The sequence below is a fragment of the Synechococcus sp. Tobar12-5m-g genome, assembly GCF_024345415.1.
Taxonomy (GTDB): domain Bacteria; phylum Cyanobacteriota; class Cyanobacteriia; order PCC-6307; family Cyanobiaceae; genus Regnicoccus.
In genome coordinates this window covers 54,789-111,209 of the sequence record NZ_JAGQBB010000005.1, presented here as the reverse complement: position 1 = coordinate 111,209, position 56,421 = coordinate 54,789, and the positions used below count along the sequence as shown (strand labels likewise).

Genomic DNA, 56,421 nt, shown 5'->3' with positions numbered 1-56,421 from the left:
CGAAGTGGAGGTGGTGCTCCACCAGCAGCACGCTGATGCCGGTGGTGGCGATGATCCGTTTGACGGCGCGCTCGATGTCGAGCACCACCGATGGCTGGATCCCCTCGGTGGGTTCATCGAGCAGCAGCACCTTCGGTTTGCCCAGCAGCGCCCGGGCGATCGCCAGTTGCTGCTGCTGGCCACCGCTGAGGTCGCCGCCGCGGCGGGCCAGAAACTTCTCCAGCACCGGGAAGAGCTCGAACACCACGGGATCGATGTGGCGGTTGCGGGTGAGCCCCCCCGGCAGGGCCTCCAGACCCAGCAGCAAGTTCTCGCGCACCGTGAGCTGGGGGATGATCTCGCGGCCCTGGGGCACGTAGCCGATGCCGGCCCGGGCCCGTTGGTGGGGCGGCAGGGAGGAGAGGTCCCGCTCGCCGATCTGCACGGAGCCACTGCGCTGGCGCAGCAGACCGATCACCGTTTTGAGCATGGTGGTTTTGCCCACGCCGTTGAGGCCGATCAGGCAGACCATCTGGGCGGGCTTCACGCTCAGGTCCACATCGCGAAGGATGTGGCTTTCGCCGTAGAAAACATTGAGGCCCCGCAGGGTCAGCTGATTGCCGGCGTCACTGCTGGTGCGTGGCGGGGAAATGGGCGCGGTCGTGGTCGTCATGCGATGTTCTCCACGCTGTCGAGATCGTCGGTTTCAACGCCGAGATACACCTCGATCACCCGCGGATCGCTCTGCACCTCATCCATCGGCCCCTCGCAGAGCACGTGGCCCTCGTGCAACACCGTGACCTGGGAATCAAGTTGGCGGATGAAATCCATGTCGTGCTCGATCACCAGCACGGTGTGATCGCCGGAGAGTTGTTTGAGCAGATCTGCCGTGCGGCCGGTTTCCTCATCGGTGAGGCCGGCCACCGGCTCGTCCACCAGTAGCAGATCGGGATCCTGGGCCACCAGCATGGCGATCTCCAGCCATTGCTTCTGGCCGTGGGACAGGCCGCCGGCTGGCTGGTTGGAAAAGGGCTCCAGACCCACCACCCCGAGCAAGTGCTGAACCCGCTCGCGGGCTGGGGACTCCAGCCCTCCGAACAGGAGATGGAAGGGGGAGGGATTGCCACTCACCGCCAACTCCAGGTTGCGGCGGGGGGTGAGGTTCTGATACACCCGCGGGGTCTGGAATTTGCGGCCGATCCCCAGCCGGGCGATCCGGTGCTCGGCGGTACCCACCAGCGATCGGCCGCGAAACATCACATCCCCTTTGGTGGGTTTCACCTTGCCGGTGATCACATCGAGGAAGGTGGTTTTTCCTGCGCCATTCGGACCGATCACCGCCCGCAATTCGCCAGGGGCCAGGACCAGATTAAGGTCGTTGAGGGCCCAGAAGCCATCGAAGCTGACGCTCACCGAACGGAGCTCCAGCAGGGGTTGGTCAGCACTGGGGGCGGATCGGCTGCTCATGGTTTCCCCTCGCCCTGTTCGGAGCGCAGGGCTGGATCGAGGTCGAGGGAGGGATAGGTGGCCGTGCGGGGCGGCCAACCCACCATCGCCTGCAGCTTGGCCGGGCCGCCCAGCCTCCACCAGCCCACCAGGCCATCGGGCAGGGCCGTGACCACAAGAAGGAACAAGCCCCCCTGAATGAACAGCCAGGTTTCCGGCAGTTGCTCGCTGACCAGGCTCTTGGCGTAGTTGATCACCACCGCCCCGAGCACCGCCCCGATCAGGGTGCCCCGGCCTCCGACGGCCACCCAGATCACCATCTCGATTGAAAAGGGCACCGCCATGAACTGGGGAGAGATGATGCCGGATTGAACGGTGTAGAGGGCGCCACTGACCCCGGCCAGGCCGCCGGCCACTGCAAAAACCAGGGTTTTGTAGGTGGTGGGGTTGTAACCGGTGAACCGCATCCTTGGTTCGTCGTCGCGGATGGCGATCAGGGCATCGCCGAAACGGCCGGTGGTGAGCCAGCGGCAGAGTAACCAGGCTCCAACGGTCAGAACCACAGTGATGACGAACAGATAGCGCTGCATGAGATCGGAGCCCACCAGTTCACCGAAAATCCGCGCGGTGTCGGTCTTTAGGCCGTTGGTGCCATTGATCAACTTCTGCTGGCCGTTGAAGAAATTGAAGAACACCAGCAGCGCCGCCTGGGTGAGGATCGAGAAATAGACCCCCTTGATCCGGTTGCGGAACACCAGAAAGCCCAGCAACCCAGCCACCACGGCAGGAATCACCCAGATCGCGAAAAAGGTGAACAGCGGCGAGGCGAACGGTTGCCAGAAGCCGGGCAACTCCTTGACGCCATAGAGATCGAAGAATTCCGGCAGTTTGCCTGGCTCGAGGTTGTCGAGGCTCAGAAACATGCCGATCGCGTAGCCGCCCAGGGCGAAGAAGATCCCCTGGCCGAGGCTCAGCATGCCGGTGAACCCCCAGATCAGATCGATGCCCAGGGCCACGATGCCCAGGGAAAGGAACCGTCCCAGCAGGTTGAGGCGGAAGGGTGGAAGCACGATCGGCAGGATCAGGCCGGCGGCCACGATCAGCACCCAGGGCAACCAGCGGCGAAGCGGCGATGGGGAGGAAGCGGTCATGAATCAGGCCTCCACCAGGCGTCCCTTGGGAGGGAACAGACCGGCGGGCTTGAATTGCAGGAACACCACGATCAGGATGAACACCAGCACCTTGGCCATCGAGGTGGTGGCGAAGAAGGTGATCAGCTCATTCATCCCCGCCGGCATCCCCGGCCAGACCAGCAGCAGGGAACCGGAGCCGATCACGTAGCTCAGCACGCCGATGCTGAGGGCGGCGACCACGGTGCCGAGCAGCTTGCCGACCCCGCCGAGCACCACCACCATGAAGCAATCCACGATGTAATTGCCACCCAGGTTCGGCCCGACCGACCCCAGCAGGGTCACGGCCACCCCGGCCACCCCGGCGAGGCCGGAGCCCACCAGGAAGGTGAGGGCATCCACGGTCTGGGTGGGAATGCCGAGGCAATCGCTCATTGGCCGGTTCTGGGTAACGGCGCGGATGCGGATGCCCCAGACGCTCTTCTGCAGAAACCAGTTGACCGCCAGCAGGGCCAGCAGGCTGAGGGCAATGATGAAAAGCCGGGCTGTCGGCATCGTCACCCCGCCGAAGTCAATGGCGCCGCGCAACCAGCCGGGGGCACTCACCTCGAGGTTGCGGGCACTGAACCAGGGTTGATCAAGGGCACGGTTGGCGCCGAGGGCGGAAGCTGTGGCCACCCCGATCAGGCCGGCCACCAGCCAGCTCATCACCCCGAGGATCGGGGTCCAGCGCTGCTGCCAGAGGCCCTTCGGGCTGAACAAAGGAAACAGAACGCCGAGGGCCACCGCCAGCAACAGGCCAACCATGAAGGCGCTCGACACCGAGCGTACGAATTGCTGAAGGATCAGGCTGACCCCCCAGGTGGCGAGCAGGGTTTCGAGTGGCCGGCCATAGAGGCGGCGAATCACGGTTTTCTCCAGCAGCAGACCAGCCAGTCCGCTGACCAGGAAAGCCAGGGGGATCGCCACCAGGATGTAGATCGGAAAGAGGGCTTCGAGCGGCCCCTCCTTGAACAGGTTCTGCACCACATAGGTGGTGTAGGCCCCCAGCATCATCAACTCGCCATGGGCCATGTTGATCACGCCCATCAGGCCAAACACCACCGCAAGGCCCAGGGCGGCGAGCACGAGGACCGAGCCGATCGCCAGGCCGTTGAAGAGTGTTTCGTAGAGAAGATCCATGGCGTCCCGTCGGGGACGGGCTAGGGGGAAACGGGCTGAAGAAAGCTGAATGAAAAGGAAGCCGCGCCTGAAATCAGAGCGCGGCAAGGCTGGAAAAGGTGCCCACCACCGAAAGGGTGGCCACCTTCCCGAACGATCAGGGCCCTGCTCCGATCACATCTTGAACTTGCCGGCGTCGGGACGCTTCTGGGTCCAATCGCAGGTGTAGCCCTTGGTTTCGGGCACGAACTGGTTCCAGGCCAGGGGTTTGACGATGCCCTGGTTCTCGATGATCTTGAACATGCCGTCTTTTTGCACCTCACCGATCATCACCAGTTCCGTGGTGTGGTGGTTGGGCTGCACTTCGATCGGCCCTTGAGGAGCGTCGAACTTCACGCCGATCAAGGCTTCCCGCACCTTTTTGTTGTCAACGCTGTTGGCCTTCTCGGCACCCTTGGCCCAGAGATAAACCATGTTGTAGGCGGATTCAGCCGGGTCGTTGGTCACCCGCTTGTCGCCGTACTTGGCCTTGAAGTCGGCGGTGAACTTCTTGGAAGCCGGGGTGTCGAGGCTCTGGAAGAAGTTCCAGGCGGCATAGGTGCCCTCGAGATACTCAGGGCCGATCGCGGCCACTTCCTCCTCGGCGATCGAGAAGCTCATGATGGCGTAGCCATTGGCGGGGGTGATGCCGGCGGCCTTCATCTGTTTGAAGAAGGCCACATTGCTGTCGCCGTTCAGGGTGTTCACGATCACGCCACCCTTCGGCAGGGCCTGCTTGATCTTGGCGATGATTGGAGCGACCTCGGTGTTGCCGAGAGGGAGATAGTCTTCACCCACCAGCTTGCCGCCCTCGGCCTTGAGCTGCTCCTTCATGATCGTGTTCGCCGTGCGCGGATACACGTAGTCGGAGCCCACCAGGAAGAAGTCCTTGCCCTTGTTCTTCAGCAGCCACGACACGGCCGGTTCAGCCTGCTGGTTGGGGGTGGCACCGCTGTAGAAGATGTTCTTGGAGCACTCCTGGCCTTCATACTGAATCGGGTAGAAGAGGAAGTGATCCTTGGCCTCGAACACCGGAAGCATCGCCTTGCGGCTGGCGGAGGTCCAGCCGCCGAACACGACGTCCACTTTGTCCTGATCAATCAATTTCTTGGCCTTCTCGGCGAATGTGGGCCAGTCGGAGGCCCCGTCTTCCTCGATCGGCACGATCTTCAGCTTCTTGCCGTCCACCTTCACGCCACCGGCGGCGTTGATCTCCTCGATCGCCATCAGCTCGGCTTCGGCCACCGTGTTCTCGGAGATGGCCATGGTGCCGGAGCGGGAATGCAGGATGCCCACCTTCACGTCGCCGTCGAAGCTGCCGCCATCGCCGCCGGTGGCGGTCTTTTCGCCGCCACCGCAGGAGGCCAGGGTGAGGCCGGTGGCCAAAGCCAGGCTGCCGCCCAGCACCCGCAAAGAAACCTTTTGCAGTGAGGCCTGGCGCAGGCGGGTCAGCTGCATCGAGTTTGGCTTCATCTGGTCGTTCTCCTGAAGAGTGATCCGCTCAACGGCGGTTAGGGCGGACCGTATCGACGGTGGCCATGAACACCTTGTAGCAACTGGCACAGTTTGCGGAACTGCTGGCAATCGGTCCTCCGTTTTGGGCGGGGGAGCCATCAACGGCAGGGTTCTGGCCGGGCTTCTCCCCTGGAGCGGACAGAATCAGGTAACTGCTGCCAGACGAAGCTCTCCACCCGATCCACCCCTTCACCGCTGCGCAGGTTCGTGAAGCACCAGGGCCTGCCGCCCCGCATCCGTACGGTGTCGTGCTCCATCACCTCCAGGCTCGCGCCCACCATCGGAGCCAGGTCGATCTTGTTGATCACCAGCAGGTCGGAGCGGGTGATGCCCGGCCCGCCCTTGCGGGGGATCTTGTCGCCGGCGGCCACGTCGATCACGTAGATGCAGAGATCCACCAGCTCGGGGCTGAAGCTGGCGGCCAGGTTGTCGCCGCCGCTCTCCACCATCACCAGATCGAGGTTGGGAAAGCGCTGCTCCAGCTCCTCCACGGCCGCCCGGTTGATCGAGCAGTCTTCGCGGATGGCGGTGTGGGGGCAGCCGCCCGTTTCCACCCCTCGGATCCGCTCCGGTTCTAAGGCGCCGGCACGGGTGAGGAACTGGGCGTCTTCCTGGGTGTAGATGTCGTTGGTGACCACCGCCAGCTCCAGGCGATGGCGCAACCGCCGGCAGAGCACCTCCACCAGGGCCGTTTTGCCGGAACCCACCGGGCCGGCCACGCCCAGCCGCAACTTGCTCATGCCCATGCTCCCGCCAGGTTGACGGCGTTCTAAAGGGCCGATCGCTGCAGTGGTGTGGTCCTAGCTGCGGAACAGGCGCGAATAGAGCTCGGCGTGGCGAAGCTGGGCCAGGCCCGCCCCCACGCCACCGCTCCAGAGCTGGTGTGGATCGGCGTCCACCAGCTCGCTGGCCCGCCTGGCCAGGAGCGTCGCCAGCCCGAGTTGGAGCCGTTGCCCCTGGGTGGGTCCCAGGGGAATCAGCCGCACCGCCGCGCTCACCTGGTTAGCCACCCAGCCGTAGAGGTAGGCCTCCACCAGTTCCTGCAGTCCGATCTCCAGGCAGAGACCGGCCCAGGCCCAGGCGGCCGGCCAGCCCAGGCGGCTGATCGGCACAGCTTCGTCGCTACCCGGCAGGGGCCAGCCCAGTTCGGCCAGAAGTTGCAGCAGCGAACGGCCCATCTGGCGCTGCTGGGCCCGCAGCTCCGGTGCCTCGCGCAGGGCCAGCAGCCAGCCGTCGAGATCGATGAGGACGGCCTCGGAGCAGGCCGCCGCCGCCGGATCGCCCTGCGCCACGGCATCGCGCCAGCGCCCCAGGGCGGCCTGGAGCGGGTTCAGGCTTGCCGCCTCGATCGTGATCGCCCCCCGCGCCAGCTCCGCTTCCAGCCAGGCCCGCAACGCGTCCGGGCCGGCCAGCTGTCCGTCCTGCACCAGCACTTCCAGCCCCTCCGAATAGCTGAAGGCCCCCACCGGCAGGGCGGGGCTGACCAGTTGAAGCAGATGGAGGCGGGTTTCAGATGCCACGGTCAGTGGCCATGGTGATGGCCACTGCCGGTATAGGCCCCAGCCTCCGGAAGGAAGGGAGCGGTGATCGGCTCCACGCTCAGGCCCCGCTGGCGCAGCAGCGTGTCCAGAACGGGGTCCTGCAGGATTCGCAGTTGGTCGGGCCGCAGTTCCATCGCCACGTGGCGATTGCCGAGGTGATAAGCGGCCTGCAGCAGGGCCAGGGGGTCGGGGCTGCGCACCAGCAGCAGGGGTTCGGCCGCCGCCACCACCACCACCAAGGCCCGATTCAAGGCGTCCGCCAGGGCCTCACCGGGCTCCAGGGCGGCGCCGCGGGGCAGCTGCAGCAGCAGGTCGCAGCCGCAGGCGCTGCGTCGATGGCCGCGCAGGCTGGTGCGCTGGTCGGCGCCCAGCGGAAGCATCAACGCCGAGGCGCCTGGGGGAAGCTGGCCAAGACGATGCTCCAGCACGATCGGAGGGCCTGGTTGCTCGCTCACGCGCGGATCAATGGCAAGGAAACGAAGCATGGATGAGGCTGACACCTTCGCTAGGGCCCTGGGCGCCAAGGGTGGCGGTTGCTACGGGAACGGGCTCAGCCAGCCTCGACGATCAGCCGGATGACCCTCCCCCCCCCACTTCCGCCCGTCCGCGCCAGTGACCTGGCCAGCTGGCGGGGCAGCGCCCAGCTGCGCTTCAGCCGGGGCGATGGCCCGAGCGGTCCCACCACCCATCAGGGGGGCGCCACCGCGCCGCTCAAGATCCAGAAGGCCTTCGCCCGGGCTGAAGGCCGCTGTGAACTGCCGTTGCTGCACACGGCCGGCGGTCTGGTGGGGGGGGATGAACTCGCCATCCAGGCCGAACTCGCCGCCGGCAGCCGAGCCCTGGTCACCAGCGTCGCGGCCCAGAAGATCTACGGCTCGATCGGCCGCTCCCGCCTGGCTCCCCAGGGCCGCTGGGCCCGTCAGGATCTGGGCTTCCGCCTAGCGGAAGGGGCGGATCTGGAGTGGCTTCCCCAGGAGCTGGTGGTGTTTGCCGGTGGCCTCTTTGAGCAGGCTTGCCGCGTGGAGCTGGCTGCGGGGGCCAGCTGGCTGGGGGCCGAGGTGGTGCGGCTGGGCCGCAGCGCCGACGGCGAACAGCTGGGCTCTGGCCGCTGGCGCTCCCTGCTGGAAATTCGCCGCGAGGGACGCTGGGCTGTGGCGGATCGGCTCGAGCTCGGCGGCGAGAGCCTGGAGGGCGGCCATGGCCTCGCAGGCTTGCCGGTGTTCGGCAGCCTGGTGTGGGCCGCCCCTCGGCCATTCGCCGACGAACTGCTGGAGCACTGCCGCGCCGATCGCGCCGGCCTCCCCGGCGAGATGGCCTGCGGCCGCCTCGATCAGGGGCTGGTGGCCCGCTACCGGGGCCCCTCCAGCCAGGCGGCCCGCTTCTGGTTCACGCGGATCTGGGTCCGGATCCGGGCGGAAGGCGGCCTGGCCCCGCCGGAGCTTCCCCGGGTGTGGCCGTTCCAGGAGTCGCCGCTGCTCGATCTCTCCGGCCCCCTGACCCCTGACCATGCAAGCCTGAGCGGATGACAGGGCTGGCACTCCTGCCCCGGGACCATTGGATCCTGTGCTACCGGCCATCCTGGTGGCGGGTCGATCTGGTGGCCGGGCTCACGACCGCGGCGGTGGTGCTGCCGAAGGCGATGGCCTACGCCACCGTGGCCGGTCTGCCGGTGGAAGTGGGCCTGTACACGGCCCTGGTGCCAATGGTGGTGTACGCCCTGCTGGGGTCGTCGAGGCCCCTGAGTGTCAGCACCACCACCACCCTCGCCATCCTGGTCGGGGCTGAATTGAACCGGGTGACGCCGGAGGCCGCGCCGGGGGAGCTGCTGGTGGCCAGTGCCACCCTTGCTCTCCTGGTGGGCGCCATGCTCTTGCTGGCAGCGCTGCTGCGGCTTGGTTTTGTCGCCGATTTCATCTCCGAGTCCGTCCTGGTGGGCTTCAAGTCGGGAATCGGCCTGGTGATCGTGGTGGACCAGCTGCCGAAGCTGCTGGGCGTTCCCATCGACAAGGCCGACTTCTTTCGCGACGTCGCCTCGGTGCTAGGCCAGCTGCCGCGGACCTCGCTGCCCACGCTCGCCCTGGCCCTTCTGCTGATCGGGCTGCTGATCGGCTTGCCGCGCGTGGCGCCGGATCTGCCCGCTCCCCTGGTGGCGATCGCCCTGGCGATCGGGGTCTCGGCCCTGTTCGGCCTGGAGCGGTTGGGGGTGGACACCGTGGGCCCCGTACCCGAGGGCCTGCCCCCCTTCACCCTGCCGCAACTGGCTCTGGTGGGGCAGATGTGGCCGGCGGCGGCCGGCATCGCCTTGATGAGCTTCATCGAAAGCATTGCCGCCGGCCGCGCCTTCGCGGGCCGCAAGGAACCCCAGCCCCAGCCCAACAGGGAACTGTTCGCCCTTGGCCTCGCCAACATCGGCGGGGCGCTGCTGGGGGGGATGGCCGCTGGCGGCGGCACCACCCAGACCGCCGTCAACCGCCAGGCGGGCGCCCGCAGCCAGCTGGCCGAGCTGGTCACGGCGGCAGCGGCGATGGGAACCCTCTTGCTGCTGGCCCCGTTGATCGCCCGGCTGCCCCTGGCCGCCCTGGGCGCCGTGGTGGTGGTCTATTCGGCTGAGCTGATCGCCCCCGCCGATTTCCTGGCGATCCGCCGGGTGCGGGTCACCGAGTTCCACTGGGCCCTGATCGCCTTCGCTGGCGTGGTGCTGCTCGGAACCCTGCGGGGAATCCTGGTGGCGGTGGTGGTGTCCCTGCTGGCGCTGGCGCAGCAGGAAATGAACCCCCGGGTGTATGTGCTGGCCCGCAAGCGGGGCACGGATGTGTTCCGACCCCGGTTGGGCCACCACCCGGCCCATCCCGATGATCAGACCTGGCCGGGCCTGCTGCTGTTGCGGGCCGAGGGCCGGCTGTTCTTCGCCAATGCCCAGGCGGTTTGGGGCCAGATGGAGGCGCTGATCGAGCGGGCCGAACCCAGGGTGGTGGTGATCGATTGCAGTGCCGTGATCGACATCGAATACTCGGCCCTCAGGCTGCTCACCGAGGCGGAGCGCAAGCAGCGGGACCTGGGCGTCAGCCTCTGGCTGACTGGGCTCAACCCGGGCTGTCTGCGGGTGGTGCGCCACTCCGAGCTGGGTTCGGCCCTCGGGACCGAACGCCTGTTCTTCAACGTCGAGGGCGCGGTGGAGCGCTATGAAGCTCGCCAGGACCAACAGCGATGGCCACCTTCCCCCGAACCTGCCGCTGCTCAAGCGCCGCCATCGCCTCCGGAACATCCTCAAGAGGGCAGCGGCGATCGATGAACGGCACGATCTTGCCGGCAACGAGCAGATCAGCCAGGGTCTGCAGATCGGCCGGATTGGGATTCGAGGCCAGAACCCGCACCTTGCGACCGCTGGTGCGGGAGATCCAGGGCCCCTGCCAGAGCATCACCTGGAAGAACCGGGCCATGGAGCCGCCGACCAGCACGTAGGTGCCCTTGGGCGCCAACGCCGGCAGGAGGTCCGCGAGGGGGCGATAGGCCGCGTTGTCCAGGATGAGGTCATAGCGGGGGACGCCTGCGGTGAAATCCACCTCGGCCGAGTCGATCACGTGGTCGGCGCCGATGGAGCGCACCATGGCCATCTTGTGGGCGCTGCAGGCGCCGGTCACCTCGGCTCCGAAGGCCTTGGCGATCTGCATGGCGAAGGAGCCCACCCCGCCAGCAGCCCCGTGGATCAACACCTTCTGCCCCGCCTGCAGCTGGCCCAGATCGCGCAGGCCCTGCAGGGCGGCCAATCCTGAGCAGGCAACGGTGCCGGCGGCCTCAAAGGAAATCGCGTCGGGCTTGGCGACCAGGGCTGCTTCGGTGGCACGGGCGTACTCAGCGAAGGCGCCAAAGCCGCACACCGAAAGATCACCGAACACCGCATCGCCCACCTGGAACCGGCTGACCCCCTTGCCGACGACCTCCACGGTTCCGGCGACATCACAGCCGAGCGTCCTGATCTTCGGTTTGCGCAGGCCCCCGTAGATCAGGCGAATTATTAGGAAGGGTTTGCCGCGCATCAGATGCCAGTCACCGGCATGGACGGAGGTGGAGCGCACCCGGATCAGCAGCTCCTGCTCACCGATCGTGGGCAACGGAACGGTCTGAATCGAGAGCACCTCCGATGAGCCGTAGATCTCCTGGGTGATCGCCCGCATGGTGGGGGCGGAAGGGTCTGGGTCGGTGGCCTGGCAGTTGCTTGTTGCTGGCGCTTGCCACATGCCCTGATCCGTCATCGTCGATTCCGGACTTACGCCGTAAGTAAAGCATACAGCGTAAGCTCGACCCATTCGGGCGGACTGGGCTTGAAGGCGGAGAACCTGGCGGAGCCGAGCCGTCCGGGGAGGATCGCCCGGCTGCCCCTCAGCCGGGAGCGGGTGCTGGCGGCAGCCCTGGAGATCGCCGACCAGGGGGGACTCGGGGGGCTCACGATGCGGAAGCTGGCCGAAGCGCTGGGCGTCAAGGCCATGTCGCTCTACAACCATGTGGCCAACCGCGAAGCCATCATTGACGGCCTCGTCGAGGTCGTGGTCGGCGAGATCGCCCTACCGGCGATCGGTGGCGACTGGAAAGCGGCGCTGCGGGAGCGGGCGACCTCCGCCCACCGGGCCCTGGGGCGCCATCCCTGGGCCGCGATGGCCATCCTCTCGCGGCTGAACACGGGGCCGGCCATGCTCCGCTACGTGGAGGCCACCCTCGGCTGCCTGGTGGCGGCGGGGTTCACCCTGGAGCTGGCCGACCACGCCTGGAACGCCATCGACAGCCACATCTACGGGTTCACCCTGCAGGAGTTGAACTTCCCGATCGAGGCGCAGGAGTATGCCCAGATGGCGGCCGCCTACCTGCCCGAGCTTCCCGCCGATCGTTACCCCCACCTGAACGGGCTCACCCACGAGGTGATGGAGCGCCGCTACGACGGGCTCCATGCCTTCGGCTTTGGGTTCGAGATCATTCTCGAGGGCCTGGAGCGAACCCTGGAAGGGCTGGCCGCGGCGTCCAGCCCCGCATCACCAGCAGGCCGAGCAGCACCAGGGCCGCCGGGATCAGGCCGATGCTGAGCCGGATCATCACCAGCGCCAGCTGGGGTTGCTCCAGGGTTCGGCCCGCCACAAAGCCACTCCAACTGAGCAGGCTGCCAAGCAGGAACACCGAGACGGCACTGCCCAGCTTCTGGGTCAGTACCATCCAGGCGGTGAACAGGCCGGCGGGGCGCTCGGGATCGGCATCGATCGCATCCGGCAGCAGCGACCAGGGCAGCAGATAGGCGGTGGCGGCCCCCAGGCCCATCAGCAGCACCACCAGCATCAGCAGCGTGAACTTGAAGCCGTTGGCGAGGCTGGCCAACGGCGCCAGAGCCGCATCGAGGGGAACGAGCCCCATGGCCAGCACGCCCATGGCGATCCAGAGGCCGCCGCCCCAGAGCAGGGCACACAAGCGGCCACGGCGGGCCGCCAGCCGGCTCCAGAGCTGCAGGCCAGCCATGGCGCTGAGCTGGAAGGGGATCAGCATCCAGGTGCTCCAGTCCATCGGCACGTGCATCACCTCGGAGAGGTAGAGCAGCGACACCGGCTGCATCAGCTGCAGGGCACCCCACAGGAGCAGATACAAGCCCACCACCCGCAGAAAACGGCCATTGCGGCGAATCCGGCGCAGCTGGGCGGTGATCGGCTCGGGCAGCCCCGATGGCCGGCGACTCACCCGGGCGGCCGGCGCCAGCCCCCAGCAGCACAGCAGGGTGCCCACGATCGCCACCGCGCCGCCGGCCACCCCCATCCAAAGGAACCCGGGGGCACCATGGCCGACCAGCAGGGCCCCGAGCAGCAGGCCCACCAGGCTGCTGAGGATCGAGCCGGTGAAGCGGGCCGCGTTGAGGCTTGTGCGCAGCTGGGTGTCTTCGGTGAGCTCGGTGGCGAGGGCGCAGTAGGGCAGGTTCACGCCAGTATAGGCGGCCATGAACACCACCGAGATCAGCACGAACCAGCCAAAGCGCAGCAGTTCGCCGCTCCCCGGCGGGAACCACCACATCAGCGCCATGCTCACCCCGAGCGGCAACGCACTGCCGATCATCCAGGGAAGCCGTGGCCCCAGGCGGCTGCGGGTCCGATCGCTCAGCCAGCCCAGCAGCTGGTCGCTCACCGCATCCCAGGCCCGGCCGACCATCAGCACCAGGCCAGCCAGCCAGGGGGGCAGGCCGGCGATCTGGGTGTAAAACACGAACAGGTAGAAGCCGATCAGCGCCGCAGCCATGCCGGTGCCGGCGTCGCCGATCCCGTAGGCAAGCAGTGTTCGCCGCCGCAGGCCCGCCGGCAGCGCCAGTAGATCGATCGACTCGGCCATCGCGGCGCGTTTCCTGGGGCCTGGGCATGTTGGCCCCAGGATGGGCAGCGATGCCGCTGGGCGGGCCCCAGCCAGGAGTGCTCAGTAGTATTTGATGCTGCTTTATGCGCCATTAAGAGTTTGCTGAAAAACCCTGCAATCTCTGCGTGAATGGATCAACAGCCCCATTCGTTGATGCGAGGCCAACAGGAGCACAGCGGCTTCTTGCTCTCCTAACGTCTCGATCGAGGAGCGGATCCCGACCAGTCATCCGCTCAGGCGGATTCGCAAGTTGGCGGATCAGGCTCTCGATCGGCTCCATCCCACCTTCTGCAGGCTGTACGCCTCAGAAGGACGACCATCGGTTCCACCAGAGCAGCTGCTGCTGGAGCAGCTCCACTACAACCTGCTGTTCCGCTGGTTCGTGGGCTTGAGCCCCGACAATCCGATCTGGCATCCGACCACATTCACAATTACCGAGGCCGCAGGCCGAGCGTGGCGGAGCCACTAGAACCGTGATCGGCTCCTCACTGACGACGTCATAGGGCTGTTCCAGGAGAAGCTGAAGGGAGCTCCGGAGGTCAAACCGCTGCTCAGTGACGACCACTTTTCCGTGGACGGCACGTTGTGCTTCAGGTCTGGGCGTCACACGCCTCCTTGAAGCGGATCGATGGCCAGGAGGATCCTCCGCCTCCGCCCACAGGTCCTGGCGAAGGATTCGGTGCACCCAGAGAGGGAAAGAAGCGGGCCAAGGGCGACTTTCGCGGCATCAAGCTCAGCAATGAGACCCACCACTCCAGCACGGATCCTGTTGACGCAGTCTTCTCCGAAGGAGTGGCCTTGCTGGCCCGCAAATCCAATGCCCATCCAGCGCAGCGGAGCTACCGGGGACATGTGCTGATGGACAACCGTCATGACCTGATCGTCGATTGCCGCGTCACACAGGCCACGGGCACCGGTGAGCGGGATGCCACCAAGACGCAGTCTTCTCCGCAGGAGTAGGAGATGGCAGCAGACCTCACCTCGCCGGTGCCCACCAGAAGACCGTCGGCGCAGACAAGAACGACGACACCAAAGGATTTGTCGCTGAGATGCGGCGGATCGGTGTCACGCCCGACGTGGCCCTGAACACGGCCCGCAGCGGTGGCTCAGCCATTGATGGCCGCACCGCCCGGCATGAGGGCTACGCCAAATCGATCAATGCCCGCCGGGGCATCGAAAAAATCTTTGGCTGGATCAAGGCATTCGGCGGCCTGCGCCAGTTCAAGCTGCGGGGCCGGGACAACGTCAGCGCCGTGTTTGGCCTGCACGTGATCGCCTACAACCTGATCCGCCTGAGCAACATCCTCTTGGCGCAGCCTTCTCCGCAGGAGTAGCGCTCAAGATCCCGCAAGCTCTTGCTGCCGCTCAGGATTCCCAGCACCGCTACCAGCAATAGGTACCAGGCAGGAATGCGGATCCCGCGCCGCATGCGTGAGTCCGGGATTGCCTGCAGGAAGCTGATCAGATCAAGATCGGTTGCAGCAGTGGTGGCTTCTGGCACAAGGGGGCGATTCCACCGACCAAACCCGATGCAGGCAGCTCAGGCCAGAGCGCCTGTGACGCACTTTGAAGCAACCCTGAGTTTACTGCCGTCATCCGGAGCCCCATTACACCTAATTGTGAACAGCTTCGGTTGCCATTGGCAACACCGGGAAGGCCACAAGGACAATCGAACCGCGTCGCGTGGTGGAGCATGGTGATGAAGAGGACATGGACGACAAGACTTTTCGATACCAAAACAACTGTGGGGACCTTGCTTCAGAGCCTCATCGCAGGGGCCGATCGCTATCGCCTCGTCTTCATAGCGCTGCTTCTGCTGCAGTTCGTGGCCTACAGCTACTTCTTCACAGCGATGACGTTCACGGACCATACCTTTCCCAATACCATGCTCTATGGAGAGTATCCAACCTTCAAGACATCAAGTGAAGGCCGATGGCTGGCCGATCTGATCATCCTGGCTCAGGGCGGCAGCGGAGTCCAGTCCGTGCAGATGATCGGTGCGGCGATGCTTCAGGCATTGAATGGCATTCTTTTTGCCAGGTTGGTGGGGCTGCAGGGCAAGTCATATGTCTTCCTGCTGGCTGGAATTATATGCCTTTATCCCGCTTTTCTTGACTATTACTCGTTTGCCGCTGACCACATTTCCTTCGTGATTGGCGATACGTTTGTGATTCTGGGCTCGCTGGTGTGGGTGCGCAGCAGGCATGACTCAACGCGAATTCTGGGCACCTCCACCTTCTACTTTTTGGCCTTATCAACCTATGCTCCGAAGATTGCTTTGGTCAGTGTCTTCACGCTATTTAATCTGGCCCTCATGTTAAAGGTTCATGCGGTCCGGCGTGAGGTTCTACTCACCCCGGCTCCCTTACTGCTGTCGGCTGTGCTGTTCTGGCTAGTCTCGAAGGTCGTGGTCACAGATCCGATCGCGCAAAGTACCCATGTCAACGGCATGGGTGAGGCGATTGGACAAATAAGTGTATCTTACTCAAAATTCTTTGACTATCTAGCCTCCGGTGTGGGCGGTGTCCCCAAGGGAGGAGTGCTCGGCCTGATTCCCCTGATTCTTGTTGCCCTGGGTTTGATCGCTCTGCTGGCCAGGTCGGGCAGGGATCAATCTGCTCATTTAGCCCTTTTCGCCGCGGTTCTTTTGGTTCCGGTGGCGGTGAATGGTTCCAATATCGTCAACAGTTTAACTCCCTCTGATGCAGGCAGGTTCTACGCTGCCTACGGTTACGCGCTCTTTTTCCTTCTGGGGCTTGCACTGCAGCCACAAGCGCTTCGCTGGGCAGCTCTGCCGTTGGCCTGGTTGCTGCTTTGGTTCTTCCTGGTCTTCGGCACCCAGGCCTCCAATGCCGCCCAACTCAAGACTACCTATGAACTCAACATGATCAATCGGATCCTGGTTAGGGTTGAGCCCTTACTGGGCTTGCCGACGAAAGACCGGACAGCTCTTGTGGTCATCGGACGCTACCCACCCTTTCAATTTGCGGACTTTGTGCGCTGGCCACCCACAACAGACGCCCCTAGAATGAACAAAGAGGCTTTCGCCCTCTTTCGCCAGACCGAGATCCTGAATTTTTTCTTGGGCAACGAGCAGTTCCGGCAACCCACCACTGAAGAACGGAAGAGCGCCGTCCTTCGAGCGGTCTCAAAGAATGTCAAGCCCTGGCCTTCGGCAGGCTCGGTTTTTCTCGACGGGAAGACCGTGATTGTCACTCTGCAGAGCTACGGGCCGGATGTGCCGGTGACCTGGTCAACCGAAGACCGAAGAGCGGTGAAGGAACCCCGCTCAGGGCGTGTTCCAAACAAATCGGGATGAGGCGGCGTAGTTCCAGACGAACACCACCAGAATGCCTGCCAGCTGGGCCCAGAACGTGTTTCGGGACACGAGGCTGTAGAAGGAGGAGGCCACGCCCACGTTGGCCAGCACCGGCAAGGAGGCAACCAGCAGGAACTTCAGCAAACCCTGCAGCAGGGCCAGTCCCTGCTGTCGCTGGAAACGGAACGTTAGAGCGTTGTTGATCAGATAGTTCGACGTGGCTGCAGCCACCACCGCCATGGGCAGAGCCTGCTCAAACGGAAATTGCAGTCCTGCCATCAGGAACTGAACCACGAGCAACTGGACCGCCACCCCACTGAAGCCCACCAGAGCGAAACTGATCGCACGGCGAGGGATCGATCGCAGCAGCAGCGTGTGCAGCATCGAGACCCCCAGATCCCAGACGATGGCCAGGTCCAGCTTTGAAGAACCGGCGATGCGGGCCTTGAAGCACAGCGGAATCTCGCTGACCTGCAACCGCCCTTGGCTAATCGAGAGCAGCTCATAGAGAAACTTGAACCCGTTCACGTCCACCCGCCGCACGAACGGCAAGGTTGGCTCCGGTCTGAGGGCGAAGAAGCCGCTCATGAAATCAGTGAGTCGCCGATAGCCGGGCAAGCTGAAGCGGGCGATCGTGTTCGCCCAGTTGGAGTTACGGGTGCGCATCGGGCTCAGCCCATGGATGGCGGCATCGGCGTGAAAGCGACTGCCCACCACCAGATCGTCGCCGGATTCGACAAGAGCCCTGACAGCGGCTTCAACCGCCGCCGGTTCATGCTGGCCATCGCAGTCCATCACCACGACCACATCGCCGGTGGCATCGAGAATCCCTTCCTTGATGGCACTGGCCAGGCCTGCCCGTCCCACCCTGCGGATCAGGCGCACCGCTGCTTGCCGGTGCGCCAGTTCCTTGATCAGATCAGCTGTTCCATCGGCCGAATCATCGTCGACGAATAGGATCTCGAGAACAAAGTGCTGCTGGAGTGGGAGGAGGTCCTCCACAATCCTGACGATGTTCTCCCTCTCGTTGTAGGTCGGGAGGACGATCGACAGCCGTTCTGGGTTGGCGTTTCGGTTGTGCGGCATCAAGGCCCCCAATGGAAACACCTGGACCAGGCTTCCGGACGCCCAGCAGGAAAGGATCGGTGTGTCTGTTCCTGGTGAAAGAGTCGGTGTCGCACCGAGCCTTAGAGCGCCTTCGCCCTTGCCACCACGTTCTCCACGGTGAAGCCGAACTTCTCCAGGCAGACGCCACCGGGTGCGGAAGCGCCGAAGCGATCCACCGAGATCGTGTCGCCATCGAGGCCGGCATATTTGTGCCACCCGAAGGAGCCGGAGGCTTCCACCACCAGGCGCTTGCGCACGGCGGCCGGGATCACCGACTCGCGGTAAGAGGGCTCCTGCTCCTCGAACAGTTCGACGCAGGGGATCGACACCACCCGTACGTTGCGGCCTTCGGCCCGCAGCACGGCGGCCGCCTTGACGCACAGGTCGAGCTCGGTGCCCGAGCCGATCAGGATCAGCTCGGGTGTGCCCTCGCTGTCTTCGAGGATGTAGGCCCCCTTGGCCACCTGCGCCGCCGAGGAGTTGGCCTGGTTGGCCATCGCCTGGCGGCTGAGGGCCAGCACGGTGGGGCGCTTGCGGTTGGTGACCGCCACCTGGTAGGCGCCGCTGGTTTCGTTGCCATCGCCTGGGCGGATCACCAGCAGGTTGGGGATCGAGCGCAGCGAGGCAAGGGTTTCCACCGGCTGGTGGGTGGGGCCGTCTTCGCCCAGACCGATCGAATCGTGGGTGAGCACATAGATCACGCCGAGCTCGCTGAGGGCCGACAGGCGCATCGCCCCCACCATGTAGCCCGCAAAGACCAGGAAGGTGCCGCCGTAGGGAATCAGGCCGCTGCCGTGATACGCCAGGCCATTGAGAATCGCCGCCATGGCGTGCTCCCGCACGCCGAAGTGCAGGTAGCGGTTGGCTTCGCCGCCCTTCTGGAAGCTGGCCTCCCCCTTGATGTCGGTGAGGTTGGAGTGGGTGAGGTCGGCCGAACCGCCGATCAGCTCAGGGAGGCTGGGGCCGATCGCGTTGAGGGCGTTGTAGGAGTGCTGGCGGGTGGCCAGACCCTTGTCGGAGGGAGTGAAGGAGGCCAGCTTGGCATCCCAGCCCAGGGGCAGCTCGCCCCGCAACATCCGCTCGAACTCGGCCGCTTCGCTGGGGCACTGGCGGCGGTAGGTCTCGAGGGTGCTGGTCCAGTCCGCTTCGGCGGCAGCGCCGCGGCTGAGCGCTTCCCGCCAATGGTCGTAGGCGGCCTGGGGCACTTCGAACAGGCCATAGCTCCACTCCAGTGCCGCCCGGGTGAGCTCCGCCTCATCGGCACCGAGGGCCGCACCGTGCACGCCGGCGGTGTTGGCCTTGTTGGGGGAGCCGTAGCCGATCGTGGTGGTCACCTTGATCAGGCTGGGGCGGTCAGTGACGGCCTTCGCCGCCTCGATCGCCCGGGTGATCGCCGCCACGTCGGTGTTGCCGTCTGCCACGTGCTGCACGTGCCAGCCGTAGGCCTCATAGCGCTTCATCACATCCTCGGTGAACGACACCCCCGTGTCGCCGTCGATGGTGATGTGGTTGTCGTCGTACAGGGCGATCAGCTTGCCGAGGCCCAGGTGGCCGGCCAGGGAGGCGGCTTCACTGGAGATGCCCTCCTGGTTGCAGCCATCGCCCATGATCACGTAGGTGAAGTGATCCACCAGCTCGGCGCCGGGCCGGTTGAACTTGGCCGCCAGGTGCGCCTCGGCGATCGCCAGGCCCACGGCGTTGGCGATGCCCTGGCCCAGCGGACCGGTGGTGACTTCCACCCCCGGCGTTTCGAAGGTTTCCGGGTGACCCGGGGTCTTCGATCCCCACTGCCGGAATTGCTTGAGTTCTTCCAGCCCGACGCTCTGGTATCCGGTGAGGTGCAGCAGGGAATAGAGCAGCATGCAGCCGTGGCCGGCCGAGAGCACGAAGCGGTCGCGGTTGAACCACTTCGGATTGCTGGGGTTGTGGCGCAGCACCTTGTCCCAGAGGGCATAGGCCATCGGTGCCGCACCCATCGGCAGGCCGGGATGGCCGGAATTGGCCTTGTTGACCGCATCGATCGCCAGGAAGCGGATGCTGTTGATGCAGAGGGTGTCGATGGACAGGGTGTCCACTGCGGGGGCGGCGACCATGGCGGAAGAGAAGTGGGGTGGTGAGGGTTTCCTCTGGGGGAGCGGAACGGACGTTCAGCTCATCCGGCGGAAGGCAAGGCAAACATTGTGACCGCCAAACCCGAAGGAGTTCGAGAGCACGACGTCCAGTGTCTGTTCCCGCGCCTGGTTTGGCACGACATCCAGATCACAGGCCGGATCCGGATTGTGGAAATTGATCGTAGGGGGCACCAGGTTGTGGCCGATCGCCATTACGGCCGCCACCGCCTCGATGCCGCCGCTGCCGCCCAGCAGATGACCCGTCATCGATTTGGTGGAGCTCACCGGGATGGCCAGGGCCCGGGATCCCAGGGCCGCCTTGATCGCGGCGGTTTCGTTGCTGTCGTTGGCCTGGGTGCTGGTCCCATGGGCGTTGACGTAGTCCACATCGTCGGGAGTGAGCCGGCCGTCGGCCAGGGCCAGCCGCATGGCCTCGGCCGCCCCCACCCCGCCAGGGGACGGCAACGTGTAGTGGTAGGCGTCACAGGACATGCCGTAGCCCACCACCTCAGCGAGGATCTCAGCCCCCCGGGCCCGGGCGTGGTCGAGGCTTTCGAGCACCACCATGCCGGCGCCCTCGCCGATCACGAAGCCATTGCGCTCCCGATCGAACGGCCGGCTGGCCGTGGCGGGATCGTCGTTGCGGAAGGAGAGCGCCTTGGCGCTGGCGAAGCCCGCCACCCCCAGCGGTGTGATGGCCGACTCGGCTCCGCCGCACACCATGGCGTCGGCCAGGCCGAGCTGGATCAGGCGGTAGGCATCGCCGATCGCATTGGAGCCGGCCGCGCAGGCGGTGGAGGCCGAAGTGCTGGGCCCCTTGGCGCCCAGGGCGATGGCGGTGAGCCCGGCGGCCATGTTGGGAATCATCATCGGCACGCAGAACGGGCTGACCCGATCCGGTCCCCGATCGGCAAGCACATGGGCCTGGGTTTCCATCATCAGCAGACCGCCCACCCCGGAGCCGATCGACACCCCGACCCGCTCCGGGCGGCCGGCCTGGATCGCAAGCCCGGACTGGGCCACGGCCTCCTTCGCCGCCACGACGGCGAACTGGCAGAAGCGATCCCAGCGCTTCGCTTCCTTGCGCTCGATGCTGCCGCTGGGATCGAAATCCTTGACCTCCGCCGCAAACCGGCAGGGATGGCGGGACGCATCAAACAAGGTGATCGCTGCCACCCCGTTGCGACCGGTGCGCAATCCGTCCCAGTACTGGGACACGCTGTTGCCGATCGGCGTGACCGCGCCCAGGCCCGTGACCACGACGCGGCGGAGACCCTCCACCATCAACAACCTCAGGCCTGCTTGTCCTGGATGTAGGTGACGGCATCCCCGACGGTGGTGATGCCTTCGGCGGACTCGTCGGGAATCTCGATGTCGAAGGCTTCTTCCAGGGCCATCACCAGCTCCACGGTGTCAAGGGAGTCGGCGCCCAGATCGTTCTGGAAGTTGGATTCGGGCTTCACCTCAGCAGCATCGACGCTGAGTTGCTCGGCAACGATCGAGCGCACTTTCTCGAAGATCGCTTCCTGGGACATGACCGATGTGTGGGAGGCCGCATCCTACGGGTCGCCCCGCTCGGCCCCTGGACCGTTGATGAAAAAGAATGACGGCCCGGCCCGGGCGAGGCCGACAGAGCAGCAGGTCTGGGTACTTTGGCCCCACGCCGTTCGCTTCCTGGCAGGGCATGTCCCATTCCGTCAAGATCTACGACACCTGCATCGGTTGCACCCAGTGCGTCCGTGCCTGCCCCCTCGACGTGCTCGAGATGGTCCCCTGGGACGGCTGCAAGGCCGGCCAGATCGCTTCATCACCCCGCACCGAAGACTGCATCGGCTGCAAGCGCTGTGAAACCGCCTGCCCCACCGATTTCCTCAGTGTCCGCGTCTATCTCGGCGACGAGACCAGCCGCAGCATGGGCCTGGCCTACTGAGGTTCACTCACCCGACGGTCCAGCCGATCGATCCTGCAACCCGGCCTTTGGCCGGGTTTTTTTCTCTGTCCCGATGCAGGCCGATGGCCAGGCTTCGGGATGATCCTTTAGAAACAGCCCTAATCCGGCCCATCGGCCATGTGTGGCATCGTTGCGGTGATCGGCTCCAGGGAGGCAGCTCCGCTGCTGCTTGAAGGCCTGCGCCAGCTGGAGTACCGGGGTTACGATTCCGCCGGACTGGCCACGGTGGAAGTCACTCCCTCCCAACCCGGCAGCCCGGCTGGCCATCTCACCTGCCTGCGGGCCGAGGGCAAGCTGGTCAACCTTCAACACCGCTATGAGCAGTGTTCGGCGGCGGGCCACTGCGGCATCGGCCACACCCGTTGGGCCACCCACGGCAAGCCCGAGGAGCGCAACGCCCACCCCCACCTCGATGGCAGCGGCCAACTGGCGGTGGTCCAGAACGGCATCATCGAAAATCATCGCCAGTTGCGCGAGCAACTTCAAGCCACCGGCGTCGTCTTCCACTCCGACACCGACACGGAAGTCATTCCCCATCTGATCAGCCAGCACCTCGGCCAGCTGCGCGCCCGTGGCAGGGTCGCCAGCGGGAGCCTGTTGCTCGAAGCCGTCCAGCTGGTGTTGCCTGAGCTGCACGGCGCCTATGCCCTGGCCGTCGTCTGGGGCGAAACGCCCGGCGCCCTGGTGGTGGCGCGGCGTCAGGCGCCGCTGCTGATCGGGCTTGGCGAGGGGGAGTTCCTCTGCGCCAGCGACACGCCGGCCCTGGCGGGCTTCACCCGCACGATTCTGCCGATGGAGGATGGGGAGGTGGCCCTGCTCACCCCCTTGGGCATCGAGCTCTACGACGAGAAGGGGGAGCGGGTGCAGCGCACCCCCAGCCTGCTCACCGGCACCGAGCACGTGGCGGACAAGCGCAGCTTCCGCCACTTCATGCACAAGGAGATCCATGAGCAGCCCGAAACGGCCGCGCTCTGGGTGGCCCGTCATCTGCCGGAGCCGAGCCGGGCGCCCGGCTCGCCCTCCCTGGTGGCCATGCCCCTGCCGGACAAGGTGTTCGAGGGGGTGGAGCGGATTCAGATCCTGGCCTGCGGCACCAGCCGGCATGCCTCCCTGGTCGGTGCCCATCTGCTCGAGCAGCTGGCTGGAATCCCCACCCGCGTTTTCTATGCCAGCGAATTTCGTTACGCACCGCCGCCCCTGGCGCCCCACACCCTCACGATCGGGGTGACCCAGTCGGGGGAAACGGCCGACACCCTCGCCGCTGTGCTGATGGAGGAGGAGCGCCGCGGCCTGATCGCCGATCCCGCCTTTGCAGCCAGGCTGCTGGGCATCACCAACCGCCCCGAAAGCTCCCTGGGCCGGCTGGTGCCCCACATCCTCGACATCGGCACCGGCATCGAGGTGGGGGTGGCGGCCACCAAAACCTTCCTGGGGCAACTGCTCGCCTTCTATGGCCTGGCCCTGGCCTTCGCCGAACGCCGCTCCAGCCGCAGCCCCTCCCAGCTCCAGGCGCTGGTGCGGGGCCTGCGGGCCCTGCCTGCCCAGCTCAAGGAGCTGGTGGAGGACCACGATCGCCGGTGCGCCGACCTGGCCCATCTGTTCGCCGATACCCAGGATGTGATTTTTCTGGGGCGCGGCATCAACTACCCCATTGCCCTGGAGGGTGCCCTCAAGCTGAAGGAGATCAGCTACATCCATGCCGAGGGCTACCCCGCCGGTGAGATGAAACACGGACCGATCGCCCTGCTGGACGCCAGAGTGCCGGTGGTCTCCATCGCCATGCCCGGTGTGGTGTTCGACAAGGTGCTCTCCAACGCCCAGGAGGCCAAGGCCCGCGATGCCCAGCTGATCGGCGTGGCTCCGGAAGGCCCCGACACTGCCCTCTTCGATGTGTTGCTGCCGGTCCCGGCGGTGGAAGAGCTGCTCTCGCCCCTGCTGACCGTGATCCCGATGCAGTTGCTCAGCTACCACATCGCTGCCCACCGCGGCCTCGATGTGGATCAGCCCCGCAACCTGGCCAAGAGCGTCACCGTGGAGTGAGCGCCCCTTCCCTGACGCCCCTGCTCTCCGTGCGCCTGCTCGCCCTGCTGGCCGCCCTGCTCGCCCTGCTGGCCTTCTTCGCCGCCGGGGAGTTCGCCCTGATCCGGCTGCGCCCGAGTCGGGTGCAGGTCCTGGCGGCCGATGGCCATCCCGGCGCCCGCTCGGTGGAGCGGCTGCAGGGGCGGCTGCGCCGCTCCCTGCTCTCCACCCAGCTGGGGGCGGCCCTGGCCCTGGTGGCCCTGGGCTGGGCCGGCCGTGGGCTCGCCGTCCGGCTGGACCCCCAGACCAGCCGGCCCTGGATCGACGTGCTGGTGTTTCTGGTTCTGGTCAGCCTGGCCACCCTGCTCGGCGGCCTGCTGCCCAAGGCCTGGGTGATGCATCACCCGGAAGTTTCGGCCCTGCGGCTGGCGCCCTTGCTGGAGTCGGTGAATCGCACCCTCTCGCCGCTGCTCTCCGTGCTCGAGCGCCTGGCCGATGGCCTGCTGCGGCTGCTCGGCCTGCCGCGCAACTGGGATGCCCTGGTGCCCGCCCTCTCGGCCGGTGAGCTGGAAACCCTGATCGAGTCCAACAGCGTGACCGGCCTGCTGCCCGACGAGCGCAACATCCTCGAAGGTGTGTTCTCCCTGCGGGACACCCCGGTGCGGGAGGTGATGGTGCCCCGCTCCGGCATGGTGACCCTGCCGCTGGATGTCTGCTTCGCCGAGATGATGGAGGTGGTTCATGCCACCAACCACGCCCGCTTCCCGGTGATCGGGCAGTCGCTCGACGATGTCCGGGGCGTACTCGACCTGCGCCGGCTGGCCGAACCGATCGCCAGGGGCCAGCTCCAGGGCGACACCCCACTTGCTCCCTTCATCTCTTCGGTGCCCATCGTGCAGGAAACGGCCTCCCTGGCCGAGCTGCTGCCGCTGATCCGCAGCGGCCAGCCCCTGCTTGTGGTGGTTGATGAACACGGCGGCACCGAGGGTCTCGTCACCGTGGCCGACCTTACCAGCGAGATCGTCGGGGACGAGGACACCCCGCTATCGGGGCAGGCCGACGTTCAGCAGATCCATGACGACAGCTGGCTGGTGGCCGGCGATCTGGAAATCTTCGATCTGAATCGTCAGCTGGGGTTGAAGTTGCCCGAGTCGGACGGTCACCACACCCTGGCCGGCTTTCTGCTCGAACGGTTGCAACACATTCCCGCCCCTGGCGAAAGCCTGCGCTGGAAGGGTGATCAGTTCGTGATCAGCGCCATGGATGGCCCGCGCATCGAGCGGGTGCAGATCACCAGACGAGCCCCGGACGAGGCAACTCCAGACCCCAATGGTTGATCATTGATAATGGCGTCAACGGTGGCAGGACGTTCGCTTTGACCCGTGTGCACGTGAGGCGATGAGCACCGATCCCATCGCCCCGGTCAAGGTGGGCGTCATCGGCATCGGCAACATGGGTTGGCACCATGCCCGTGTCCTCAGCCTTCTGCGCGATGGCGAGCTGGTGGGCGTCGCCGACCTCAATGCCCACCGCGGCGAACTGGCGGTAGAGCAGTTCGGCTGCCGCTGGTTCGCCGACTTCCAGGACCTGCTGCCCCATGTCGAAGCGGTCTGCATCGCCGTGCCGACCCTGCTGCACCACCGCGTCGGCATGGCCTGCCTGCGGTCCGGGGTGCACGTGCTGATCGAAAAGCCGATTGCCGCGAACCAGCATGAGGCCTCGGAGCTGATCCACGCTGCTGAGACGGCCGGCCGCCAGCTCCAGGTGGGTCACATCGAGCGCTTCAACCCCGCTTTCCGCGAACTGCTCAAGGTGGTGGCCAACGAGGAGGTGGTGGTGCTGGAGGCGCGCCGTCACAGTCCCCACGCCGATCGCGCCAACGATGTTTCGGTGGTGCTGGATCTGATGATCCACGACATCGACCTGGTGCTGGAGCTGGCCCAGGCGCCGGTGGTGCGGCTGGCGGCGGTGGGGGGGCGCAGCGCCGAGGGCCCGATCGACTACGTGAACGCCACGTTGGGCTTCGAGAATGGCGTGGTGGCCAGCCTGGCGGCCAGCAAGATGGCCCATCGCAAGATCCGCAGCCTCAGCGCCCACTGCCGCGACAGCCTGGTCGAAACCGATTTTCTCAACCGCAGCCTCCACATCCACCGCCGCGCCCATGAATGGGTGTCAGCCGATCAGGGCGAGCTTCTCTACCGCAACGACGGCTTCATCGAGGAGGTGAGTACCACTTCGATCGAACCCCTGTATGCCGAGCTGGAGCATTTCCTCCAGTGCGTGCGCGGCTGCGAGATCCCGGCGGTGAATGGCCAGCAGGCTTCCCGGGCGCTGTTGCTCGCCAACCTGATCGAGCAGGCCGTGGATCAGCCCTCGCTCTGCATGACGCTCGACGTCCCGATCTGAACGGGGTCTGCCCCGGCGCTCTCGGTGAGGTCCCGCAGGGCGAGCATCTGCCAGCGCCGGCAACTGGCCGGCGAGGCCCGATAGAAGCGATCCCAGGCTTCCGCTTTGTGGAGGGCGTAGTCCTCGGCTGACTGGTCCGGGTGGCTGTGCTGCCAGCCCACCCGCACGGCGTGGCCGATCACCACATCGAGGGCCAGGTAATCATCGACCTGCACGGCTGGATTGGCGCCCACGAACGCCACCAGCGAGAGCAGGGTCTCGGAGCAGAGCTGCCGATACTCCGAGGCTTCAATCTTGCTGAGCAGGTGATCGACCAGGGAGGCGAAATTGCGCTCACCGGGGGTCTTCTCCGAGATCAACGGTGCGCTCTCCAGGCGGTTGCGACGTTCCAGCTTGTCGCCGATCACCAGGCCGCGGCAGTGGTGCAGCAGGTCCCAGATGCCGGCATAGAAATCCCTGGGAACCCTCTGCAGCGCCCCAAGCCGCTGGCGGTGCTGCAGCCAGCAGACTTTCCCCTCCGGCAGGTCTTCGAGCGGGGCGGGCACATCCCAGCGCACCCGGCCGCTGATGTGGAGCTGCTCCTTGCGCCGCAGGGCCTCCCGGGCGTGGTCCACATCGGCGAGCACGGCCCGCAGGCGACGGCGGATCGCGTGGGGGGGGAGACTGCACAGCGCTTCGAAGGCGTCATCGGGGGTGAGGTCCCGTTCGGCGGCCAGTTCGCCGGTGAGCAGCAGCAGCAACTGGCCCAGTTGCAGGGTGAGGCTGCCTCGGAGCAGAGCGGGTTCCTGCCTGGCCAGGCCATCAAGGGCGAGCAGCAGTTCCTGCTGCACCATCCACTCACGGCCGTCTTCGCCGCTGAAGCGCTGGATCATGGCGCCGATCGCCCCGCTGCCCTGGGGTTGGGTGATCAGGGAATCCCGGGTGTAGTTGCGACCCACCACCAGTTGCTTCTGCAGCACCAGCAGGTCGGTGAGCGCATCCTCCAGCTGGGGGTGAACCAGCTGCATGAGGCCGGCGCAACGCCGCACCACCGACCAGTTGGATTCCGCCAGGCTGCGGCGGTAGACCTCCTCCACCAGGGCCAGCAACGTCACCGGCCCGCCGCACGACGGGCCCTGCAGGATCGCGTTCTGGCCGAGCCTTCGCACCAACTGGTCGAGGAGCTCGGCCTGCTCGCTGAGGGAGGTGCTTCCCCAGAGCCGCTCGGCCAGGTCGGCCATCGGGATCTCTTCGAGCTCCTTCTCTTGCTGAAGCGTGAGTGGGTGCTGGCAGGTGCTGCTGAGCAGCACCGGGCCCGTGGTGTTCGGCTCTGCGGCTGGGACGCTGGCCGGGGCGGGCAACGCCACCCAGCAGGCCTCCTCGGCGAGGGCATCGAGCCGGTCGAGGCGCACCGGCACCCCCTCCAGCTCGCCGCTGGCCAGGGCCAGACCCAGCCGGATCACCGCCGCGGGATCACGCTGGAAGGGTCCAGCCGCCACCGGAATCACCAGCAGGGGATGGCCGTCGCCGCGCCAGTGGCGCTGCAGCAGCCGCAGTTCTCCGAGCACCGTGTCGGCGAGCTGCTCCGGGTCATCAACCAGGTAGAACGTGCCCTCTTCCAGGACCGCCGGCAGGAAGGCGATCGGTCCGTCGCCATCCCGGTAGATCCGAGCGGTGGCCATCGTTTCCATCCGCACGGGGGGGTGGCCGCTCAGCCCGAGCGCCGCGTTGGCACCCACCTGGGCCATGCGCCAGGCCAGGTTCTGGGAGCTGGCCTGGCGCACCGCCGTTCCCTCGCCGCCCACGGGCAACCCCGCCGCCGCCAGGGCCGCCGCGATCGCTGGAGTGGCCGGGGCCAGGGCCACCAGCACCCGCTCCGCTCCGGCTGGCCTGGGTTCCCGGCGGCCACACGGGTCGATGTCTGCCGGCTGGATCAGCCCGTTGAGCAGCAGATCACCGAGCCAGGTGAGGCTCTGGGTCCAGAGCAGGGGGACGTTGGCATTGGCAAGGCGGGCCTGGCTGCCGGGCTGGCGCCGCTCCGCCTCGATTGAACCGGAGGGCACCAGATAGAGCTCCGGCAGCAACGGGACTCCGTCCACCTCCACACACACCGAGGTCAGGCGCCGCCGCCAGCTCCAGGCTTCCTCCCAGCGCAATTCACAACAGGCCGTCACCAGTTCATAGGCGAAGAACAGCGGCCATTCGCACTCGATCGCCTCGAACTGGGCCAGTTCCTCCCGCTCGTAGTGGAGACGGCGGTGGTCCTCCACCACCGTCTGGTGGCCATCACGGCGGAAGCGCTTGTAGCCATAGATCCCCCCCAGGTCGCGGCGGATCTTGCTCCGGGTGCGTTCCAGCAGCTGGGGATCCTCCACGGCCCAGGCGGGGTAGCCGATCACCGAGAGGCAGGCACTGTCGACCTCCTTGCTGGCCGATTCCCGCGGGAGCAGGGCCTGCAGGGCGCGGCCCAGCCTCATCAGGGGCGGCTGGGGGACATGGAGGCCACTGCTGCCATCGCCGTGGGGGCCGTAGAGATCGAGGCCATCGAGGGCTTCCAGCGCCGCCTTGACCAGCCCGATCGAGCTGGCGTTGCGTTCCGGCTCACCATGGTTGCCCTTGTCGCCTCGCTCCCAGATGCCGTAATCGGCCACCCGGTAGGCCCGGGCCACGTAGTAGACGAGATTCTGCACAAAATCCCGCTCATGGTGGTTATGTACCACCACCAGGCCGGCGCGGGTGAGCTGGGCCAGCTGGAGCAGGTAGAGCGCGGTGGCATCGAGCTGGAGGTGACCCCAGCCCTCGTCGGCCACCACAGGATCTCCTCGGGAGGTGTCGTACTTGGCGTGGATCGCGTCGAGACGATTGAGGCTGTTCTTGAAGCGCTCCACCTTGGGGGCCTGGCGCATCATCGCGACCAGCAGGCCGCGCATCAGTTGGATGACCCGCTGCTCCAGCTCGAAGACCCTGGTGGTGGGCCCGTCCAGCCGGCGGTGGGCCAGGGCCAACCCCCAGACGCACTGGATCGAATAGACACAGTCGCGCACCCATGCATCGCCGTAGTTGCCGTGCACCGTGTGGGCGGTGCTGGCCGGCAGCAGGCCACTGACCGGGTGCTGACGCACCAGCACCACCCGCTCGATCTGGGCGTCGAGCCGGCTGAGCAGGACCCGGGCCTCGGATTCCGGCAGGGCACGGGGGGCGTTGTGCGGCGGGACCGCTGGGGAGTCAAGCCCTTGGCCAGCTTCGTTCAACTCTGTTCCGTTAGCACTGTTGGCCATCCTGCCGCTGATCTGCTCCAAGCCATGGCGCCACCGCAGATCACGCCGGTACTCTCCTTCCATTCTCCGGCGGCCCTGAGGGTCTTCAGCAGCGATGGCGACGGAATCGGTGCAGGCGCCAGTGGGGAGAAGCCGGGTGCTGGGCGTTCCCGTGAACGTTTTCCCCGACGTGTTCGACGCCGCCGTGGCCCTTCAGGCCCGCGGTGGGGGTCAGATCGTCACCCTAAACGCTGAGATGACGATGGCGGCCCGGGAGGACCAGGCCCTGGGTGCCGTGATCGAAGCCGCCGAGCTGGTCATTCCCGATGGAGCCGGTGTGGTCTGGGCGCTCCGACGCCAGGGGTACCGGGTGCGACGCAGCCCTGGTATCGAGCTGGCCCGCCGGCTGCTGGCCCATGCCGCCCAGGTCGACTGGCGCGTCGCCCTGGTGGGGGCCAGCCCGGAAGTGATGGCTTCCCTGGTCCAGCGGCTGCGGCTGGAGTTTCCCGGCTTGAACCTGGTGTTGGCGATCGACGGGTACCAGAGCGCCGAGGCCTGGAGCGGCCTGGAGCGGGAGCTGCTGGCGGCCCACCCCGATCTGGTGCTGGCCGCCCTGGGGGTGCCCCGCCAGGAAAGCTGGATTCAGCGGCTGCATCAGGGGCAGCCGGGGCTGTGGATGGGTGTGGGCGGCAGCTTCGACGTGTGGGCGGGCATCAAACAGAGAGCCCCCGCCTGGATGGGAGCCCTGCAAATCGAATGGCTGTTTCGGCTCTACCAGGAGCCCTACCGCTGGCGACGGATGCTTGCGCTACCGGCCTTCGCCTGGGCGGTGCTCAGCGAAAACCCACCGAGGCCTGCCAGACGAAGGCCAGCAACAGGAAGAAGAGGGGAATGATCGGCAGGATGTCGACCAGGGGACCGAACGCCTGGTAGGCCTCGGGAAGCTGGGCCAGCGTGAGGAGAGGCATCCCGGTGATAACAGCCATCCCTGGTGCTGAAAACAAGATTTGTTCGGACGCTACCACGTGTGTGCTGCCGCGGAGCCGGGCTCCCAGGGAGCGAAATCCTCTGCAAAACAACCAGCGCCGATCGCCGTGGCCATGGCCGTGGTGAAGCGGATCAGATGGGTGAGGTTGTGCAGGCTCAGCAGGGTGCGGCCCAACATTTCCCCGCTGCGGATCAGGTGGTGCAGGTAGGCGCGGCTGTGGTGGGCGCAGGCCGGGCAGCGGCACGTCGGATCGAGAGGCGTGTGGTCATGGCGGAAGCGGGCGTTGCGCAGGTTCCAGCGCTCCGCCCCCACCAGGGCGGTGCCGTGGCGCCCCAGCCGCGTCGGCAGGACGCAATCAAAGAGGTCGATCCCCTGGGCCACGGCGATGGCCATTTCCCGCAGGCTGCCGACCCCCATCAGATAGCGGGGGACACCCTCCGGCAGCAGGGGAGTCACCATCCGAACGATCCGGTGCATCTCCTCCACCGGTTCGCCGACGCTGACCCCGCCAATGGCGATGCCCGGCAGGCCCATGGCCGCCACGGCCCGGGCCGATTGGTCCCGCAGGTGGGGATGGGTGCCCCCCTGCACGATGCCGAACAGCGCCTGATCGGGGCGGTCATGCACGGTCATGCAACGCTCCAGCCAGGCGTGGGTGCGCCTGTTGGCCTGCTCCGCCTCGGCTTCCGAGGCTGGATAGGGGGGGCACTGGTCGAAGGCCATCACAACATCGGCCCCCAGGGCCATCTGAATCTCCATGGAGCGTTCCGGCGTCAGCGTGATCCGGGCGCCATCCCGGGGGGAGCTAAACACCACGCCCTGGTCATCGATCCGGTTGAGGGCCCCGAGGCTGAACACCTGAAACCCACCCGAATCGGTGAGCAGGGGGCCCTCCCAGCCCATGAAGCGATGCAGGCCGCCCGCTTCGGCCACCACCAGCTCACCGGGCTGGAGATGGAGGTGGTAGGTGTTGGCCAGCACCATCTGGGCGCCGGTTGCCGCCAGCTGGGCTGTGGTCACCCCCTTCACCGTGGCGGCGGTGCCCACCGGCATGAAGCGGGGCGTTTCGATCACACCATGGGGGGTGTGAAACCGCCCGCAACGGGCCTGGGTTCGCGGGCAGTGCGCGGTCCGCTCGAAGCGGAATCCATCCGTCCGGTTCAAGGGTCGGCCGCTGCCCTGATGGGGATCCATGGTGGGCCCAGGCGGCGGTGGGTTGAACTTAAGGGGTGCCCCCCGGTTGCGATCCACCCGTGAGTTCCCCGTCCCCCAGGCCTGCAGGCGCGCCCCTCTGGTTGCGCGACCTGGCCGGGGCCTGGGTGTTCTACAGCGTGCTGCCGGCCTGGCCCCGGCTGCGGCCCCGCTTCGAGCGCATCGCCCGGTTCGCCCCCTGGATCGGCCTGGTGCTGGCGGGCCTGCAGGCCCTGCTCTGGGCGCTCACCGAGAGCTGGCTGGCGCCGGCCGCCCAGGTGGCCCTGGTGCTGGCCCTGGACCTCGTCCTGACCGGCGGCCTGCACACCGATGGCGTCATGGACACCGCCGATGGTCTGGCCGCCGGTGAGCGGTCCCTGGAGGCGATGGGGGACAGCAGGGTGGGGGCCAGCGGTGTGCAGGCTTTCGCGGTGCTGCTGTTGCTGCGGAGCGCTGCCCTGCTCAGCCTGGCGGGGCTTGCCCCAGCCGGGGAGGTGGCCCTGGCGCTGATCTGGGCGGCGGTGTGGGGCCGGATCGCCCCGCTGCTGGCCATCGCCTGGTTCCCCTATCTGCGCCCAGCCGGCACCGCGGGCTTCCACCGCCAGCATTGGTGCGGCCTGGCCAGGGAGCTGCGGCCGTCGCTGCTGCTGCTGGGGGTGCTGACCCTGCTGGGGGGAGCGCCCAGCTGGACGGGGCCCGGCTGGTTCTGGCAGGGGTGGTTGGGGCTGCTCCCGGCGCTGCTGGTGCCCGTTTGGCTGGGTCGGCGGCTGGGGGGCCACAGCGGCGATTCCTACGGAGCCTGCGTCGAGTGGAGCGACAGCCTGGCCCTGCTCCTGACGGCCCTGGCCCTCTCAGGCTGAGGGGAGGGCTGGGGGCAACTCCAGGCAGAACGCGTTGCCCTCCGGCGGCAGGCTGGGATCGAGGGCGCTGGGCGGCTGGACCAAGCGCAGCTCACCGCCGAGGTTGCGGGCCAGCTCCCGCGCCAGGGCCAGCCCCAGGCCCGAGCCCGAGCGGCCCTGGGACCGTTCGCCGCGCACCCCCCGCTCGAAGATCGCCTGCCGCTCCCCGGCGCCGATCGCAGGACCGCCATCCCAGACGCAGAGGCTCAGACCGGCTGGATTGCCTTCGGGATCGCCTTCGCCCTGCTGGCAATGCAGCCCCACGGCGGCGCCTTCGGGGCTGTAGCGGAAGGCGTTCTCGAGCAGATTGGCCAGGATCTCGGCCACGGCGGCACTGTCGCCGCGCCACTCGGGCCGCCGCTCGGGCCCCGACCAGGAACGACCCTGGAGGGAAGCGGTGGCCGCGGCCCGCATCAGCAGCGGTTCCAACCGTTCCTGGAGGGGCTGCGGTTCGCCGGAGCTGAGCGCCGGGGGCAGAAGCAGGGGTCTGGGATCCGCCGCGCCGGGGCCAAGGCTGGGGGGTTGATCGAGGCTGTCGATGGCATCGACGTAACGGTTGAGCAGCCGTTCTTCGGCCAGCAAGCCTTCCACCAGGGAGCGGTTGGGGGCATCGCCCTCGAGCCGCCGCTTCAGCAGCTGGCCGAAGGTGCGCAAGGCGGCCAGGGGGTTGCGGAGCTGGTGCACCAGCAGGCGCAACTGCTGGCTCTGAAGCTCCAGCCGGCGCTCAAGCCGCTGCTGTTCGTGGTCGAGCAGGAGGGCTTCGGTGAGGCAATGCGCCACCGCCTGGAGGCGGCTGGTCAGGGATGGCGGCCAGGGCAGCTGGGTGGTTTCCACCCGCAGGGCCCCCAGCAGAATCCGATGCCGCCGCAGCGGGAACCAGCGGCGCTCGGCGCTGGGCAGCAGCAGGCTGGGATCCTCCTCCACCGCTGGGAAGGCCACCGCCGGCAGGGCCCTGACCTCGCTGGGCCACTGGCCGACCGGGATCAGCCCGGGCTTGCCGTCGGCACGGGGCAGGGCCAGGTAGACCACCAGGGAGCTGAGCTCGGGACGGTCGGCAAACTGGGCCAGCTGATGGCCGAGCAGCGTCATGAAGCGGGCCGAGACCTCCATCAAAGACTGGCCTTCACCCCCATGGAAGCAATTTCAGCTCCCATGTTGGAAATCGGTGGAAAAGCCTTAAGATTTGGGTATCGACCAATACTTCGCAATCCGCGAGCCGGATCTCCATGCGAAGCAGCGGCGGCATCGGTTGCTCATTCCTTGCAACGGAGGCTACAGCAGAGGCAGACACGTCCCTCCGCTGTTCGGTGGCTTGCTCGTCAGGTCATCGCGTCGATGTTTCCGTGGAGGCCGGGGAGTCCTTGCCCAAGGAACCCCCGGCCAAACCGGCCTACGGCTGAAAGTTGTTTGGGAGTCGCCAGGCCCCCCTCATGGAGTGCCCGGTCACCTTGGCTTGCCACGGCAAGTCCCACCCTCAACCCATCCTCCTCCGCCTCCCCCAGGGAGTGGTTCCATGTCAAAGAAGCGCAAGCGGATCAGCCGCCGTCGTCTCGCCGGGCAGCGCGTGCTCGCCCACATCCCCACCCACAACCTCGAGACTGGTGAGCACAAGCCTGTCACCGCGGCGCGTCGGTTCATTGCTGAGAGCGGCCTCCTTGCTCCCGCCCTGCTCAATGTGCGTCGGAACGAGCACACCACCGATCGCTTTTTCTGGGGCGAGAAGGGTCTGTTCAGCGCCCAGTATGCCGAGGAGAATCACTTTCTCTTTCCTTCTTTGCGGTTGATCGTTGATCAGATCGGTGAAGAAGCGCTCTTCGCGGGTCTTGAGTCCACCGGCTCCGACGACTGGGAAGAGATGGAAGAGTACGAGTACGCCTTCGTCTGAAGCGTCAGCGGATCCCCCGGTTCAAGGCGAGCCGGGGGGATCTTTCCATCGATCCGCCAGGAAGTCCCGCAGGGCTGGGAACAGCGTTGGATCGATCGTGTGTCCGCCGGCAAACCGCAGCAGCTCCGCCTGGCCTCCCCCCTGCCGCAGGAGACGCAACACCTCGGCACTGGCCGCCACAGGCACCACCGGGTCCTGCTCCCCATGGGTCAGCAGCACCCGGCTGAGTGGGGTCTGCGGCGCCCAGCCTGGGTGGGGATAGCCACTGGAGGCGATCAGCCCCGCGACCGGCAAGCCACTGGCCACATCGAGGGCCATGGCCGCGCCCTGGGAGAATCCCAGCACCACCGTGCGCTCCAGGGGCAGGCTGTCGCTGAGGGCCAGCAACCTCTGCCGCAGGGCGTCCCGGGCTTTTGGCAGGCCAGGCCATTCAGGCTCCTGCAGGTCGTACCACTGCCGACCCACCCCAAGGGGATGGGGCTCAGGTGCCCGCAGCGCCACAAGCTCGATCTCCGCACCGGCAAGCTGCTTGCCGAGATCCAGCAGGTCATCGGCATCGGCCCCCCAGCCATGCAGGAGCACCAGACGGCGCTCCGCTTCAGTCGGTCCTTGGCGCAGTTCGTCTGTGGTCATGGGTGGGGGAAGGCGAGGGTTCGCTGGGTAGGTTGTGGCGATCCCGTCCTGCGATCGCGATGGCACCCACGGCGCTCCTGAGTGTGTCGGATAAGGAGGGGGTGGTGGCGCTGGCCGAAGCGCTCCATCACACCCATGGCTTCCAGCTGCTCTCCAGCGGCGGGACCGCGACGGTGCTGGCGGCGGCAGGGCTGCCGGTCACCCGGGTGGCCGAGCACACCGGATCCGCCGAGATCCTGGGCGGGCGGGTGAAGACGCTGCACCCCCGGATCCATGGCGGCATTCTCGCCAAACGCCACGACCCGGCGCACCAGGCGGACCTGGAGGCCCAGGCCATCACACCGATCGATCTGGTGGTGGTGAACCTCTACCCGTTCAGCGCCACCGTGGCCGATCCCGCCGTGAGCTGGGAGCAGGCCATTGAAACCATCGACATCGGAGGGCCGGCGATGGTGCGGGCCGCCGCCAAGAACCATGCCGACGTGGCCGTGCTCAGCCGTCCAGCCCAGTACGGCGGCTATCTCAAGGCCCTGGCGGCAGGCCAGCTGGATCAGGACTTCCGCCGCCAGCTGGCGCTGGAGGCCTTCCGCCACACCGCCGCCTACGACACCGCCATCAGCCGGTGGCTTCAGGAGCGCCTGAACGGCGCGGACGAGGCCCTGAATCTGCAGTTGCCACTCAGGCAAACCCTGCGCTACGGCGAGAACCCCCACCAGAGCGCCCGCTGGTTCAGCGCGCCGCAGGCGGGCTGGGGCGCAGCCAGGAAGCTGCAGGGCAAGGAGCTCAGCACCAACAACCTGCTGGACCTGGAGGCCGCCCTGGCCACCGTGCGTGAATTCGGCTACGGCGAGGGCGCCGCTGGCCCGCTCCAGCCTGCCGCCGTTGTGGTGAAGCACACCAACCCCTGCGGCGTGGCGGTCGGCGGCAGCAGCGCCGAAGCCCTCGGGCGGGCCCTCGACGCCGACCCCGTGTCGGCCTTCGGGGGCATCGTGGCCCTGAACGCTCCAGTGGATGGCCAGGCCGCCAGCCTGCTCACCGGTCTGTTCCTGGAATGCGTCGTCGCCCCCGCCTACAGCCCCGAGGCCTTGGGGCAACTGGCCAGCAAGACCAACCTGCGGGTGCTTGAGCTCACCGCCGCGATGATCGAGCGCGCCTCCCACCTGCAGGTTCGCAGCGTGCTTGGCGGGGTGCTGCAGCAGGACCTCGACGACCAGCCCGCCACCGAGGAGGCCTGGCGGGTGGTGAGCCGCCGGGGGCCGAGCGATGCGGAACTTGAGGATCTGCGTTTCGCCTGGCGCCTGGTGCGGCACGTGCGCTCCAATGCGATCGTCGTGGCCGGCGGTGGGGTCAGTCTTGGGATCGGAGCTGGCCAGATGAATCGGGTGGGCTCGGCGCGGCTGGCCCTGGAGGCGGCTGGGGAGCGGTCGGTGGGGGCCGTGCTCGCCAGCGATGGCTTCTTCCCCTTCGATGACACGGTGCGGCTGGCGGCCAGCCATGGGATCACCGCGGTGATTCAGCCGGGCGGCAGTGTCCGCGACGGGGACTCGATCGCGGCCTGTGATCAGCTCGACCTGGCGATGGTCACCACGGGCCGTCGCCATTTTCTTCACTGAACGGCGGGGCGGCAGCCGCCAGTTGTAGCTTCGCTGCCAACGCCCCACCCGATCGATGCCGGACGCCCTCGCCTACAACCTGAACTTCCTCCATCCCCTGCTGATGTGGTCGTTGCTGGCTCTCTCCGGCTACGCCCTGTTTCTGGGGATCAAGGCCAAGAAAACCCGTACGGCCGACCCCGAGCAGCGCAAGGAACTGATCAAGGGCAAGTACGCCCAGCGCCACTACGTGATCGGCAGCCTGGTGTTGGCGATCATGGTGCTGGGCAGTTTCGGAGGCATGGCCGTCACCTACCTGAACAACGGCAAGCTGTTCGTAGGCCCCCACCTGCTGGCCGGCATCACCATGGTGTGCCTGATCGCCGTGGCCGCCTCGCTGTCTCCACTGATGCAGCGGGGCAACCTGATCGCCCGCAAGGCCCACGTCGGTCTGAACATGACGGTGATGACCCTGTTTCTCTGGCAGGCCGTCAGCGGCATCGAGATCGTCAACAAGATCTGGACGAACCGCTGAGCCTTGATGGCTCCAGCCCGGGGAGCAGCTGTCCAGAGCTCCGGTTCAGAACGGCGCCCGACGGCGCGGGGGGCAGGGAAGAGCGTGGGTGGCGTGGAAATCCTCTTGGACTTTCCAGGTGAGCTTGCGGGAAACCTGCCGCACGATCTGACGAAGCAGGTGATCGCCGCTCGACTGGACCAGACCCTCCGGCAAGAGCCCGATCAAGGCGGGCAGCCTGATCCACACACTCAGGTCGAGGTCCCAGAGAACCTGGGTGACCGGCCCAAGCTCGCCCGTGAGCTGGTCCAGCCGCAGGGAGGCGTTGAAGTCGACGTCATAGACCTGCTGGAGGGAGCCATGGTCCTCGGCCAGGGGAACCGTGCCGATCCGGTAGATCCCTTCGCTCTGGGGCAGGAGTTCCAGGGCGATCGTGGGCTCCACCTCGAACCCGAAGTTGCCGAATCGCCCCAGGGTGAGGGCATAGCTGTTGTGACCCAGCGGCAGCACCTTCATCGGCGCGGCACAGCGCCGGAACCAGCCGTCGTGGTGGTCGAGATAATCCGCCACCACACCGGCCTGCGCCCGCATTTCCATCAGGTCGGCGAACTGGCTGGTGTAGCGGCGAACACGGGGATCTTCCCCGTTGCGGAGCGGGGCCGGGGCCACAGCGGCAGCAGCGTTCCAGGACTGGGTGGGTGACAACAGGCTCAGGTTCTCCCCCCTGCCCGACAGGGAGCTCAGATCAACGTGGGCATGGCTGGCAATCTAGGCGCGATGCCCAGGCCTGTCGGCTGCGGCTGTGACAGCGCTCAGCTGTCGCAGAGGTCCATGAGGTGGCGAATCACATCTTCCACGACGCGGTCGGGGGTGGAGGCCCCGGAGGTGATGCCCACCCGCAAGGGGCCAGCCGGAAGGAACGGTGTCACCACTTCGAGATCCCCTCCCAGGGGCATGTGCTCGATGCGATTGCCGGGCCCGATGCGCTCCGGCGTATCGATGTGGAATGAGCGGATGCCGCGGCTGATCGCGATCTCCTGCAGGTGGGTGGTGTTGGAGGAGTTGTAGCCGCCGATGACCACCATCAGATCGAGCGGTTCATCCACCAGGGAGAACATGGCGTCCTGGCGCTCCTGGGTGGCATCGCAGATCGTGTTGAAGGCCAGGAAGTGCTCGTTGAGTTCCACCGGGCCATGGCGTTGCAACATGGCGCGCTCGAACATCCGGCCGATTTCCTCGGTTTCGCTCTTGAGCATGGTGGTCTGATTGGCCACCCCAACGTGGACCAGGTCCACGTCGGGGTCGAAGCCGGGCGAACAGGCCTTGGCGAAATGCTTCTGGAAAGCCTGGCGATCGCCGTTGCCGAGGATGTAATCGCAGACCATCTGGGCTTCTGCCAGGCCGAGCACCACCAGATAGGTGCCGGCGAAGGAGCTGGTGGCGAGGGTTTCCTCGTGCTTCACCTTGCCGTGGATGATCGAAGTGAAGGCGTGCTTCTTGTGCTTCTCCACCGTGTTCCACACCTTGGAGACCCAGGGACAGGTGGTGTCGACGATGTGGCAGCCCCGCTCATTGAGGAGTTGCATCTCCTGAACGGTGGCACCGAAGGCCGGCAGGATCACCACATCGCCAGGGCCCACCTCGGAGAAATCCTTCACGCCGTTCTCCACCGCGATGAAGCGCACGTTCATCTCGCGGAGGTGATCGTTCACCGATGGGTTGTGAATGATCTCGTTGGTGATCCAGAGGCGCTCGGTGGGGTAGTGCCGCCGGGTTTCGTAGGCCATCGCCACGGCCCGCTCCACCCCCCAGCAGAAGCCGAAGGCCTCGGCGAGTCGCACGGTCAAGCGCCCGTGACGCAAGAGATCGCCGTTTTCACGGATGGTGGCGATCAGCTCGCTCTGGTAGGCCTGCTCAAGATGGCCGGCCACCTCCTCGGCCCGGCCGAAACCGCGGCGGTTGTAGCGCTCGGAGTGGTGCAGCGAGCGTTTGAAGGCACGGGTATCCATGGGATCGCCGGCAAGGTCCGCCGACTCTATGGGCGGGGCTGGGCCATTGGCGAAAAAAACCCACGGCTGAGGCCGTGGGTTGGGGGTGAACCATTGAACCTGTTGGATCAGCTGGAGGCGGAGGCGAAGTCGGGGTAGGCCTCCATGCCGTGCTCGCCGATGTCGAGTCCTTCGATCTCCTCGGGCTCCGTGACCCGGATGCCTCCGGAGAGAGCTCCGAGCACCGACCAGACGATCCAGGAAGCTCCTAGGGCGAAGATGCCGTAGGCGATCAGGCCGAGGATCTGAAGGCCGAACTGGACAAATCCATGACCCAGGAAAAGCCCCTTGTCGTTGTTGAACAGGCCCACCGCCAGGGTGCCCCAAAGGCCACAGGTGCCGTGCACCGACCAAGCGCCGACTGGATCATCGATGCCGAGGTTATCGACGATGCTCACGGAGAACACCACGATGGTGCCGGCGATGAAACCGATTACCCAGGCAGCGGGCATCGAGTAGGCGTCACAGCCGGCTGTAATGCCGACCAGGCCGGCCAGGATGCCGTTGATTGTCATGGTGAGATCAGGCTTGCCCGATTTCAGCTGGGACACCAGGGTGCCAGCGATGCCGCCGCCGGCGGCCCCCAGGGAGGTGGTCACGGCGATGTAGGGAACCAATTCGTTCATCGACAGCACCGAACCGGGGTTGAAGCCGTACCAGCCGATCCAGAGGATCAAGCAACCGAGGGTGGCGATCGAGAGATTGTGGCCCGGGATGGCCTGGGGTTTGCCGCCAACGAACTTGCCGACCCGGGGACCAAGAATGATCGCGCCTACGAGCCCGGCCGAAGCACCCACAAAGTGCACCAGGGTGGAGCCGGCGAAATCGATGAAGCCAAGCTGGTTGAGCCAGCCGGCGGCGTTCCATTTCCAGCTGCCGGCGATCGGGTAGATGAAGCCCACCAGAACCAGGGAGAACACCACGAACTCACCGAACTTGATGCGCTCGGCCACCAGGCCCGAAACGATCGTGGCCGATGTGCCTGCGAAGGCCACCTGGAAGAGGAAGTCAACGCTGGGAACCAGCAAGCCGTCTTTGACCATCTCCGGGGTGACGGCCGGATCGAAGAACAGTCCGAGTGGACCACCCTTTCCGTAGAACAGCCAGCCAGGAACAACGGCTTCGCCGTACATCAGCGAAAAACCGATCACCCAGTAGGCCGTGACGGCCAGGGCGAAGACGATCAGGTTCTTGGCGAGGATGTTGACGGCATTTTTCTGCCGGCACATGCCGGCTTCCACCATCGCGAAGCCGGCGTTCATGAAGATCACCAGGATGGCGGCGATCGTCAGCCAGAGGTTGTTGATCAGGAAGGCTGGGGTGAGCTCGGGCAGTTCGGCCGCATGGGCGGAAAGGTTGAAGATCCCGAGGCCGAACAGGGCCAGGGGAACACAGGCCAACCAGGTCAGGGTGCGCTCGCTCTTCAGGCCCCTGATGCGGCTCGCCAGCAGGGCGGGGGCCTCCAGCAGGCTGGCCTCGGAGAGTCGCCTTGGAATTCGGCGAAGGGTATCTGGAATGGCAATGGTCATGGGGTTTTCACTGGCAAAGGACGGTACACATGCATTTGGTGACGCATGACAGCGTTCCATCGCCGCCCAAAGTGAAGGTTGTCGGGCATTTACCAAGTAATCACCGCTACAAAAACACTGAATTCCTTGCTCATCCCCTGACCTCGGGGCCCCGCTCCTCCACGGAAGCCACCCCCAGCCAGGTGACGGCGGTGGCCTCGAAGCGATACCGGCAGGGCAGCACCTCCACCCCCTGGGCCACCGCAGCACGGAACAGCTGCCCGTAGCAGGGATCGGCGGAATCACCGGGCGCAAAGCGCCGCACATCCCAGCGGCTCAGGCAGGGCAACAGCACGGCGCGGCTGCCGGGCAGCAGGGCGGCGAGTTCGATCAGATGCTTCTGCCCCCGCTCGGTGACGGTGTCGGGGAAGAGAGCAAGGTCGCCGTTGCTCCAGGTGGTGTTCTTCACCTCCACGTAGATCGGCCGGGGATCGGCGGCGTGCGCCGACGGGGTGAGCAGCAGATCGATGCGGCTGCGTCGGCCGGCGCCGTAGGGAACCTCCGCCCGGATCGAGGCGATCGGGCCCAGCCAGGGCTCCAGGCAGCCGGCCTCGATCGTGGCTCTTACCAGGCGGTTCGGCAATGCCGTGTTCACCCCCACCCAGCCAAGCTGGCCGCCGGCACCGATCACCTGCGCCTGCTCCCAGGTCCAGTCCAGCTTGCGCTCGGGCCTGGGGTCGTGTCTGAGGCGCACCAGCCCCCCCGGCCTGAGCACGCCTGTCATCGGGCCGGTGTTGGGGCAGTGGGTCGTCACCACTCTGCCGTCGGTGAGTTGCACATCGGCCAGGAAGCGCTTGTAGCGCTTGAGCAGCACCCCCTCGACCAGGTTCTCCAGGGTCAGGATCTGGGTTGGCATGGAGCTCGGCCGGCCGGCCATCCTGCCGGACCGAAGGGGAGAATCACCCCGTTGACCCGGCTTCGGAACGGACTGGATGGCGAAATCCCTGCGGCGCATCGCCTTGATCGTGGCCCTCGCCACCGCCTTGAGCAAGGTGGCCGGCCTGCTGCGCCAGCTTGTGATCGCTGCCGCCTTCGGCGTGGGGGCCGCCTACGACGCCTACAACTACGCCTACGTGCTGCCCGGCTTCCTGCTGATCCTGCTGGGGGGGATCAACGGTCCGTTTCACAGCGCCATGGTGAGCGTTCTGGCCCGTCGGCCCCGCCAGGAGGGGGCCCATGTGCTGGCGGCGATCAACACCCTGGTGGGGGTGGGCCTGCTCGCCGTGACCGTGCTTCTGGTGCTGGCCGCCGATCCGCTGATCACCCTGGTGGGCCCGGGCCTGGAGGGGGAGCGGCATGCGATCGCCGTGCTGCAGCTGCGCTGGATGGCGCCGATGGCCCTGTTCGCCGGGTTGATCGGTCTGGGCTTCGGAGCCCTCAACGCCGCTGACGTGTTCTGGCTGCCCTCGGTGAGCCCGCTCGTCTCAAGCGTGGCGATGATCGGTGGCATCGGCCTCCTCTGGTGGCTGCTGGGCCCGGAGATCAGTCTGCCGGCCACGGCCGTGCTCGGCGGCGTGGTGCTGGCGGGCACCACCACGCTCGGGGCGGTGCTGCAGTGGCTGATCCAGTTGCCGGCCCTGGCCAAGGAGGGGCTGCACCGTTTTCAGCTCGTCTGGGACTGGCAGCACCCTGGCGTGCGCGAGGTGCTGCAGGTGATGGGGCCGGCCACCCTTTCCTCGGGGATGCTGCAGATCAATGTGTTCACCAGCCTGTTCTTCGCTTCGGGGATGGTGGGGGCGGCGGCCGGTCTGGGCTACGCAAACCTGCTGGTGCAGACACCGCTGGGCTTGATCTCGAACGCGCTGCTGGTGCCGATGCTGCCGGTGTTCGCCCGGCTGACGGCCCCTGCCGATCGCCCGGCCCTGGTGGGGCGCATCCGCCAGGGGTTGATGCTCTCCAACGCCAGCATGTTGCCGCTCGGGGCCCTGATGGTGGGGTTGGCCGGCCCGATCGTGGCCCTGATCTACAAGCGGGGGGCCTTCGACGGGGATGCGGCCCAGTTGGTGACAAGCCTGCTGATCGCCTATGGGGTGGGCATGCCCGCCTACCTCGGCCGCGACGTGATCGTGCGCGTATTCTATGCCCTTGGCGATGGCACCACGCCGTTCCGTTTCTCACTGGCCGGGATCGGCTTCAACGTGATCTTTTGCTGGTTGTTCGTCGGCGGGCCCACCCCCTGGGGGCTGCAGCTGCCGGGATTCAACTTCGGCGCCGCCGGGCTGGTAATGGCCACGGTGGCCGTGAACGTGCTGACCTGCCTGGGGCTGCTGCTGGCCCTCCAGCACCGCCTCGGCAAGCTGCCCTTGCGCCAATGGGGCCGCGACAGCCTGATGCTCCTGCTGGCCGCGGCGGGGGCCGGGGTGGCCGCCTGGCTGCTCTCCAATGGTGTGCGCTGGCCGGCCGGCCTGATCGGCCAGCTTCTGCAGTGCGTGCTCAGTGCTGCCTTGGCCTTTGGGATCTACGGACTGATGGCCGCAGCGGCCCGGGTGCCTGAGGCGCTCGAAATCGGCCAGCAGATGCTTCAGCGCCTCAGCCGTCGGTCTTGAGCCGCACCTGCCGCTCCTCCCGCACCTGGACGGGAATCTCCAGGTGGCTGCGGCCAACCATCTGGGGACCGTCCACCGAGAAGATCCTGGCCTCGATGCCGAACTCGCGGAAGGCGGTTTCGAGTTCCTGGATCAGGGCCTTCTCCACCTGGGCTTCGGCGTCCACCACCTTGCCGATCAGGCGGCCACCGAGCCGGCCCATGCGCTGGCGAACCACCTCACGGGCGTTGGTGACCTCGATGACCAGCATCCAGCGCCTGCGGCAGCGGCAACACTATGGGGGAATGGGCGTTCCCGCCAGGCTTGTTGCCGATCGCGTGGGGCGGATCGATCGCCGCTCCGGGGGGCACTCAGCCGCAGAAGGGCTCCAGCACATCTTCGAGATCCCGCAGCTGGCCGGGCGGAATCAGCCGTGCCAGGGGCAGTCGGCCGGCTCCCCCGCCGATCGGCACCTGGACGGCTTCGAGGGCCTGGCGGGCGCAGACGCCCGAACCCTGATCCAGCCGAGCGGCGCACTCGATCGCCAGGGGATCGGCCAGGCCTGCATCGCCCAGGTAGAGATGCCAGCCCGCCACCTGGATGTAGAGCCGGTCAGCCAGGGCCAGGGACAGTTCCTTGAGTTGCTCCGCCTTCAAGCTCAACGTTCGAGGTCCGATCCGATCCTCACGATGACGCACCGGGGGCTAGGGGTTCGCGCAGGCGCCAGACGATGACCAGGTGAAGCAGCAGCCCCGCGCCCCAGCCCAGGGTCAGCCAGGGGAGGTGGTGCCAGGGATGCCGCAGGCCCTGCACGAACCAGAGGCCGCTGTTGATGGCCGCGAACAGCCCGCCGTGCAAGCAGAGATTGACGACGCGCTCGAAATGCCGGTAGGTGGGGTCGGCGGGGTCGGCGGGTCCGTACCAGCGGATGGGCATGGGGAAAAGCGTGGGGCCCCGAGGGTGTCACCCATTCTCGCCGGCCTGGTCTGTGGCTGCTCTCATCCGCCGGCGAGAGTTGACGGATGGGCCCCCCATGCGGTGAGAATGTTGGTTGAGGCGCTTGTAGCTCAGCGGATTAGAGCATCTGACTACGGATCAGAGGGTCGGGAGTTCGAATCTCTCCAGGCGCGTCGTTCACCGTCCTTCGGGGCGGTTTTTTTTGGCTTGGACTGAAGATCAGGTGCTGGCTGCTGGATTGGTGGGGCTGGGGCGGTCTGAACCTGCCAGTTGTTTCTTACGATTGCTCAACACCTGGCCCAGTGCGAAACGATGACGGATTCCCCCGCTGCGGCACTGAACCAGACCCTGGCGGCCGGTGACCCCGCCATTGCCGCCCTGATCGGCAAGGAGCTCGACCGCCAACGGGCCCACCTTGAGCTGATCGCCAGCGAGAACTTCACCTCCCGGGCCGTGATGGAGGCCCAGGGTTCGGTGCTCACCAACAAGTACGCCGAGGGCCTGCCCCACAAGCGCTACTACGGGGGCTGCGAGCACGTCGACGCGATCGAGGAGCTGGCCATTGCCCGGGCCCGCCAGCTGTTCGGTGCCGCCTGGGTCAACGTGCAGCCCCACAGCGGCGCCCAGGCCAATTTCGCCGTGTTCCTGGCCCTGCTGGAGCCCGGCGACACGATCCTGGGCATGGACCTGTCCCACGGCGGTCACCTCACCCACGGTTCACCGGTGAATGTGTCGGGCAAGTGGTTCAAGGCGGTGCACTACGGCGTATCACCCGATACGGAGCAGCTCGACTTCGCCGCGATCCGCCAGCTGGCCCTGGAGCACCGCCCCAAGCTGATCATCTGCGGCTATTCGGCGTATCCCCGCACCATCGACTTCGCCGCCTTCCGGGCGATTGCCGATGAGGTCGGCGCCTTCCTGCTGGCCGACATGGCCCACATCGCCGGCCTGGTGGCCGCCGGGGTCCATCCCAGTCCTGTCCCCCACTGCCATGTTGTCACCACCACCACCCACAAAACCCTGCGGGGGCCCCGCGGCGGCCTGATCCTCACCGGCAACGCGGACTTCGGCCGTCAGTTCGACAAGGCCGTCTTCCCCGGCAGCCAGGGTGGGCCCCTGGAGCATGTGGTGGCGGCCAAGGCGGTGGCCTTTGGCGAAGCCCTGCAGCCCGGCTTCCGCACCTACAGCCGCCAGGTGGTGGTGAATGCCCAGGCCCTGGCGGCCCGGCTGATCGAGCGGGGCGTCCGGGTGGTGTCCGGCGGCACCGACAACCACATCGTGCTGCTGGATCTGCGCTCCGTGGGCCTGACCGGCAAAGTGGCCGATTTGCTGGTGAGTGAGGTGAACATCACCGCCAACAAGAACACGGTGCCCTTCGATCCGGAATCCCCCTTCGTGACCAGCGGACTGCGCATCGGCAGCGCCGCCCTCACCACCCGTGGCTTCGACGGGGAGGCGTTCATCGAGGTGGCCGATGTGATCGCCGATCGGCTGCTGGATCCGGAGAATGCGGTGGTGGAGCTGCGCTGCCGCGAGCGGGTCAAGGCGCTCTGCGCCCGCTTTCCGCTGTACGGAGCGTCCCGGGTCCCCCAGCCAGCCTGACCTCGGTCCCTAGGCTCCCTTCCACCACAGGACCGTTCATGGCCAGCCTGGCCGCCCTTTTCAGCAGTCCGCTCCAGGTGGCTGTGGTCACGTTCGGCATCGCCGCCCTGCTCACGGCCTTGATCGTGCCGCTGGTGCGGCGACTTGGTTTGCGTTTCGGCCTGATCGACCGCCCCGATCCGCGCAAGCAGCACGCCGTGCCGATGGTGCGCCTCGGCGGTGTCGGCATGGTGGCGGGATTTTCGCTCGCCCTGGCGATCACCTGGGCCCTGGGTGGGTTCGGCAGTCTCGAGCCCGCCAAGGATCAGCTGATCTGGACCACCCTGGCCGGCGCGCTCTGCTTCTTCGTGATCGGTCTGGCCGACGACCTCTTCGCCCTGCCTCCCTTGCCTCGCCTGGCTGGCCAGGTGGCCGTGGCGATGGCGGTGTGGAGCCAGGGGGTGCGGATCGGAGCGATCGATCTGCCGCTCGGCCTGGGTGTTGTCGGGGGGGTATCCGCTCTCAGCCTGCCCGATGGGCTGAGCCTGGTTGCCACCGTGCTTTGGCTGGTGGGGATCACCAACGCGATCAACTGGATCGACGGCCTCGATGGCCTGGCGGCCGGGGTGGGCGGCATCGCCGCGATCGGCCTGCTGTCGGTGAGCTTCAGCCTGCAGCAGAGCGCAGCGGGGCTGCTGGCTGCCGCCTTGGCCGGGGCCTGCTTCGGGTTTCTGCGCCACAACTTCAACCCCGCCCGCATCTTCATGGGGGATGGCGGCTCCTACTTCCTCGGCTTCGCTTTGGCGGCGATCAGCATCGTGGGGCCCGCCAAGGGCCTCACCACCGTGAGCCTGCTGTTTCCGGTGCTGATCCTCTCGCTGCCCCTGGCCGACATGTCGGCGGTGATCATGGGCCGGCTGAGCGAGGGCCATTCACCCTTCTATCCCGACCGCCGTCACCTGCACCACCGGTTGCTGCGGGCCGGCTTCAGCCATCGCCGCACCGTGCTGCTGATCTACGCCTTCACCCAGTGGCTGGCGGCCCTGGCCCTGGTGGCGGCCAACGTGGAGATGCGCTTTCTCTGGTTGGCCCTGGCCACGGCGGTGCTGATCGGAGCCTTGACTGGTTCGCGCCGCCACTGGCGGGCCCAGGAAGCGCAAGGGTGTCGGGTGGCCCGGGAAGCCGGCCGCCCGACGCCAATCGATCAGCCCAGGCCGTGATAGCTGCCAGCGCCGAGATCCTCTGCATCGGCACCGAGCTGCTGCTCGGCACCATCCTCAATGGCAACGCCCGCTGGCTGGCCGAGGAGCTGGCGGCACTCGGCATCCCCCACTACCGCCAGACCGTGGTGGGCGACAACCGCGAGCGCCTGATCGAGGTGGTGCGGGAGGCGGCCGGGCGCTGCAGCCTGCTGATCTGCACCGGTGGCCTCGGCCCCACCCCCGACGACCTCACCACCGAGGCCCTCGCCGCCGCCTTCGGCGCGCCGCTGCAGGAGCGGCCGGAGGTCTGGGTCGACATCCAGGCCAAGCTGGCGGGCCGCGGCCGGCCGATCGCGGCCAGCAACCGCAAGCAGGCCCTGCTGCCGGAAGGGGCTGCCCTGCTGCCCAACCCCACCGGCACAGCGCCAGGGCTGATCTGGAGCCCACGGCCGGGCTTCACGGTGCTCACCTTCCCTGGTGTGCCAGCGGAGCTGCGGGCGATGTGGATCGGCACAGCGGTGCCCTGGCTGCGGGACCAGGGTGTGGCGGGGTCGGTGTTCGAGAGCCGGTTGCTGCGCTTCTGGGGAATCGGCGAATCGAGCCTGGCCGAGCAGGTGGCCGACCTGCTGGAGCTGGCCAACCCCACCGTGGCCCCCTACGCCGGTGCCGGAGAAGTGAAGCTGCGGCTCACCGCCCGCGCTGCCACGTCGGAAGCGGCACGGCAACTGCTGGCGCCGGTGGAAGCGGACCTGCGGGCCCGCACCGGCTCGCTCTGCTTCGGCACCGATTCCGACAGCCTGGCTTCGGTGGTGCTGGAGCGGCTGCGCCAGCGGGGAGAAACCCTGGCGGTGGCGGAATCCTGCACGGGCGGTGGTCTCGGCGGGGCCCTGGCGGCGGTACCCGGCGCTTCCGATGGCTTCCTCGGCGGCGTGATCTCCTATGCCAATGCCATGAAACAGAGCTTGCTTGGTGTTCCGGCCGAGCTGCTGGCGACCCATGGCGCCGTCAGCGACCCGGTGGCGATCGCCATGGCCGAAGGGGCCCGCGCCGCCACCGGCAGCACCTGGACCATCGCCGTGACCGGCATCGCCGGCCCGGGCGGTGGCAGCGCCGAGAAGCCGGTGGGGCTGGTGCACATCGCCGTGGCAGGACCCGACGGCTGCCGCAGTGAGGCGGCGCGCTTCGGAGCCCAGCGGGGGCGCACCTGGATTCAGACCCTGACGGTGGGAGAAGCCCTGAATAGGCTGCGACTCAGACTGCAGGCGAACCCATGAAGCTTGGCTACGTCATCGTCTACGTACCGTCCGTCCATGCCGCAGTGACGTTCTTCGAAACGGCCTTTGGCCTCCAGCGTCGGTTTCTGGATGACTCCGGCGACTACGGCGAACTCGAGACCGGGGCAACAACCCTGGCCTTCGCTTCCCATCAGCTGGGTGAGGCAAACCTCGGTGCTGCCGGATTCGTGCGAGCGAACGAGTCGGAGCGGCCGCTCGGCATGGAAATCGCCCTTGTCACCGCCGATCTGGAGGCGGCCCATGGGCGGGCCCTGCGCAACGGCGCAACGGAACTGTCCGCTCCTGCGGCCAAGCCCTGGGGGCAGTCCCTCTCCTACCTGCGGACACCGGAAGGAGTCCTCGTTGAGCTGTGCACGCCCGTGACCCCTCGGTTTTAGGGTGCTTGCATCAAGGGGGGTCACGGTGAGCGCCGGCACGCTGTACGACAAGGTGTGGGAACTGCACCGGGTGGCGGATCTGCCCGGCGGCTCCACCCAGCTGTTCATCGGCCTCCATCTGATCCATGAGGTGACCAGCCCCCAGGCCTTCGCTGCCCTGCGCGACCTGGGCCTCGGCGTGCGGCACCCGGAGCGCAGCGTGGCCACGGTGGATCACATCGTGCCCACCACATCCCAGGCCCGGCCCTTCGCCGATTCGCTGGCCGAGGCCATGCTGCAGAGCCTGGAGCGCAACTGCGCCGAGCACGGCATCACCCTGCACGGCCTCGGCAGCGGCCGCCAGGGCATCGTGCATGTGATCGCTCCCGAACTCGGCCTCACCCAGCCCGGCATGACCGTGGCCTGCGGTGACTCCCACACCTCCACCCATGGGGCCTTCGGCGCGATCGCCTTCGGCATCGGCACCAGCCAGGTGCGCGACGTGCTCGCCTCCCAGAGCCTCTCGATGAACAAGCTCAAGGTGCGGCGGATCTGGGTGGACGGACAGCTCCAGGGCGGTGTCTACGCCAAGGACCTGATCCTGCACATCATCCGCACCCTCGGGGTGAAGGGGGGCGTGGGCTTCGCCTACGAATTCGCCGGCCCGGCGATCGAGGCGCTCTCGATGGAGGAGCGCATGACCCTCTGCAACATGGCGATCGAGGGGGGCGCCCGCTGCGGCTACGTCAACCCCGATGCCACCACCTTCGCCTATCTCCAGGGCCGCCCCTGCGCCCCGGCCGGCGAGGCCTGGCAGCGGGCCGTGGCCTGGTGGAGCGGCCTGGCCAGCGGTCCCGAGGCGAGCTTCGACGACGAGGTCCGCTTTGATGCCACCGCGATCGCACCCACGGTCACCTGGGGCATCACCCCCGGCCAGGGCATTGGCGTCGATGAGGCGGTGCCCACCCCCGAGCAGCTCGATGCCGATGAGCGGCCGATCGCCGCGGAGGCTTACCGCTACATGGACCTGCAGCCGGGCATCCCGATCGCCGGGGTGCCGATCGATGTGTGCTTCATCGGCAGCTGCACCAACGGGCGCCTCAGCGATCTGCGCGCTGCGGCGGCCGTGGCGCGGGGCCGCCATGTGGCCGAGGGAATCCGCGCCTTCGTGGTGCCGGGCTCCGAGCAGGTGGCCCGCGCCGCCGAGGCGGAGGGGCTCGATCAACTGTTTCGCGCCGCCGGCTTCGAGTGGCGCGAGCCGGGCTGCTCGATGTGCCTGGCGATGAACCCCGACCGCCTGGAAGGTCGCCAGATCAGCGCCAGCTCCAGCAACCGCAACTTCAAGGGCCGCCAGGGATCGGCCAGCGGTCGCACCTTGCTGATGAGCCCGGCCATGGTGGCCGCCGCCGCCGTCAGCGGCCATGTGGCCGACGTGCGCAGGCTTCTGGCGGCTCCGACCAGCCCCGTCGGCACAGCCCCCGAAGTGCTTTCCGAACCCGTGCTCTCCGCCGCCTGCCAGCCTTGAACGTCCCCAGCTTCCCGATCGGTCCGGTGAGGTCCGTGGAAGGCACCGCCGTGGTGCTCAGCGGCGACGACATCGACACCGACCGGATCATTCCTGCCCGCTTCCTCAAGTGCGTCACCTTCGGGGGCCTCGGTGAACAGGTGTTCGCCGATGACCGGCTGGAACGCGGCGGGGCCCACCCCTTCGATCTCCCCGAGCACCAGGGGGCCAGGATCCTGCTGGTGAACCGCAACTTCGGCTGTGGCTCCAGCCGGGAGCACGCCCCCCAGGCCCTGATGCGCTGGGGCATCCGGGCCCTGCTGGGCGAGAGCTTCGCCGAGATCTTCTTCGGTAACTGCCTGGCCCTGGGAATCCCCTGCCTGCAGGCACCCCATGGCCGGATCAAGGCCCTGCAGTCCTTTGTTGAGGCCAATCCCTCCACGGCGTTCCGCCTGGAGGTGGACGCCGCGAGGCTCCACAGCGGCGACGGGCAGGCCTGGCCCCTTGACCTGGCGCCAGGGCCACGCCAGATGCTGCTCAGCGGCCAGTGGGATGCCACAGGCCAACTGGTGTCCCATGACCGGGAGCTGCTGGACACGGCGGCCCGGTTGCCCTATCTGAATGCTTTCTCGACCGACTGAGGCCGACCCCTGGTGAGGCCGCCGCTCAGAACAGGCCGCCGCGGGGCTGGCCCGGGACGAGCGGCTGGTACGGAACGAAGGGCACTCCGGTGCCCTTGAAGCCGAAATCGCCCAGGGTCACCCGGATCCCGCCCAACCCCTCATAGGGGCTGTAATAGACGCTGAAGGCATAGGCCCGCCGCTGCCAGCGCAACTCCACGAACGATCCCGTCACATCGCCGTAATTCTCGGATCCCCCATCCACATTGAGGCCGATGCCACCATTGAAGAGCAGGGGACCGGCGAGCTGCTGGGTGAGGCCGATCCCCACCGTGCCCAGGTCGATGGCCTGGTCGAAGCCGAACGGACTCTGGCCCTGGCGCACACCGATGCCCCCCGTGATGGTGAGCTGGGTGAAATCGAGGAAGGGTTTGCTGAAGTGACCCAGGGTGAGGGTGGGGCCACCGGAAAAGGAGAGCACGTTCTGGTTCGTGCCATCGCCGAAGTAGGCCAGGTTGGCCGAGAGGTTGGTGTTGATCGTGAGTCCCGGCACGATCGGCACCGGCGAATAGCGCAGGGCTCCATCGCGGGTCGAGGGCAAGGCCGTGCCAGTCCAGAGCGAGAGGGAGCTGTTGATCGCGCCGTAGGCGTTGGCGCGCCAGAGCTGGGCGAAATTGTTCGACTCGCTGCCGTTGACGAACGCATTGCTCTGGTAGTTACCCGCTCCGACCCGCCAGAAATAGCTGTTGGAGAGCCGACCCCAGGCCGGCAGCACCCCCGTTTTCTCCAGGGAGGTCCCATAGGCGGAATACACGTCCTGTTCACCGAGCGAGCCATTCCAGATCCGGAAGCGATAGGCGGCGAACAGCCGCGCCACCGTGTCGCCCACCACCGGCAGGCGCACGCTTCGCCGCAGCTCTCCCCAGCTGCGGGTGCCGTTGGCGATGTTGTCGGGATTGAAGGTGGAAACATCGAGGTTGAATTCGCTCTGGAAGCCGAGGAGCGGCGTGCTGAGGCGAGCCTCGAGGCCGAACAGATCCGCGAGTGTGGTGTTCTGCTCCACGGTGGAGGAGCCAGCCGGGGCTCCCGGCAGGGGATAGCTGTCGGTGGTGCCCTGGTAAGCCCGCTGCAGCAGGAACTGGGGCTCCAGTTGCAGCGTGCCTGTGGCGCCGATGCCGATCGGCTTGAGCCGGCGGCCGATGTAGAAGCCGTCGCGATCCTTCTGGTCGGAGCCCAGCACCCAGCGGTTCTCCACCTGCTGCTCCTTGCGGATGCGGGTGCTGGTGGTCACCGGGATCGAGAGCCGATCCTCAAACTTGAGGCGGTTGCGATTCGAGCGGATCCGGATGTCACCGTTCTTGTCCTGGACGGCCACCACGTTGTCGGCATCCATCCACACCTGGGCGGGGGTGAAGGGGTCGTTGCTGAAGCTGGCCCGGGTGGCCCGCCAGCCGGTGCTGGTCACCGTGATGCGGGGAGCCTGGAAGCGCAGGCGCGTCAGGGTTCCCTGCACAAGGCCCTGATTCTGCTGGCCCCGCAGACGGCGCACCTGGGGGGGGGTGGCCGGGCCGAAATCGTTGTTCTGCTGGGTGTCGGTCAGGTCTGTGCCGCCGGGCAGGCCAAAGCGGCGTTCCGATTGCAGACCAACCCGCGCCTCCACGTCGGTGACCCGCTGCTTGACCTTGGCGATCGCCTCCTCCCGCAACCGATCCTGTTGGCGCAGGGCGCCGAAGGAGCGGGTGGCTGACGCCCCGGGCAGTTCCGCTGCCGGCGCCAATGGGGCGGGTCCGGGGGCGAGTGGCAGGGCCTGATCCGGCGGCGCCCCGCCCATCGCCGTCTGCTCAAGGGCCTCGGGCAGCGAGCGCGGCCGGTCGGGAGGCTCGGGGCCGCGGTTGGCGCAGCCCTTGGCGGGCAGCATGGCGGCCTGGGGATAGGGCTTCACGGCCAACGACTCGCCGAAGCGGTAGCGCAGTCCCAGCAGATAGGCGTTGCTGCCTTCCTTGACGCCGTTGTAGATGCCGAAGGCGCCGGAGCGGTGGTGGATCCTGCCCACCAGCGACCATTGGGGCGACAGGGAGCCTTCCACTTCGAAGGCCAGGTAGTTGAGCAGCTGGGACGCCTTGTCGCGGTAGGTGCTCTCGAAGTTGCTGAGGCTGGTGTTGAGGCTGACGCCCTGCACCACCCCCAGGCTCAGCCTGGGCAGGAGCCAGGCCCGCAGGCCGATGCCGGCGGTGAGCTCGCCGAAGCTCTGGGCAGCCGTGTTCAGGTTCGAGCTGTTGTCGGTGGTGAAACGGCCGCTGAAGCCGCTCCCCCTCTGGGCGGCGGCCCAGTGCCCCAGGGCATTGAAATCCAGCTCAAGGGCAAAGGGCCCCGATCGCCAGACGCGTCGCTGCAGGCCCGCGCCCAGCAGAGTCTCCTGGCGGAACTGGCCGTTGAACAGGAAGGTGTCGCCGAAGTTGGCATCGAAGAGCCGCCCGCCCCAGAGGGTGGTGGCCCAGGGATGGGGGTGCCAGTCGGGGATCGGCGGCAGCGTTGCTGGACAGGCGATCGGCTCGGCGGGTGGCAGGGGCACCGAAGCCTGCTGCTCGGGATTGAGGTCCACCTCGCTGGTGGAGAGGTCCAGGACGCCATAGACGTCCTCCATCTCGCCGGTGCCCTCGATCAGGCTGAACCGCAGGCGACTGGCCTGAAAAAACTGGCTGCCGCGCTGAAAGCGCACACTGCCGCTGGCATAGACGGTGCGGTTCGTGGTGTCGTACTCGATCCGCTCGGACATCACCCGGCCGCCCGCCACCAGGGCCTTGACGTTGCCGGTGGCGACATAGCGCTGGATCAGTTGGTCGAATCCCTGCCGGTCGGCGGTGATCTCCAGGGTTCTTGGAGGCGCCTGCTGCGGGTCGGAAGCGGACGCCGCTGGAGAGCCTGTTGCGGGGACGGCTGGTATTGCTGCAGCCGGTTGTGATGCCTCCTGTTTTGTTGGAGCCGATGGGGGGGATGGACCGGGTTGATCCGAAGGGATGGCGACAGCGGGGTCGCTCTCCGGCCGATTGGGCGCAGCCTCCTGGGCTGGCGGGGCCACCACCTCGATGGCTTCAGGACTCAGGGGGAGAGGGGCCGCCTGGGCCGCGCCACTGGCTCCAAGCAGGCCAGCGGCGCTGATCAACCCGATCGTCCAGGGGATGGGCTTCGCCGGGGGCACCGCAGGTCCTGAGCAGCGGCTGATCCTGCCACGTCACGGCAGCCGGCCCCCCTTGCAGCGGCCAGGATTGGCGGTGGTGAGGCTCAGTCCTCGAGATCCTTGCGGCTCGGGGTGCGGCTGGGGTCGCTGGCCAGAAAGCCGAACACGAAGATGCCGATGAAGAAGAAAACGACCGAGTAAACCGAGATCTTGAGAGCGAGCATGGTCCGTCCGGCGGGTGACAGGGAGTGACAGGCGCCAGGTGGGCCCTGAACGACCCTTCGGCAGCGGCATCATCCTATGGGTCACCCGTGGCCCGAACCGATGCCGCAAGGCCACCAGAGCGTGCTTCCCCCCTCGATTGAAACGATTCAGTCACGTTCGAGGCTGGATCTGCTGCCCCTGTGGCAACGCCATGGTGCCGAGGAGCTCACCAGCGCCGAAGCCTGGGGCCGTCTGCATCGGCCCGACTGGCACCGCCGCGGTCTGCTGATCTGGCCCCGGGGTGGCCGCGACCTGACCCTGACCCTGGAGCTGCCCTGCCCGCCGGCCTGGCGTGAACGCCGCCCCTGCCAGGCCCGCCTGGCGCTGCGCTGGTGGGCCATCCGGGCGGAGCTGCGGCTCGACGGGGAGTCGGTGCATCGGGGGGATCTCTATGACGCGGCTTGCCGCTGGTTGCTGCCCCGCAGCTGGTGGCACGGCGAGCCGCTGCGGCTTGAACTGCGGCTGCGCAGCCCCCTGCATGACGACGGCGCCCTGATCCAGAGCCGCATCGAGCTGGAGCCGCTGGAGGCCTCCGACAAGGATGGGCTGCTGGCGGCCCCGGCCCTGGAGCTGGAGGCGTTGCGGCTGGGCTTCGAGCCCGAAGGCCCGGGTTCGGCCTCGCCCGACGCAGGCTTCCATGTGCTCGGCCATGCCCACCTCGATCTGGCCTGGCTCTGGCCGGTGGCGGACACCTGGCAAGCGGCGGAGCGCACCTTCCGCTCCGCCCTGGCGCTGATGGAGCGGCACCCCCAGCTCCACTTCGGCCATTCCACCCCGGCGCTCTACGCCTGGCTGGACCAGCATCGCCCGGCCCTGTTCGCCCAGATCCGCGCGGCGATGCGGGCCGGCCGCTGGGAGCCGCTCAATGGTCCCTGGGTCGAAACCGACTGCGTGCTGATCAGCACGGCTTCCCTGCTGCGCCAGTTCCAGGAGGGCCAGGCCTACAGCCGCCGCACCTTTCCTGAGTGGAGCCACGCGCTGGCCTGGCTCCCCGACAGTTTCGGGTTTGCGGCCGGGCTGCCGGCGGTGGCCGCCGCCAGCGGCGTGCGCTGGTTCTGCACCCACAAGCTGGCCTGGAATGCCACCAACCCCTTCCCGCACCGCCTGTTCCGCTGGCGCAGCCGTTGCGGCGCCGAGGTGCTGGCCCTGATGACGGCCCCGATCGGCAGCGATGGCGACCCGGTGACGATGGAGCGCTATCGGCTGGAATGGCAGCGGGCCACCGGACTCGCCCAGGCCCTCTGGCTGCCGGGGGTGGGGGACCACGGCGGCGGACCGACTGCCGAGATGCTGGAGCAGCTGGCGCTCTGGCAGGAGCAGCCGGTGGCTGCCCCCCAGCGGCACGGCACCCTGCGGGCCTACCTGGCCAGGCTGGAGGAGCATCGTGCCCAGCTGCCGGTCTGGCGCGACGAGCTCTATCTGGAGCTGCACCGGGGCTGCGCCACCAGCCGGCCGGATCAGAAACGCCACAACCGCAGCCTGGAGCGTCTGCTGCGGGAAGCGGATCTGGCGGCAGCGCTGCTCTGGGCCGATCCCGCAACCCACCCCGCCGCCGGCCGCTCCAGGGGCAGCATCGACTGGCGGCCGCTCTTGTTTCAGCAGTTCCATGACATCCTGCCGGGCACCTCGATCCCCGAGGTGTTCGAGCAGGCCGAACCCCAGTGGCGTCGCGCCCGGCGGCGGGCAAAGCGCCAGCGCGATCAGGCGCTCCAGGCCTGGTTGCCTGGCGACGGGACGCTGCCGCAAGGGGGGGGCGGCCAGGCCTGGTGGCTGGCTTGCCTGCAGCCCATGGCCGCGACGACCCTCACCATCCGTCTGCCGGTAGGCCAATGGTGGCGAGGCGACCAACCCTTGCCCCTGCAGGCGGCGCCAGGCGGCGGGAACTGGGTGCAACTGGCCGGAACGGGCGGCCTTGGAGCCCTTCCGCTCCTTCGCCAAAGCGGGCCAGCTGCCCGGGCCCCGGCACCGGCCCAGGCCTCAGACTCGGCCCCGACCCCGACCCCGACCCCGACCCCGACCCCGACCCCGACCCCGACCCCGACCCCGACCCATGCTGCCGCCATTGACGGGCCGGTGCGGCTGGAGCGGCTCGCAGCGAGCGACTGCGACGGCTGGCAGCTCGGCAATGGCCGCATCCGGGCCCAGCTGGGGCCGGCCGGCCTCGAGCAGCTCTGGGGCGCCGATGGCCTGCCCCAACTCTCAGCGCCCCTGGAATGGCGCCGCTGGGCCGATCGCGGCGCATTCTGGGATGCCTGGGACCTGGCCGGCGACCACCGCGATCATCCG

General features: G+C 67.2%; 48 protein-coding genes, 1 tRNA gene and 2 pseudogenes (2 of these 51 running past the window's edge). 23 read left to right on the top strand and 28 right to left on the bottom strand.

All coding sequences use genetic code 11. The features are described from left to right. From urtE to ureE, 8 genes are all read right to left on the bottom strand, one after another. Positions 1-652, bottom strand: the 5' portion of a protein-coding gene (gene urtE, locus KBY66_RS05040) for an urea ABC transporter ATP-binding subunit UrtE (protein WP_255088122.1). The gene continues 107 nt to the left of window position 1, outside the view; 652 of the gene's 759 nt are visible here — the first part of the coding sequence; it begins with the start codon at positions 650-652; its stop codon lies beyond the left edge, outside the window. Then, positions 649-1,446, bottom strand: coding sequence for an urea ABC transporter ATP-binding protein UrtD (gene urtD / locus KBY66_RS05035; protein ID WP_255088121.1), 798 nt, complete (start codon positions 1,444-1,446; stop codon positions 649-651). Before urtD ends, urtE begins: the two co-directional genes overlap by 4 nt. Continuing rightward, a complete protein-coding gene (gene urtC / locus KBY66_RS05030; RefSeq protein WP_255088120.1) occupies positions 1,443-2,576 on the bottom strand; it encodes an urea ABC transporter permease subunit UrtC in 1,134 nt (377 codons plus the stop codon). Before urtC ends, urtD begins: the two co-directional genes overlap by 4 nt. A 3-nt stretch (positions 2,577-2,579) precedes the next feature. Next, positions 2,580-3,737, bottom strand: a complete 1,158-nt coding sequence (gene urtB / locus KBY66_RS05025; RefSeq protein WP_255088119.1) for an urea ABC transporter permease subunit UrtB — start codon at positions 3,735-3,737, stop codon at positions 2,580-2,582. Positions 3,738-3,890: 153 nt separating this feature from the next. After that, positions 3,891-5,213, bottom strand: a complete 1,323-nt coding sequence (urtA, locus tag KBY66_RS05020) for an urea ABC transporter substrate-binding protein (RefSeq protein ID WP_255088118.1) — start codon at positions 5,211-5,213, stop codon at positions 3,891-3,893. Between the two features lie 155 nt (positions 5,214-5,368). After that, on the bottom strand, positions 5,369-6,010 hold the full coding sequence (gene ureG, locus KBY66_RS05015; protein ID WP_399224860.1) for an urease accessory protein UreG: 642 nt from the start codon (positions 6,008-6,010) through the stop codon (positions 5,369-5,371). 60 nt (positions 6,011-6,070) lie between these two features. After that, positions 6,071-6,790 carry an urease accessory protein UreF gene (locus tag KBY66_RS05010; RefSeq protein ID WP_255088116.1) on the bottom strand — a complete coding sequence of 240 codons (720 nt, stop codon included), beginning with the start codon at positions 6,788-6,790 and terminating at the stop codon, positions 6,071-6,073. A gap of 2 nt (positions 6,791-6,792) precedes the next feature. Next, a complete protein-coding gene (gene ureE, locus KBY66_RS05005; RefSeq protein ID WP_255088162.1) occupies positions 6,793-7,191 on the bottom strand; it encodes an urease accessory protein UreE in 399 nt (132 codons plus the stop codon). A 195-nt stretch (positions 7,192-7,386) separates the two neighbouring features. Between ureE and KBY66_RS05000 the strand changes: the two genes are divergently transcribed. Beyond that, positions 7,387-8,337 (top strand): urease accessory protein UreD, encoded by a 951-nt coding sequence (locus tag KBY66_RS05000; RefSeq protein WP_255088115.1) that lies wholly within the window; start codon positions 7,387-7,389, stop codon positions 8,335-8,337. Next, positions 8,334-10,103, top strand: a complete 1,770-nt coding sequence (locus tag KBY66_RS04995) for a SulP family inorganic anion transporter (RefSeq protein WP_255088113.1) — start codon at positions 8,334-8,336, stop codon at positions 10,101-10,103. The genes KBY66_RS05000 and KBY66_RS04995 overlap by 4 nt, the downstream gene beginning before the upstream one ends. On the opposite strand, the pseudogene KBY66_RS04990 reads toward KBY66_RS04995, so the two are convergent. Next, positions 10,078-10,986 (bottom strand): annotated as a pseudogene (locus KBY66_RS04990) (NAD(P)-dependent alcohol dehydrogenase); the annotation flags it as partial. The gene KBY66_RS04995 and the pseudogene KBY66_RS04990 sit on opposite strands and share 26 nt — an antisense overlap. Before the next feature lie 147 nt (positions 10,987-11,133). Between KBY66_RS04990 and KBY66_RS04985 the strand changes: the two are divergent. Beyond that, positions 11,134-11,886, top strand: coding sequence for a TetR/AcrR family transcriptional regulator C-terminal domain-containing protein (locus KBY66_RS04985; protein WP_255088112.1), 753 nt, complete (start codon positions 11,134-11,136; stop codon positions 11,884-11,886). On the opposite strand, the gene KBY66_RS04980 is transcribed toward KBY66_RS04985, so the two are convergent. After that, positions 11,777-13,165, bottom strand: coding sequence for an MFS transporter (locus KBY66_RS04980; protein ID WP_255088111.1), 1,389 nt, complete (start codon positions 13,163-13,165; stop codon positions 11,777-11,779). The genes KBY66_RS04985 and KBY66_RS04980 overlap by 110 nt on opposite strands. A 174-nt stretch (positions 13,166-13,339) precedes the next feature. On the opposite strand from KBY66_RS04980, the pseudogene KBY66_RS04975 reads away from it, so the two are divergent. Then, positions 13,340-14,520: pseudogene (locus tag KBY66_RS04975) on the top strand (transposase). A 359-nt stretch (positions 14,521-14,879) separates the two neighbouring features. After that, entirely contained in the window at positions 14,880-16,505 is a 1,626-nt protein-coding gene (locus KBY66_RS04970; protein WP_255088109.1) for a glucosyltransferase domain-containing protein, read from the top strand. Here the strand turns inward: KBY66_RS04970 and KBY66_RS04965 are convergent. From KBY66_RS04965 to acpP, 4 genes are all read right to left on the bottom strand, one after another. Continuing rightward, positions 16,476-17,591, bottom strand: coding sequence for a glycosyltransferase family 2 protein (locus KBY66_RS04965; RefSeq protein ID WP_255088108.1), 1,116 nt, complete (start codon positions 17,589-17,591; stop codon positions 16,476-16,478). The genes KBY66_RS04970 and KBY66_RS04965 overlap by 30 nt on opposite strands. 101 nt (positions 17,592-17,692) lie before the next feature. Beyond that, complete coding sequence (gene tkt / locus KBY66_RS04960) at positions 17,693-19,705, bottom strand: transketolase (RefSeq protein WP_255088107.1); 2,013 nt, start codon at positions 19,703-19,705, stop codon at positions 17,693-17,695. A 54-nt stretch (positions 19,706-19,759) separates the two neighbouring features. Further along, a complete protein-coding gene (fabF, locus tag KBY66_RS04955; RefSeq protein ID WP_255088106.1) occupies positions 19,760-21,007 on the bottom strand; it encodes a beta-ketoacyl-ACP synthase II in 1,248 nt (415 codons plus the stop codon). Positions 21,008-21,015: 8 nt separating this feature from the next. Next, a complete protein-coding gene (gene acpP / locus KBY66_RS04950; protein WP_071800803.1) occupies positions 21,016-21,258 on the bottom strand; it encodes an acyl carrier protein in 243 nt (80 codons plus the stop codon). A 149-nt stretch (positions 21,259-21,407) separates the two neighbouring features. Here acpP and psaC point away from each other — a divergent pair, with 149 nt between their 5' ends. The 4 genes from psaC (at position 21,408) to KBY66_RS04930 (ending at position 26,099) form a co-directional block, all read left to right on the top strand. Further along, positions 21,408-21,653 (top strand): photosystem I iron-sulfur center protein PsaC, encoded by a 246-nt coding sequence (gene psaC / locus KBY66_RS04945; RefSeq protein ID WP_094513650.1) that lies wholly within the window; start codon positions 21,408-21,410, stop codon positions 21,651-21,653. A gap of 138 nt (positions 21,654-21,791) precedes the next feature. Beyond that, on the top strand, positions 21,792-23,714 hold the full coding sequence (gene glmS / locus KBY66_RS04940; protein ID WP_255088104.1) for a glutamine--fructose-6-phosphate transaminase (isomerizing): 1,923 nt from the start codon (positions 21,792-21,794) through the stop codon (positions 23,712-23,714). Between the two features lie 29 nt (positions 23,715-23,743). After that, complete coding sequence (locus tag KBY66_RS04935; protein ID WP_255088161.1) at positions 23,744-25,030, top strand: hemolysin family protein; 1,287 nt, start codon at positions 23,744-23,746, stop codon at positions 25,028-25,030. Positions 25,031-25,091: 61 nt separating this feature from the next. Further along, positions 25,092-26,099: a Gfo/Idh/MocA family protein gene (locus tag KBY66_RS04930; protein ID WP_255088103.1), complete on the top strand. Its 1,008-nt coding sequence runs from the start codon at positions 25,092-25,094 to the stop codon at positions 26,097-26,099. Here KBY66_RS04930 and KBY66_RS04925 read toward each other — a convergent pair. Beyond that, positions 26,060-29,329 (bottom strand): glycoside hydrolase family 15 protein, encoded by a 3,270-nt coding sequence (locus KBY66_RS04925; protein ID WP_399224854.1) that lies wholly within the window; start codon positions 29,327-29,329, stop codon positions 26,060-26,062. The two genes, KBY66_RS04930 and KBY66_RS04925, sit on opposite strands and share 40 nt — an antisense overlap. Positions 29,330-29,450: 121 nt before the next feature. Between KBY66_RS04925 and KBY66_RS04920 the strand changes: the two genes are divergently transcribed. After that, on the top strand, positions 29,451-30,230 hold the full coding sequence (locus KBY66_RS04920) for a WecB/TagA/CpsF family glycosyltransferase (protein WP_255088102.1): 780 nt from the start codon (positions 29,451-29,453) through the stop codon (positions 30,228-30,230). On the opposite strand, the gene KBY66_RS04915 is transcribed toward KBY66_RS04920, so the two are convergent. Together KBY66_RS04915 and tgt are read right to left on the bottom strand one after the other, a co-directional pair. Continuing rightward, positions 30,169-30,303 carry a photosystem II reaction center protein K gene (locus KBY66_RS04915; protein ID WP_255088158.1) on the bottom strand — a complete coding sequence of 45 codons (135 nt, stop codon included), beginning with the start codon at positions 30,301-30,303 and terminating at the stop codon, positions 30,169-30,171. The two genes, KBY66_RS04920 and KBY66_RS04915, sit on opposite strands and share 62 nt — an antisense overlap. 50 nt (positions 30,304-30,353) lie before the next feature. Further along, complete coding sequence (gene tgt, locus KBY66_RS04910) at positions 30,354-31,517, bottom strand: tRNA guanosine(34) transglycosylase Tgt (RefSeq protein WP_255088101.1); 1,164 nt, start codon at positions 31,515-31,517, stop codon at positions 30,354-30,356. A gap of 59 nt (positions 31,518-31,576) precedes the next feature. Between tgt and KBY66_RS04905 the strand changes: the two genes are divergently transcribed. Next, positions 31,577-32,374: an adenosylcobinamide-GDP ribazoletransferase gene (locus KBY66_RS04905; protein WP_255088100.1), complete on the top strand. Its 798-nt coding sequence runs from the start codon at positions 31,577-31,579 to the stop codon at positions 32,372-32,374. Here the strand turns inward: KBY66_RS04905 and KBY66_RS04900 are convergent. After that, positions 32,366-33,523, bottom strand: a complete 1,158-nt coding sequence (locus KBY66_RS04900; protein ID WP_255088099.1) for a sensor histidine kinase — start codon at positions 33,521-33,523, stop codon at positions 32,366-32,368. The genes KBY66_RS04905 and KBY66_RS04900 overlap by 9 nt on opposite strands. 403 nt (positions 33,524-33,926) lie before the next feature. Here KBY66_RS04900 and KBY66_RS04895 point away from each other — a divergent pair, with 403 nt between their 5' ends. Next, complete coding sequence (locus KBY66_RS04895; RefSeq protein WP_255088098.1) at positions 33,927-34,298, top strand: DUF3155 domain-containing protein; 372 nt, start codon at positions 33,927-33,929, stop codon at positions 34,296-34,298. A 21-nt stretch (positions 34,299-34,319) separates the two neighbouring features. Here KBY66_RS04895 and KBY66_RS04890 read toward each other — a convergent pair whose 3' ends face one another. Further along, on the bottom strand, positions 34,320-34,931 hold the full coding sequence (locus KBY66_RS04890) for an alpha/beta hydrolase (RefSeq protein ID WP_255088097.1): 612 nt from the start codon (positions 34,929-34,931) through the stop codon (positions 34,320-34,322). 59 nt (positions 34,932-34,990) lie between these two features. Here KBY66_RS04890 and purH point away from each other — a divergent pair, with 59 nt between their 5' ends. Together purH and KBY66_RS04880 are read left to right on the top strand one after the other, a co-directional pair. Further along, complete coding sequence (gene purH, locus KBY66_RS04885; RefSeq protein WP_255088096.1) at positions 34,991-36,544, top strand: bifunctional phosphoribosylaminoimidazolecarboxamide formyltransferase/IMP cyclohydrolase; 1,554 nt, start codon at positions 34,991-34,993, stop codon at positions 36,542-36,544. A 55-nt stretch (positions 36,545-36,599) separates the two neighbouring features. Continuing rightward, entirely contained in the window at positions 36,600-37,058 is a 459-nt protein-coding gene (locus KBY66_RS04880) for a DUF4079 domain-containing protein (protein ID WP_255088095.1), read from the top strand. A 45-nt stretch (positions 37,059-37,103) separates the two neighbouring features. On the opposite strand, the gene KBY66_RS04875 is transcribed toward KBY66_RS04880, so the two are convergent. From KBY66_RS04875 to sfsA, 4 genes are all read right to left on the bottom strand, one after another. Next, positions 37,104-37,751, bottom strand: a complete 648-nt coding sequence (locus KBY66_RS04875; RefSeq protein ID WP_410001001.1) for a DUF1997 domain-containing protein — start codon at positions 37,749-37,751, stop codon at positions 37,104-37,106. Between the two features lie 98 nt (positions 37,752-37,849). Next, complete coding sequence (locus KBY66_RS04870) at positions 37,850-39,046, bottom strand: 4-hydroxy-3-methylbut-2-enyl diphosphate reductase (RefSeq protein ID WP_255088093.1); 1,197 nt, start codon at positions 39,044-39,046, stop codon at positions 37,850-37,852. Positions 39,047-39,153: 107 nt separating this feature from the next. Further along, on the bottom strand, positions 39,154-40,614 hold the full coding sequence (locus tag KBY66_RS04865) for an ammonium transporter (RefSeq protein ID WP_255088092.1): 1,461 nt from the start codon (positions 40,612-40,614) through the stop codon (positions 39,154-39,156). A gap of 130 nt (positions 40,615-40,744) precedes the next feature. Next, entirely contained in the window at positions 40,745-41,509 is a 765-nt protein-coding gene (sfsA, locus tag KBY66_RS04860) for a DNA/RNA nuclease SfsA (RefSeq protein WP_255088091.1), read from the bottom strand. Positions 41,510-41,585: 76 nt separating this feature from the next. Here sfsA and murJ point away from each other — a divergent pair, with 76 nt between their 5' ends. After that, positions 41,586-43,199 carry a murein biosynthesis integral membrane protein MurJ gene (gene murJ, locus KBY66_RS04855; protein ID WP_255088090.1) on the top strand — a complete coding sequence of 538 codons (1,614 nt, stop codon included), beginning with the start codon at positions 41,586-41,588 and terminating at the stop codon, positions 43,197-43,199. On the opposite strand, the gene KBY66_RS04850 is transcribed toward murJ, so the two are convergent. The 3 genes from KBY66_RS04850 to KBY66_RS04840 all read right to left on the bottom strand — a co-directional run bounded on the left by KBY66_RS04850 (position 43,183) and on the right by KBY66_RS04840 (position 44,114). Further along, a complete protein-coding gene (locus tag KBY66_RS04850) occupies positions 43,183-43,449 on the bottom strand; it encodes a cytochrome-c oxidase (protein ID WP_255088089.1) in 267 nt (88 codons plus the stop codon). The two genes, murJ and KBY66_RS04850, sit on opposite strands and share 17 nt — an antisense overlap. 100 nt (positions 43,450-43,549) lie before the next feature. Beyond that, entirely contained in the window at positions 43,550-43,840 is a 291-nt protein-coding gene (locus KBY66_RS04845) for a DUF3181 family protein (RefSeq protein WP_255088088.1), read from the bottom strand. A 22-nt stretch (positions 43,841-43,862) separates the two neighbouring features. Continuing rightward, the gene (locus KBY66_RS04840; protein ID WP_255088087.1) at positions 43,863-44,114 is read right to left on the bottom strand and encodes a 2TM domain-containing protein; all 252 of its coding nucleotides are present in this window, start codon (positions 44,112-44,114) and stop codon (positions 43,863-43,865) included. A gap of 120 nt (positions 44,115-44,234) precedes the next feature. Between KBY66_RS04840 and KBY66_RS04835 the strand changes: the two genes are divergently transcribed. The 7 genes from KBY66_RS04835 (at position 44,235) to leuD (ending at position 50,714) form a co-directional block, all read left to right on the top strand. Continuing rightward, positions 44,235-44,308: transfer RNA gene (locus KBY66_RS04835), tRNA-Arg, on the top strand. Positions 44,309-44,447: 139 nt separating this feature from the next. Further along, a complete protein-coding gene (gene glyA / locus KBY66_RS04830; protein ID WP_255088086.1) occupies positions 44,448-45,737 on the top strand; it encodes a serine hydroxymethyltransferase in 1,290 nt (429 codons plus the stop codon). A 38-nt stretch (positions 45,738-45,775) separates the two neighbouring features. Continuing rightward, on the top strand, positions 45,776-46,936 hold the full coding sequence (locus KBY66_RS04825) for an MraY family glycosyltransferase (RefSeq protein WP_255088085.1): 1,161 nt from the start codon (positions 45,776-45,778) through the stop codon (positions 46,934-46,936). Then, complete coding sequence (locus KBY66_RS04820; protein ID WP_255088084.1) at positions 46,933-48,192, top strand: competence/damage-inducible protein A; 1,260 nt, start codon at positions 46,933-46,935, stop codon at positions 48,190-48,192. The genes KBY66_RS04825 and KBY66_RS04820 overlap by 4 nt, the downstream gene beginning before the upstream one ends. After that, positions 48,189-48,590 (top strand): VOC family protein, encoded by a 402-nt coding sequence (locus KBY66_RS04815; protein ID WP_255088083.1) that lies wholly within the window; start codon positions 48,189-48,191, stop codon positions 48,588-48,590. Before KBY66_RS04820 ends, KBY66_RS04815 begins: the two co-directional genes overlap by 4 nt. A 25-nt stretch (positions 48,591-48,615) precedes the next feature. Further along, positions 48,616-50,094: a 3-isopropylmalate dehydratase large subunit gene (gene leuC, locus KBY66_RS04810; RefSeq protein WP_255088081.1), complete on the top strand. Its 1,479-nt coding sequence runs from the start codon at positions 48,616-48,618 to the stop codon at positions 50,092-50,094. Further along, the gene (gene leuD / locus KBY66_RS04805) at positions 50,091-50,714 is read left to right on the top strand and encodes a 3-isopropylmalate dehydratase small subunit (protein ID WP_255088080.1); all 624 of its coding nucleotides are present in this window, start codon (positions 50,091-50,093) and stop codon (positions 50,712-50,714) included. Before leuC ends, leuD begins: the two co-directional genes overlap by 4 nt. Positions 50,715-50,739: 25 nt before the next feature. On the opposite strand, the gene KBY66_RS04800 is transcribed toward leuD, so the two are convergent. Next, positions 50,740-53,892, bottom strand: a complete 3,153-nt coding sequence (locus KBY66_RS04800; protein ID WP_255088079.1) for a DUF3769 domain-containing protein — start codon at positions 53,890-53,892, stop codon at positions 50,740-50,742. 83 nt (positions 53,893-53,975) lie between these two features. Then, entirely contained in the window at positions 53,976-54,095 is a 120-nt protein-coding gene (locus KBY66_RS04795) for a photosystem II reaction center protein I (RefSeq protein ID WP_006172424.1), read from the bottom strand. 100 nt (positions 54,096-54,195) lie between these two features. Here KBY66_RS04795 and KBY66_RS04790 point away from each other — a divergent pair, with 100 nt between their 5' ends. Continuing rightward, positions 54,196-56,421, top strand: partial view of an alpha-mannosidase gene (locus KBY66_RS04790; RefSeq protein WP_255088075.1) — the 5' portion only. The gene runs 897 nt beyond the window's last position; the window shows 2,226 of its 3,123 coding nt (coding positions 1-2,226); the start codon lies at positions 54,196-54,198; its stop codon lies beyond the right edge, outside the window.

What these genes read in the sequence shown, in the direction of transcription:
- ureE (WP_255088162.1), bottom strand. Translation starts at nt 7,191, where the DNA reads ATGCTTCCGCTGGGCGCCGACCAGCGCACCAGCCTGCGCGGCCATCGA.
- KBY66_RS04850 (WP_255088089.1), bottom strand. Translation starts at nt 43,449, where the DNA reads ATGCTGGTCATCGAGGTCACCAACGCCCGTGAGGTGGTTCGCCAGCGC.
- glyA (WP_255088086.1), top strand. Translation starts at nt 44,448, where the DNA reads ATGACGGATTCCCCCGCTGCGGCACTGAACCAGACCCTGGCGGCCGGT.
- acpP (WP_071800803.1), bottom strand. Translation starts at nt 21,258, where the DNA reads ATGTCCCAGGAAGCGATCTTCGAGAAAGTGCGCTCGATCGTTGCCGAG.
- KBY66_RS04915 (WP_255088158.1), bottom strand. Translation starts at nt 30,303, where the DNA reads ATGCCTCTCCTCACGCTGGCCCAGCTTCCCGAGGCCTACCAGGCGTTC.
- murJ (WP_255088090.1), top strand. Translation starts at nt 41,586, where the DNA reads ATGGCGAAATCCCTGCGGCGCATCGCCTTGATCGTGGCCCTCGCCACC.
- KBY66_RS04970 (WP_255088109.1), top strand. Translation starts at nt 14,880, where the DNA reads ATGGTGATGAAGAGGACATGGACGACAAGACTTTTCGATACCAAAACA.
- KBY66_RS04795 (WP_006172424.1), bottom strand. Translation starts at nt 54,095, where the DNA reads ATGCTCGCTCTCAAGATCTCGGTTTACTCGGTCGTTTTCTTCTTCATC.
- KBY66_RS04825 (WP_255088085.1), top strand. Translation starts at nt 45,776, where the DNA reads ATGGCCAGCCTGGCCGCCCTTTTCAGCAGTCCGCTCCAGGTGGCTGTG.
- KBY66_RS04980 (WP_255088111.1), bottom strand. Translation starts at nt 13,165, where the DNA reads ATGGCCGAGTCGATCGATCTACTGGCGCTGCCGGCGGGCCTGCGGCGG.
- urtA (WP_255088118.1), bottom strand. Translation starts at nt 5,213, where the DNA reads ATGCAGCTGACCCGCCTGCGCCAGGCCTCACTGCAAAAGGTTTCTTTG.
- KBY66_RS04965 (WP_255088108.1), bottom strand. Translation starts at nt 17,591, where the DNA reads ATGCCGCACAACCGAAACGCCAACCCAGAACGGCTGTCGATCGTCCTC.
- tkt (WP_255088107.1), bottom strand. Translation starts at nt 19,705, where the DNA reads ATGGTCGCCGCCCCCGCAGTGGACACCCTGTCCATCGACACCCTCTGC.
- urtC (WP_255088120.1), bottom strand. Translation starts at nt 2,576, where the DNA reads ATGACCGCTTCCTCCCCATCGCCGCTTCGCCGCTGGTTGCCCTGGGTG.
- ureG (WP_399224860.1), bottom strand. Translation starts at nt 6,010, where the DNA reads ATGAGCAAGTTGCGGCTGGGCGTGGCCGGCCCGGTGGGTTCCGGCAAA.
- KBY66_RS04865 (WP_255088092.1), bottom strand. Translation starts at nt 40,614, where the DNA reads ATGACCATTGCCATTCCAGATACCCTTCGCCGAATTCCAAGGCGACTC.
- fabF (WP_255088106.1), bottom strand. Translation starts at nt 21,007, where the DNA reads ATGGTGGAGGGTCTCCGCCGCGTCGTGGTCACGGGCCTGGGCGCGGTC.
- KBY66_RS04840 (WP_255088087.1), bottom strand. Translation starts at nt 44,114, where the DNA reads ATGCCCATCCGCTGGTACGGACCCGCCGACCCCGCCGACCCCACCTAC.
- KBY66_RS04895 (WP_255088098.1), top strand. Translation starts at nt 33,927, where the DNA reads ATGTCAAAGAAGCGCAAGCGGATCAGCCGCCGTCGTCTCGCCGGGCAG.
- KBY66_RS04995 (WP_255088113.1), top strand. Translation starts at nt 8,334, where the DNA reads ATGACAGGGCTGGCACTCCTGCCCCGGGACCATTGGATCCTGTGCTAC.
- KBY66_RS04880 (WP_255088095.1), top strand. Translation starts at nt 36,600, where the DNA reads ATGCCGGACGCCCTCGCCTACAACCTGAACTTCCTCCATCCCCTGCTG.
- KBY66_RS04920 (WP_255088102.1), top strand. Translation starts at nt 29,451, where the DNA reads ATGGCGACGGAATCGGTGCAGGCGCCAGTGGGGAGAAGCCGGGTGCTG.
- tgt (WP_255088101.1), bottom strand. Translation starts at nt 31,517, where the DNA reads ATGGATCCCCATCAGGGCAGCGGCCGACCCTTGAACCGGACGGATGGA.
- psaC (WP_094513650.1), top strand. Translation starts at nt 21,408, where the DNA reads ATGTCCCATTCCGTCAAGATCTACGACACCTGCATCGGTTGCACCCAG.
- KBY66_RS04870 (WP_255088093.1), bottom strand. Translation starts at nt 39,046, where the DNA reads ATGGATACCCGTGCCTTCAAACGCTCGCTGCACCACTCCGAGCGCTAC.
- purH (WP_255088096.1), top strand. Translation starts at nt 34,991, where the DNA reads ATGGCACCCACGGCGCTCCTGAGTGTGTCGGATAAGGAGGGGGTGGTG.
- KBY66_RS05000 (WP_255088115.1), top strand. Translation starts at nt 7,387, where the DNA reads ATGACCCTCCCCCCCCCACTTCCGCCCGTCCGCGCCAGTGACCTGGCC.
- urtB (WP_255088119.1), bottom strand. Translation starts at nt 3,737, where the DNA reads ATGGATCTTCTCTACGAAACACTCTTCAACGGCCTGGCGATCGGCTCG.
- KBY66_RS04815 (WP_255088083.1), top strand. Translation starts at nt 48,189, where the DNA reads ATGAAGCTTGGCTACGTCATCGTCTACGTACCGTCCGTCCATGCCGCA.
- KBY66_RS04930 (WP_255088103.1), top strand. Translation starts at nt 25,092, where the DNA reads ATGAGCACCGATCCCATCGCCCCGGTCAAGGTGGGCGTCATCGGCATC.
- KBY66_RS04900 (WP_255088099.1), bottom strand. Translation starts at nt 33,523, where the DNA reads ATGGAGGTCTCGGCCCGCTTCATGACGCTGCTCGGCCATCAGCTGGCC.
- sfsA (WP_255088091.1), bottom strand. Translation starts at nt 41,509, where the DNA reads ATGCCAACCCAGATCCTGACCCTGGAGAACCTGGTCGAGGGGGTGCTG.
- urtD (WP_255088121.1), bottom strand. Translation starts at nt 1,446, where the DNA reads ATGAGCAGCCGATCCGCCCCCAGTGCTGACCAACCCCTGCTGGAGCTC.
- KBY66_RS04890 (WP_255088097.1), bottom strand. Translation starts at nt 34,931, where the DNA reads ATGACCACAGACGAACTGCGCCAAGGACCGACTGAAGCGGAGCGCCGT.
- glmS (WP_255088104.1), top strand. Translation starts at nt 21,792, where the DNA reads ATGTGTGGCATCGTTGCGGTGATCGGCTCCAGGGAGGCAGCTCCGCTG.